50 protein-coding genes (1 of these 50 only partly in view) are annotated in these 57,671 nt (G+C 73.2%); 38 read left to right on the forward strand and 12 right to left on the reverse strand.

The annotated features are described in order from the left end of the window. Nucleotides 1-164: 164 nt before the first annotated feature. Nucleotides 165-1,277: a PAC2 family protein gene (locus tag ACIQGZ_RS09570; protein WP_402600472.1), complete on the reverse strand. Its 1,113-nt coding sequence runs from the start codon at nucleotides 1,275-1,277 to the stop codon at nucleotides 165-167. Nucleotides 1,278-1,493: 216 nt separating this feature from the next. Then, nucleotides 1,494-2,561: a hypothetical protein gene (locus tag ACIQGZ_RS09575; protein ID WP_402600474.1), complete on the reverse strand. Its 1,068-nt coding sequence runs from the start codon at nucleotides 2,559-2,561 to the stop codon at nucleotides 1,494-1,496. Nucleotides 2,562-2,775: 214 nt separating this feature from the next. Between ACIQGZ_RS09575 and metH the strand changes: the two genes are divergently transcribed. The 3 genes from metH to ACIQGZ_RS09590 all read left to right on the forward strand — a co-directional run bounded on the left by metH (nucleotide 2,776) and on the right by ACIQGZ_RS09590 (nucleotide 9,322). Continuing rightward, complete coding sequence (gene metH / locus ACIQGZ_RS09580) at nucleotides 2,776-6,279, forward strand: methionine synthase (RefSeq protein WP_402600476.1); 3,504 nt, start codon at nucleotides 2,776-2,778, stop codon at nucleotides 6,277-6,279. Between the two features lie 251 nt (nucleotides 6,280-6,530). Beyond that, on the forward strand, nucleotides 6,531-7,235 hold the full coding sequence (locus tag ACIQGZ_RS09585) for an HAD family hydrolase (protein WP_402600477.1): 705 nt from the start codon (nucleotides 6,531-6,533) through the stop codon (nucleotides 7,233-7,235). 473 nt (nucleotides 7,236-7,708) lie between these two features. Continuing rightward, nucleotides 7,709-9,322 carry an ABC transporter substrate-binding protein gene (locus ACIQGZ_RS09590; protein ID WP_402600478.1) on the forward strand — a complete coding sequence of 538 codons (1,614 nt, stop codon included), beginning with the start codon at nucleotides 7,709-7,711 and terminating at the stop codon, nucleotides 9,320-9,322. A 115-nt stretch (nucleotides 9,323-9,437) separates the two neighbouring features. Here the strand turns inward: ACIQGZ_RS09590 and ACIQGZ_RS09595 are convergent, their stop codons facing one another. Continuing rightward, nucleotides 9,438-10,109 (reverse strand): response regulator, encoded by a 672-nt coding sequence (locus tag ACIQGZ_RS09595; RefSeq protein WP_402600480.1) that lies wholly within the window; start codon nucleotides 10,107-10,109, stop codon nucleotides 9,438-9,440. After that, nucleotides 10,106-11,032: a RecB family exonuclease gene (locus ACIQGZ_RS09600; protein WP_402600481.1), complete on the reverse strand. Its 927-nt coding sequence runs from the start codon at nucleotides 11,030-11,032 to the stop codon at nucleotides 10,106-10,108. The genes ACIQGZ_RS09595 and ACIQGZ_RS09600 overlap by 4 nt, the downstream gene beginning before the upstream one ends. Nucleotides 11,033-11,308: 276 nt before the next feature. Between ACIQGZ_RS09600 and ACIQGZ_RS09605 the strand changes: the two genes are divergently transcribed. The 3 genes from ACIQGZ_RS09605 (at nucleotide 11,309) to ACIQGZ_RS09615 (ending at nucleotide 14,395) form a co-directional block, all read left to right on the forward strand. Beyond that, on the forward strand, nucleotides 11,309-12,547 hold the full coding sequence (locus ACIQGZ_RS09605; RefSeq protein ID WP_402600483.1) for a site-2 protease family protein: 1,239 nt from the start codon (nucleotides 11,309-11,311) through the stop codon (nucleotides 12,545-12,547). A gap of 64 nt (nucleotides 12,548-12,611) precedes the next feature. Next, nucleotides 12,612-13,505: a tRNA (adenine-N1)-methyltransferase gene (locus ACIQGZ_RS09610; protein ID WP_402600484.1), complete on the forward strand. Its 894-nt coding sequence runs from the start codon at nucleotides 12,612-12,614 to the stop codon at nucleotides 13,503-13,505. A gap of 260 nt (nucleotides 13,506-13,765) precedes the next feature. Beyond that, a complete protein-coding gene (locus ACIQGZ_RS09615; protein ID WP_402600485.1) occupies nucleotides 13,766-14,395 on the forward strand; it encodes a hypothetical protein in 630 nt (209 codons plus the stop codon). An 11-nt stretch (nucleotides 14,396-14,406) separates the two neighbouring features. Here the strand turns inward: ACIQGZ_RS09615 and ACIQGZ_RS09620 are convergent, their stop codons facing one another. After that, nucleotides 14,407-14,694: a ferredoxin gene (locus tag ACIQGZ_RS09620; protein ID WP_402600487.1), complete on the reverse strand. Its 288-nt coding sequence runs from the start codon at nucleotides 14,692-14,694 to the stop codon at nucleotides 14,407-14,409. A gap of 282 nt (nucleotides 14,695-14,976) precedes the next feature. Here ACIQGZ_RS09620 and arc point away from each other — a divergent pair, with 282 nt between their 5' ends. The 19 genes from arc to ACIQGZ_RS09715 all read left to right on the forward strand — a co-directional run bounded on the left by arc (nucleotide 14,977) and on the right by ACIQGZ_RS09715 (nucleotide 34,968). Continuing rightward, a complete protein-coding gene (arc, locus tag ACIQGZ_RS09625) occupies nucleotides 14,977-16,743 on the forward strand; it encodes a proteasome ATPase (RefSeq protein ID WP_402600488.1) in 1,767 nt (588 codons plus the stop codon). 178 nt (nucleotides 16,744-16,921) lie between these two features. Next, nucleotides 16,922-18,433, forward strand: a complete 1,512-nt coding sequence (gene dop / locus ACIQGZ_RS09630; protein ID WP_402600490.1) for a depupylase/deamidase Dop — start codon at nucleotides 16,922-16,924, stop codon at nucleotides 18,431-18,433. 163 nt (nucleotides 18,434-18,596) lie between these two features. Continuing rightward, nucleotides 18,597-18,812 (forward strand): ubiquitin-like protein Pup, encoded by a 216-nt coding sequence (locus ACIQGZ_RS09635; RefSeq protein ID WP_402600492.1) that lies wholly within the window; start codon nucleotides 18,597-18,599, stop codon nucleotides 18,810-18,812. 188 nt (nucleotides 18,813-19,000) lie between these two features. Beyond that, nucleotides 19,001-19,846 carry a proteasome subunit beta gene (gene prcB / locus ACIQGZ_RS09640; RefSeq protein WP_402600493.1) on the forward strand — a complete coding sequence of 282 codons (846 nt, stop codon included), beginning with the start codon at nucleotides 19,001-19,003 and terminating at the stop codon, nucleotides 19,844-19,846. Nucleotides 19,847-19,928: 82 nt separating this feature from the next. Then, nucleotides 19,929-20,732 carry a proteasome subunit alpha gene (gene prcA, locus ACIQGZ_RS09645; RefSeq protein ID WP_402600495.1) on the forward strand — a complete coding sequence of 268 codons (804 nt, stop codon included), beginning with the start codon at nucleotides 19,929-19,931 and terminating at the stop codon, nucleotides 20,730-20,732. Nucleotides 20,733-20,852: 120 nt separating this feature from the next. Beyond that, on the forward strand, nucleotides 20,853-21,257 hold the full coding sequence (locus ACIQGZ_RS09650; protein ID WP_402600496.1) for a ChaB family protein: 405 nt from the start codon (nucleotides 20,853-20,855) through the stop codon (nucleotides 21,255-21,257). A gap of 57 nt (nucleotides 21,258-21,314) precedes the next feature. Next, entirely contained in the window at nucleotides 21,315-22,676 is a 1,362-nt protein-coding gene (gene pafA, locus ACIQGZ_RS09655; protein WP_402600498.1) for a Pup--protein ligase, read from the forward strand. 179 nt (nucleotides 22,677-22,855) lie between these two features. Beyond that, nucleotides 22,856-23,860, forward strand: a complete 1,005-nt coding sequence (locus ACIQGZ_RS09660; RefSeq protein ID WP_402600499.1) for an FKBP-type peptidyl-prolyl cis-trans isomerase — start codon at nucleotides 22,856-22,858, stop codon at nucleotides 23,858-23,860. Between the two features lie 94 nt (nucleotides 23,861-23,954). Next, nucleotides 23,955-25,217, forward strand: coding sequence for an FKBP-type peptidyl-prolyl cis-trans isomerase (locus ACIQGZ_RS09665; protein WP_402600500.1), 1,263 nt, complete (start codon nucleotides 23,955-23,957; stop codon nucleotides 25,215-25,217). Between the two features lie 86 nt (nucleotides 25,218-25,303). Beyond that, nucleotides 25,304-25,675 carry an FKBP-type peptidyl-prolyl cis-trans isomerase gene (locus ACIQGZ_RS09670; protein ID WP_402600502.1) on the forward strand — a complete coding sequence of 124 codons (372 nt, stop codon included), beginning with the start codon at nucleotides 25,304-25,306 and terminating at the stop codon, nucleotides 25,673-25,675. Nucleotides 25,676-25,872: 197 nt separating this feature from the next. Next, nucleotides 25,873-26,892 (forward strand): helix-turn-helix transcriptional regulator, encoded by a 1,020-nt coding sequence (locus tag ACIQGZ_RS09675; protein ID WP_402600503.1) that lies wholly within the window; start codon nucleotides 25,873-25,875, stop codon nucleotides 26,890-26,892. Nucleotides 26,893-26,918: 26 nt separating this feature from the next. Continuing rightward, a complete protein-coding gene (locus ACIQGZ_RS09680; RefSeq protein WP_402600746.1) occupies nucleotides 26,919-27,857 on the forward strand; it encodes a helix-turn-helix transcriptional regulator in 939 nt (312 codons plus the stop codon). Between the two features lie 65 nt (nucleotides 27,858-27,922). Next, complete coding sequence (locus ACIQGZ_RS09685; RefSeq protein WP_402600747.1) at nucleotides 27,923-28,183, forward strand: hypothetical protein; 261 nt, start codon at nucleotides 27,923-27,925, stop codon at nucleotides 28,181-28,183. A 10-nt stretch (nucleotides 28,184-28,193) separates the two neighbouring features. After that, nucleotides 28,194-28,439, forward strand: a complete 246-nt coding sequence (locus tag ACIQGZ_RS09690) for a hypothetical protein (protein WP_402600505.1) — start codon at nucleotides 28,194-28,196, stop codon at nucleotides 28,437-28,439. A 290-nt stretch (nucleotides 28,440-28,729) separates the two neighbouring features. After that, entirely contained in the window at nucleotides 28,730-29,038 is a 309-nt protein-coding gene (gene tatA / locus ACIQGZ_RS09695; RefSeq protein ID WP_402600506.1) for a Sec-independent protein translocase subunit TatA, read from the forward strand. 89 nt (nucleotides 29,039-29,127) lie between these two features. Next, on the forward strand, nucleotides 29,128-30,045 hold the full coding sequence (gene tatC / locus ACIQGZ_RS09700; protein ID WP_402600507.1) for a twin-arginine translocase subunit TatC: 918 nt from the start codon (nucleotides 29,128-29,130) through the stop codon (nucleotides 30,043-30,045). 88 nt (nucleotides 30,046-30,133) lie between these two features. Then, the gene (locus tag ACIQGZ_RS09705) at nucleotides 30,134-31,036 is read left to right on the forward strand and encodes a diacylglycerol kinase (protein WP_402600508.1); all 903 of its coding nucleotides are present in this window, start codon (nucleotides 30,134-30,136) and stop codon (nucleotides 31,034-31,036) included. A 79-nt stretch (nucleotides 31,037-31,115) separates the two neighbouring features. Beyond that, nucleotides 31,116-31,841, forward strand: coding sequence for a GntR family transcriptional regulator (locus ACIQGZ_RS09710; protein ID WP_402600510.1), 726 nt, complete (start codon nucleotides 31,116-31,118; stop codon nucleotides 31,839-31,841). Nucleotides 31,842-32,109: 268 nt separating this feature from the next. Beyond that, nucleotides 32,110-34,968 (forward strand): DEAD/DEAH box helicase, encoded by a 2,859-nt coding sequence (locus ACIQGZ_RS09715; protein WP_402600512.1) that lies wholly within the window; start codon nucleotides 32,110-32,112, stop codon nucleotides 34,966-34,968. Nucleotides 34,969-35,371: 403 nt separating this feature from the next. Here the strand turns inward: ACIQGZ_RS09715 and ACIQGZ_RS09720 are convergent, their stop codons facing one another. After that, a complete protein-coding gene (locus ACIQGZ_RS09720) occupies nucleotides 35,372-36,568 on the reverse strand; it encodes an SLC13 family permease (RefSeq protein ID WP_402600514.1) in 1,197 nt (398 codons plus the stop codon). A 227-nt stretch (nucleotides 36,569-36,795) separates the two neighbouring features. Here ACIQGZ_RS09720 and ACIQGZ_RS09725 point away from each other — a divergent pair, with 227 nt between their 5' ends. Then, nucleotides 36,796-38,379, forward strand: a complete 1,584-nt coding sequence (locus ACIQGZ_RS09725; protein ID WP_402600516.1) for a discoidin domain-containing protein — start codon at nucleotides 36,796-36,798, stop codon at nucleotides 38,377-38,379. A 22-nt stretch (nucleotides 38,380-38,401) separates the two neighbouring features. Here the strand turns inward: ACIQGZ_RS09725 and ACIQGZ_RS09730 are convergent, their stop codons facing one another. After that, nucleotides 38,402-39,319: a 5'-3' exonuclease H3TH domain-containing protein gene (locus ACIQGZ_RS09730; RefSeq protein WP_402600749.1), complete on the reverse strand. Its 918-nt coding sequence runs from the start codon at nucleotides 39,317-39,319 to the stop codon at nucleotides 38,402-38,404. A gap of 271 nt (nucleotides 39,320-39,590) precedes the next feature. On the opposite strand from ACIQGZ_RS09730, the gene ACIQGZ_RS09735 reads away from it, so the two are divergent. The 3 genes from ACIQGZ_RS09735 (at nucleotide 39,591) to ACIQGZ_RS09745 (ending at nucleotide 43,727) form a co-directional block, all read left to right on the forward strand. Beyond that, nucleotides 39,591-40,487 carry a glycine betaine/L-proline ABC transporter ATP-binding protein gene (locus ACIQGZ_RS09735; protein ID WP_402600518.1) on the forward strand — a complete coding sequence of 299 codons (897 nt, stop codon included), beginning with the start codon at nucleotides 39,591-39,593 and terminating at the stop codon, nucleotides 40,485-40,487. After that, entirely contained in the window at nucleotides 40,480-42,294 is a 1,815-nt protein-coding gene (locus ACIQGZ_RS09740) for an ABC transporter permease/substrate binding protein (RefSeq protein ID WP_402600520.1), read from the forward strand. Before ACIQGZ_RS09735 ends, ACIQGZ_RS09740 begins: the two co-directional genes overlap by 8 nt. Before the next feature lie 101 nt (nucleotides 42,295-42,395). Next, a complete protein-coding gene (locus ACIQGZ_RS09745) occupies nucleotides 42,396-43,727 on the forward strand; it encodes a DUF2510 domain-containing protein (protein WP_402600522.1) in 1,332 nt (443 codons plus the stop codon). 72 nt (nucleotides 43,728-43,799) lie between these two features. On the opposite strand, the gene ACIQGZ_RS09750 is transcribed toward ACIQGZ_RS09745, so the two are convergent. Together ACIQGZ_RS09750 and ACIQGZ_RS09755 are read right to left on the reverse strand one after the other, a co-directional pair. Next, on the reverse strand, nucleotides 43,800-45,005 hold the full coding sequence (locus tag ACIQGZ_RS09750; RefSeq protein ID WP_402600523.1) for an alanine racemase: 1,206 nt from the start codon (nucleotides 45,003-45,005) through the stop codon (nucleotides 43,800-43,802). A 67-nt stretch (nucleotides 45,006-45,072) separates the two neighbouring features. Beyond that, entirely contained in the window at nucleotides 45,073-45,924 is an 852-nt protein-coding gene (locus ACIQGZ_RS09755; RefSeq protein WP_402600525.1) for a serine hydrolase, read from the reverse strand. Nucleotides 45,925-46,278: 354 nt separating this feature from the next. Between ACIQGZ_RS09755 and ACIQGZ_RS09760 the strand changes: the two genes are divergently transcribed. Then, nucleotides 46,279-47,025: an SseB family protein gene (locus ACIQGZ_RS09760; RefSeq protein WP_402600751.1), complete on the forward strand. Its 747-nt coding sequence runs from the start codon at nucleotides 46,279-46,281 to the stop codon at nucleotides 47,023-47,025. A 75-nt stretch (nucleotides 47,026-47,100) separates the two neighbouring features. On the opposite strand, the gene ACIQGZ_RS09765 is transcribed toward ACIQGZ_RS09760, so the two are convergent. Further along, the gene (locus ACIQGZ_RS09765) at nucleotides 47,101-47,469 is read right to left on the reverse strand and encodes a DUF1844 domain-containing protein (protein WP_402600527.1); all 369 of its coding nucleotides are present in this window, start codon (nucleotides 47,467-47,469) and stop codon (nucleotides 47,101-47,103) included. Between the two features lie 486 nt (nucleotides 47,470-47,955). Here ACIQGZ_RS09765 and infC point away from each other — a divergent pair, with 486 nt between their 5' ends. The 7 genes from infC (at nucleotide 47,956) to pheT (ending at nucleotide 55,535) form a co-directional block, all read left to right on the forward strand. Continuing rightward, complete coding sequence (gene infC, locus ACIQGZ_RS09770) at nucleotides 47,956-48,684, forward strand: translation initiation factor IF-3 (RefSeq protein ID WP_402600752.1); 729 nt, start codon at nucleotides 47,956-47,958, stop codon at nucleotides 48,682-48,684. A gap of 106 nt (nucleotides 48,685-48,790) precedes the next feature. Then, nucleotides 48,791-48,985, forward strand: coding sequence for a 50S ribosomal protein L35 (rpmI, locus tag ACIQGZ_RS09775; protein ID WP_402600529.1), 195 nt, complete (start codon nucleotides 48,791-48,793; stop codon nucleotides 48,983-48,985). A gap of 102 nt (nucleotides 48,986-49,087) precedes the next feature. Continuing rightward, a complete protein-coding gene (gene rplT / locus ACIQGZ_RS09780; RefSeq protein WP_402600530.1) occupies nucleotides 49,088-49,483 on the forward strand; it encodes a 50S ribosomal protein L20 in 396 nt (131 codons plus the stop codon). Between the two features lie 105 nt (nucleotides 49,484-49,588). Then, nucleotides 49,589-50,467: a TrmH family RNA methyltransferase gene (locus ACIQGZ_RS09785; protein ID WP_402600531.1), complete on the forward strand. Its 879-nt coding sequence runs from the start codon at nucleotides 49,589-49,591 to the stop codon at nucleotides 50,465-50,467. 66 nt (nucleotides 50,468-50,533) lie between these two features. After that, nucleotides 50,534-51,709: an ATP-binding protein gene (locus tag ACIQGZ_RS09790; RefSeq protein WP_402600533.1), complete on the forward strand. Its 1,176-nt coding sequence runs from the start codon at nucleotides 50,534-50,536 to the stop codon at nucleotides 51,707-51,709. A gap of 179 nt (nucleotides 51,710-51,888) precedes the next feature. Beyond that, nucleotides 51,889-53,010 carry a phenylalanine--tRNA ligase subunit alpha gene (gene pheS, locus ACIQGZ_RS09795; protein WP_402600535.1) on the forward strand — a complete coding sequence of 374 codons (1,122 nt, stop codon included), beginning with the start codon at nucleotides 51,889-51,891 and terminating at the stop codon, nucleotides 53,008-53,010. Further along, nucleotides 53,010-55,535: a phenylalanine--tRNA ligase subunit beta gene (pheT, locus tag ACIQGZ_RS09800; protein WP_402600536.1), complete on the forward strand. Its 2,526-nt coding sequence runs from the start codon at nucleotides 53,010-53,012 to the stop codon at nucleotides 55,533-55,535. The genes pheS and pheT overlap by 1 nt, the downstream gene beginning before the upstream one ends. Before the next feature lie 91 nt (nucleotides 55,536-55,626). Here the strand turns inward: pheT and ACIQGZ_RS09805 are convergent, their stop codons facing one another. Then, entirely contained in the window at nucleotides 55,627-56,013 is a 387-nt protein-coding gene (locus tag ACIQGZ_RS09805) for a hypothetical protein (RefSeq protein ID WP_402600538.1), read from the reverse strand. Between the two features lie 208 nt (nucleotides 56,014-56,221). Here ACIQGZ_RS09805 and ACIQGZ_RS09810 point away from each other — a divergent pair, with 208 nt between their 5' ends. Then, nucleotides 56,222-57,472 (forward strand): glycoside hydrolase family 10 protein, encoded by a 1,251-nt coding sequence (locus ACIQGZ_RS09810; RefSeq protein WP_402600540.1) that lies wholly within the window; start codon nucleotides 56,222-56,224, stop codon nucleotides 57,470-57,472. 112 nt (nucleotides 57,473-57,584) lie between these two features. Here the strand turns inward: ACIQGZ_RS09810 and ACIQGZ_RS09815 are convergent, their stop codons facing one another. Beyond that, on the reverse strand, nucleotides 57,585-57,671 hold the 3' end of the coding sequence (locus ACIQGZ_RS09815) for a 3-hydroxybutyryl-CoA dehydrogenase (RefSeq protein WP_402600541.1). The gene runs 786 nt beyond the window's last position; the window shows 87 of its 873 coding nt (coding positions 787-873); the start codon falls outside the window, past its right edge — the gene reads right to left on this strand; it ends in the stop codon at nucleotides 57,585-57,587.

Raw genomic sequence — 57,671 nt, forward strand, 5'->3', positions numbered from 1 at the left:
GGGTGGTCGTCGGCCGGGGGGCGCCCCCCGGCGGGACAGGGGACCTCCCCCCCCCCCCCCCCCGCCCCCCCCCGGGGGGGGGGCCCCCGCGGGGGGGGGGGGGGGGGGCGGGGCCCCGCCCCCCGCCGCTTCCTCAACGCTCCGGATCGCTCCGGCCGCGCGGGCTACCGCCCGTCGCCCCGCTCACCCCGGTCGCCCCGGTCCGGCCGGGGACCCCGGTCGGCACCGTCGCCGCCGTCCTCCGGGCCGCCCGCGTCCTGCTGGTCGCCGCCGTCGCCCCGCTCGGGGCCGGGCAGCTCAGGAGTGGGCCGCTCAGGGCCGGCCCGCTCGGGCCCCGGCCGGTCGAACGGCGGCCGGTCCGTCGCCTTCGGCTCCTCCCGCCGGTAGGACGCCGCCCGGCCCTGCTCATGGCCCTCACCGGGCTCCGCCGGGCCCACATTGTCCCGCCGCCGCAGATAGCGCTCGAACTCGCGGGCGATGGCGTCACCGGACGCCTCCGGCAGCTCCGCCGTGTCCCGCGCCTCCTCCAGTTGCTGGACGTACTCGGCGACCTCGCTGTCCTCGGCGGCCAGCTGGTCCACCCCGATCTGCCAGGCACGCGCGTCCTCACCCAGCTCACCGAGCGGGATGCGCACGTCCAGCAGGTCCTCGATCCGGTTGAGCAGCGCCAGGGTGGCCTTGGGGTTCGGCGGCTGCGCCACATAGTGCGGCACCGCCGCCCAGAAGGTCACCGCCGGCAGCCCGGCGTGCGCGCACGCCTCCTGGAGCACGCCCACGATCCCGGTCGGGCCCTCGTAGCGGCTCTCCTCCAGGTCCAGGGTGCGGGCCAGGTCGGGGTCCGAGGTCACCCCGCTCACCGGCACCGGGCGGGTGTGCGGGGTGTCCCCGAGCAGCGCCCCCAGGATCACCACCATCTCCACGCCCAGCTCGTGCGCGAACCCCAGCAGCTCATTGCAGAAGGTCCGCCAGCGCATGCTGGGCTCGATGCCGCGCACCAGCACCAGATCCCTGGTCCGGGGCTCGGTCACCCGCACCACCGAGAGCCGGGTGGTCGGCCAGGTGATCCGGCGCACCGCACCGTCCATCCACACCGTCGGGCGGTTGACCTGGAAGTCGTAGTAGTCCTCCGCGTCCAGGGCGGCGAACACCTTGCCGCCCCATACCTGGTCCAGATGCCCCACCGCCGCGGAAGCCGCGTCCCCGGCGTCGTTCCAGCCCTCGAACGCGGCCACCATGACCGGGTCGATCAGCTCGGGCACGTCCGCGAGCTCGATCACCCAGCGCCTCCCTCCGGCCGCTCCGGCGACCGGTCCCGGCCCCTCGCGGGGCGGCGGGCGGTCGGGCCCGGACGGCTGCCGACTTCGAAACTTCCGTGGAACGGCTCGTTCCACGGACCGTACTTGCCCAGCCTACGGGCAAAGATGCGGCAGCCTCCCGTATCTTGCCTGGTCTGGCCTTGTCCGGCCCGCCCTCCCCGATCCGGCCACCGGCCGTCAGGAGCCGCCCGCGCCGACCCAGCCCGTACGGTAGGCCGCCCAGTCACCGGGCGTGGCGGCGAAGTCCACGTACAGCGCCACCCCGAAGCGCTGCCGCCCGGGATCGGTCCGGCCGAGCCCCAGACGCACGCCGCGCACCGCAGCCGCCACCGTCTCCGCGCTCGCGCGGTGGTTGACCCCGTTGTCGTGGTAGGCGGGCAGCCCCACCAGCAGATCGACCCGCTCGGGCGTCGCCTCCAGCGCCAGCGCCGTCTGCTGCGCCACATAGCCGCCGTAGAGCGACGGGAGCGGCATCCCGGTGTCGTACGACATCACCGCCACCTGGTCCACCCGGCGGGCGACCTGCCCGAAGTACGCCTGCGACCACCACCGGGGGTGGCCCGCCAGCCCGCCCACCGTGTGCAGGGCGGGCAGCGGGTCGATCTTCGGCGTCGACACCGAGAGCAGCGCTCCCCGGGCGGCGGTCACCGCGCGGGTGCGGTCCAGTACGTCCAGGAACCCCGGGTCGCCGCTGTGCAGCGGTTCCAGGTCCAGGTGCACCCCGGCGAAGCCCGCGTCCAGCACCTGCCCGGCGGAGGCGGCGATGGCCGCCCTGACCTCGGGCCGGTCCAGGTGCAGCCCCTCCGGCTTCTCCGGTGCCACCAGATCGCCCAGCCAGGCGTGCGCCCGTACGTCGGGCGCCGCCCGGTGCAGCTGCTCGACCAGCCGGGCCGCCTGCGGGTGCAGGTCGGCGTGCAGGGTGCCGTCGTGCTCCAGCGGCCCGGCGTGGACGTACAGATCCCGGATGCCGGTGCTGCGCAGCGAGGCGGCCAGCGCGGCCACGTCGGCCTCCCCCTTGCGGCCGTCCACCCAGGCGTGGCCGAGCCAGAGCGCGTCCCGGCCACGGCTGCGGGCGTCGGCCCGGGGCTCCCCGGCGTACGCCAGCCGCAGGGCCAGCGCCGCCGTCGCCACCGGGGTGAGCAGCGCGGCCAGCACCAGCAGCAGGGCCACCCCGGCGCGCCGCAGCCGGGGCAGCCGGCGCCACCAGCGCCACCCCCGGCGCGGCAGTGTCGCCAGCGTGGACAAGCCTCGTACGCCCGTTCGTACCATCCCGCCCGCACCGCGCATCCGACCGGTCTCCCCTCCCGTGCCCCCGCCCGGGGCGGGCAGCGGCCCCGGCGGGCGCCCAGGATACGGAACGGGCCCGGCCGCCGGCGCCGCCGCCGGATAGGCTGGCGGGGTGCGGGCCGGCTTCTCGGGGCCCGCATAGCCGACAGCCGTCGCGTCCAGGGAGCATCACATGGCCACAGCCGTCCCGTCCGCAGCCCAGCAGAGCAGGGCCGACGCCCTGCGTCAGGCCCTGGCCACCCGGGTGGTGGTGGCCGACGGGGCGATGGGCACCATGCTCCAGGCGCAGGACCCCTCCCTGGACGACTTCGGCGGCCACGAGGGCTGCAACGAGATCCTCTGCGTCTCGCGGCCGGACATCGTCCGCTCCGTGCACGAGGAGTACTTCGCGGTTGGCGTGGACTGCGTGGAGACCAACACCTTCGGCGCCAACCTCTCCGCGCTGGGCGAGTACGACATCGCGGAGCGGATCTTCGAGCTGTCCGAGGCGGGCGCCCGGGTGGCCCGCGAGGTCGCGGACCGGTTCACCACCCCGGACCGGCCGCGCTGGGTGCTGGGCTCGATGGGCCCCGGCACCAAGCTGCCGACGCTCGGCCACCTCCCGTACGCGGCGGTGCGCGACGGCTTCCAGCAGAACGCGGCCGGCCTGATCGCCGGCGGCGCGGACGGCCTGCTGGTGGAGACCAGCCAGGACCTGCTACAGACCAAGGCGGCGGTGCTGGGCGCCAAGCGGGCGCTGGCCGAGGCCGGGATCGACCTGCCGCTCTTCGTCCAGGTCACCGTGGAGACCACCGGCACCATGCTGCTGGGCTCGGAGATCGGCGCGGCGCTGACCGCGCTGGAGCCGCTGGGCATCGACTTCATCGGACTGAACTGCGCGACCGGCCCCGAGCAGTACAGCGAGCACCTGCGCCACCTGGCCAAGAACGCCCGGGTGGGCCTGACCTGCATGCCCAACGCGGGCCTGCCGGTGCTGACCAGGGACGGCGCGCACTACCCGCTGAGCCCCGAGGAGCTGGCGGACGCCCATGACGTCTTCACCCGCGAGTACGGCCTCGCGCTGGTCGGCGGCTGCTGCGGCACCACCCCCGAGCACCTGCGGCAGGTGGTGGAGCGGGTACGCGGCCGCGAGCTGACCGCCCGCGACCCGCACCCGGAGCCGGCCGCCGCCTCGCTGTACCAGGCGGTGCCGTTCCGGCAGGACACCTCGTACCTGGCGATCGGTGAGCGGACCAACGCCAACGGCTCCAAGAAGTTCCGCGAGGCCATGCTGGCGGGGGACTGGCAGGCGTGCGTGGAGATCGCCCGGGAGCAGATCCGGGACGGCTCCCACCTGCTGGACCTCTGCGTGGACTACGTCGGCCGCGACGGCGTGGCCGACATGCGGGAGATCGCCGGACGGCTGGCCACCGCCTCCACGCTGCCGATCGTGCTGGACTCCACCGAGACCGATGTGCTGCGGGCCGGGCTGGAGATGCTGGGCGGCCGCGCGGTGCTCAACTCGGTCAACTACGAGGACGGCGACGGGCCCGACTCCCGGTTCGCCAAGGTGGCCCGGCTGGCCCGTGAGCACGGCGCGGCCGTGGTGGCGCTGACCATCGACGAGGAGGGCCAGGCCCGGACCGCCGAGACCAAGGTCGCGGTGGCCGAGCGGCTGATCACCGAGCTCACCGAGGGGTACGGGCTGCGCGAGGGCGACATCATCGTCGACTGCCTGACCTTCACCATCGCCACCGGCCAGGAGGAGTCCCGGCGGGACGCGCTGGAGACCATCGCCGCGATCCGCGAGCTCAAGCGCCGCCACCCGGACGTGCAGACCACGCTGGGCCTGTCCAATGTCTCCTTCGGCCTCAACCCGGCCGCCCGGATGGTGCTCAACTCGGTCTTCCTGCACGAGTGCGTGGAGGCAGGGCTGGATTCGGCCATCGTGCACGCCTCCAAGATCCTGCCGATGGCCCGCATCCCCGAGGAGCAGCGCGAGGTCGCGCTCGACCTGGTCCACGACCGCCGCCGCGAGGGCTACGACCCGCTGCAGCGCTTCCTCCAGCTGTTCGAGGGCGTGGACGCCAAGTCGGTCAAGGCGGGCAAGGCCGAGGAGCTGGCCGCGCTGCCGCTGAACGAGCGGCTCCAGGCCCGGATCGTGGACGGCGAGCGCAACGGCCTCGAAGCCGACCTGGACGAGGCGCTGGCCGCCCGGCCGGCCCTGGAGATCGTCAACGAGGTGCTGCTGGAGGGCATGAAGACGGTCGGTGAGCTGTTCGGCTCCGGCCAGATGCAGCTGCCGTTCGTGCTCCAGTCGGCGGAGGTGATGAAGACCGCCGTCGCCTACCTGGAGCCGCACATGGAGAAGTCCGACAACCAGGGCAAGGGCACCATCGTGCTGGCCACGGTCAAGGGCGACGTCCACGACATCGGCAAGAACCTGGTCGACATCATCCTGTCCAACAATGGCTACACCGTGGTCAACCTGGGCATCAAGCAGCCGGTCTCGGCCATCCTGGACGCCGCCGCCGAGCATGACGCCGACGTGATCGGGATGTCCGGGCTGCTGGTGAAGTCCACCGTGATCATGAAGGAGAACCTCCAGGAGCTCAACCAGCGCAAGATGGCCGCCCGCTGGCCGGTCATCCTCGGCGGCGCCGCGCTGACCCGCGCCTATGTCGAGCAGGACCTGCACGAGATCTACGAGGGCGAGGTCCGCTACGCCCGCGACGCCTTCGAGGGCCTGCGGCTGATGGACGCGTTGATCGCGGTCAAGCGCGGGGTGCCCGGCGCCAAGCTGCCCGAGCTCAAGCAGCGCCGGGTGGCGGCCCGGCCGCTGCCCGAGGAGCCGGAGGAGAACCTCGGCTCGGTCCGCTCGGACGTGGCCGTCGACAACCCGGTCCCCACCCCGCCGTTCTGGGGCGACCGGATCAGCAAGGGCATCCCGCTTGCCGACTACGCCTCCTGGCTGGACGAGGGCGCCCTCTTCAAGGGCCAGTGGGGGCTGAAGGCCGCCCGCACCGGCGACGGGCCCTCGTACGAGGAGCTGGTGGAGACCGACGGCCGCCCCCGGCTGCGGATGTGGCTGGACCGGCTCCAGACCGAGGGGCTGCTGGAGGCCGCCGTGATCCACGGCTACTACCCGGCCGTCTCCAAGGGCGACGACCTGATCGTGCTGCACGAGGACGGCACCGAGCGCACCCGCTTCAGCTTCCCCCGCCAGCGCCGGGGCCGTCGGCTCTGCCTGGCCGACTTCTTCCGCCCCGAGGAGTCGGGGGAGCGGGACGTGGTGGGTTTCCAGGTGGTCACCATGGGCAACCGCATCTCGGAGGCGGCCAATGAGCTGTTCGCGGCCGGCTCCTACCGCGACTACATGGAGCTGCACGGCCTCTCCGTGCAGCTGGCCGAGGCGCTCGCGGAGTACTGGCACGCCCGGGTCCGTGCCGAGCTGGGCTTCGGCGGGGAGGACCCGGCGCAGGTCGAGGACATGTTCGCGCTGAAGTACCGGGGCGCCCGCTTCTCGCTGGGCTACGGCGCCTGTCCGGACCTGGAGGACCGCGCCAAGATCGCGGACCTGCTCCGGCCGGAGCGGATCGGGGTCGAGCTCTCCGAGGAGTTCCAGCTGCACCCCGAGCAGTCCACCGACGCGATCGTCATCCACCACCCGGAGGCCAAGTACTTCAATGCGCGGTGACCGGTATTCCCCTGCGCGGTGACCGCGACCCGGGGTAGCGTCGACCCGACGTGATGTCCACCGTGCGTAACCCCTTCGCCACGCCCCGGCAGCCGCCGCGCCGCCGGGGCGTGCGTATTCTGGAGGGCCCTGCGTAAGGGCCGGCCGCCCCGGGGGAACCCCTCCGGAGCGGCCGGCCCGTCAGCGGCGGCGGCCCCACATCCCGGGGGCGCCGCCGGCCCGCCCACAGCCGACGGAAGAGGCGCCCGCCCGTGACCACCACCTCCGCCACCGCCGCAGCCACCGCCGAGTCCGGCAGCTCCGGCCTCCAGGCCGTCCTGCTCGACATGGACGGCACGCTGGTGGACACCGAGGACTTCTGGTGGCAGGCCGAGAGTTCGCTGCTCGCCGGGTACGGCCACCGGCTGGACGAGTCCGACCGGGCACGGGTGGTCGGCGGCCCGATGACCCGGGTGGTGGACTACCTGATCGACTCCACCGGGGTGCCGCTCACCGCCGCCGAGCTCTCCCTGATGATCAGCCAGCGGTTCACCGAGCTGCTGGCCGACGGCGTGCCGCTGATGCCCGGCGCCGAGCGGCTGCTCACCGAGCTGGCCGCGCACGGCGTGCCCACCGCCCTGGTCTCCGCCTCGCACCGGCACGACATCGACCTGGTGCTGCGTACGCTCGGCGCCGACCGCTTCGCCTTCACGGTGGCGGGCGACGAGGTCGCCCGGACCAAGCCGCACCCCGACCCGTACCTGATCGCCGCCGCCCGGCTCGGCGCCGAGCCGTCACGCTGCGTGGTGATCGAGGACTCGCCCACCGGCATCCTGGCCGCCGAGGCGGCCGGCTGCCAGGTGATCGCGGTGCCGTCCGTGGCGCACATCGAGGCGGTCCCCGGCCGCACCGTGCTGGAGTCGCTGGAGCAGGTCGACCTGGCGCTGCTGCGCGCCCTGGTGCCGCCCCGGGTGTGACGCTCGTTACCCCCGCCGCGCCGGCGGCGGTGCCACGGCGTGACGCCCGACGCAGAAATCGGGCAATCATTCCCAAGTCGGAGCGACTGGTTCCGTTTCTCGATGATCTTGCCGCACCCGGGTACTGCGCGGGCCCGTAGGCGTGCGATCGTTGTGACGCTACACCCCATCGAACTCCCGAGCGGTCCCCGTATGCCCCCTCCTCCCGGCCTGCGGACGACCGCCGTCCAGGTCTCCACGGCAGTCCGTCGGCAAACCGCCCCGGTCCGCCGCGAAGGCCACACTTCCTGCCCCGGCGCACACCGCCGGGGCGGACCGGAGGCGCCGGTACCGACAGGGCGGCGTCGCGGACCTGACGGGTCCCGCGGCGCCGTCCCGTGCGTGCCGCTCCTCCGAGCCCGCCTCCACACCCTCGGGGGCGGGTGCGGCAACAAGCGGCGCCCTCACCGCCGGTCTGGAGAATGAAGGAAGAGATGTCTGCAGTCAAACGACTGGCGGTGCTCGGCTGCGCCGGCCTGGTCGCCTCTACGGCCGCGGCCTGCGGCTCCTCCGGGGACGGCGGTTCCGCAAGCGCCGCGAACGCCTCGGTCACTCTGGGTACCACTGCTGTCACCACCGTGTACGACCCGGCGGGCGCGTACGACCTCGGCTCCTGGCTGGTGCTGTACAACACGCACCAGACCCTGCTGAACTTCCCCGCCGGGGCCACCACCCCGCAGCCCGACGCTGCGAAGTCCTGCACCTTCACCGGCGCGGACGCCAAGACCTACAAGTGCACCCTGAACAGCGGTCTGACGTTCTCCAACGGGGACTCGCTCACCGCCGAGGACGTCGTCTTCTCCTTCACCAGGATGAAGCACATCCACGACCCCTCCGGCCCCGCCGACGCGCTCTTCGACACCCTGAAGTCGGTCGAGTCGCAGGGCGACAACCAGGTGATCTTCCACCTCACCGAGCCCGACGCGGTCTTCCCGTCCAAGCTCGCCAGCGCCGCCGGCGCCATCGTCGACCACAAGGTGTACCCGGCCGACAAGCTGCTGGCCAACGACAAGATGGTCGGCTCCGGGCCGTACAAGCTCGACGGCATCGACACCATGAAGACCGCCGACGGCACCGCCCCCGGCGTCGTACGGCTGTCCGCCAACTCCGACTACCGGGGTTCCGCCCAGCTGAACAACAACAAGTTCACCCTGCGGTACTACCAGGCGCCCGCCGACCTGAAGTCGGCGCTGGACAGCGGCGAGGTGGACCTGGCGGACAACAGCCTGGACCCCAAGGACGCCAACAAGTACAAGCAGGACGCCCTGGCCGGCAGCGGCGCCTTCAAGGTGGTCACCGGCGACAGCGCCGAGACCCGCTACATGGCGTTCAACACCAAGGACCCGGTGGTCGGCCAGAAGGCCGTCCGGCAGGCCATCGCGCAGCTGCTGGACCGCAAGGCGCTCGCCCGCGACGGCTACGACCGCACGGTGCAGGCGCTGTACTCGGTCGTCCCGCAGGGCATCATCGGCAGCAACACGGCCTTCTTCGACGAGTACGGCGACCCGAGCGTGGCCGCCGCCCGCGACATCCTGGAGAAGGCGCACATCCAGACCCCGGTGTCCTTCTCGCTCACCTGGTCCCGCGCCCGGATCGACGGGGCGGAGGGCGAGCAGCTCAAGAAGCAACTGGAGAGCGGCGGCCTCTTCAAGGTCCAGGTGAAGCGCCAGTCCGACTGGACGTCCTTCCAGAAGGGCTGGCAGTCCGGCGCCTACCAGGCGTACACCATCGGCTGGTCCCCGGACTACCCGGACCCGGACAACTTCATCGTGCCGCTGGTGGTCAAGGGCGGCTCCTACTACACCGGTTGGGACGACTCGCGGATCAGCGGCCAGCTGGTCCCGCAGACCCGCAAGACCGCCGACCGCAGCGCCGCGATGGAGAAGCTCGGCAAGATCCAGGACATCGTCGCCGACGACGCGCCGCTGATCCCGCTCTGGCAGAGCAAGGCGTTCTTCGTCTCCAAGGGCGACATCACCGGCGTGGAGTCGACCGTGGACGCCACCGGCGTCATCCGCTTCTGGGAGATCGGCCGCATCGGCCACTGACCGCCCGCGTACGGCATGCCACCCGCGTACGGCATGCCACCCGCGCGTACGGCACGAGGCCGGCCGGAGCACCCGCTCCGGTCGGCCTCGGCGCATCCCGGGCCCGGCGTGGGCGTCAGAGCGCCCCGGGCCGGACCAGGCCGCTCTCGTACGCCCAGACCGCGGCCTGCACCCGGTCCCGCAGGCCCAGCTTGGTCAGCACATGCCCGACATGCGTCTTGACCGTGGTCTCGCTGACGAACAGCTCGGCGGCGATCTCCGCGTTGGACAGCCCGCGCGCCACCAGCTTCAGCACCTCCACCTCGCGCTCGGTGAGCGTGCTCAGCGTGGCCGGCGGCGCCTCGTCGCCGGACGGCAGCCGGGTGGCGTACATGTCCAGCAGCCGCCGGGTCACGCTGGGGGCCAGCATCGCCGCGCCGTCTGCCACCACCCGGATCGCCTGCACCAGCTCCTCGGCCGGGACGTCCTTGAGCAGAAAGCCGCTGGCCCCGGCGCGCAGCGCCTCCACCACGTACTCGTCCAGGTCGAAGGTGGTGAGCACCAGCACCTTCGCCGGGCCGTCGCGGCCCGGCCCGGCGATCCGGCGGGTGGCCTCCACGCCGTCCATCCGGGGCATCCGGATGTCCATCAGCACCACGTCCGGCTGGAGCACCCGCACCTGGTCCAGCGCCTGCTGGCCGTCGCCGGCCTCACCGACCACGGCCAGGTCGGGCTCGGCCTCCAGGATCATCCGGAAACCGGTACGCAGCAGCGGCTGGTCATCGACCAGCAGCACTCGGATCGTCACCACGACTCCTCAGTCGGCCTCGGTGCGGGCAGCACCGCGAGGGGGTAGGGCGGGGGAGTCCCGCCGAAGCTCGGGCACAGCGCCCGGTGGTCGCACCAGTCACACAGCCTGCTGGGGCTCGGCCGCCACTCGCCGCTGGCCACCGCCCGCTGGATGGCCTCCCACAGCGCCAGCAGCTTGCGCTCCACGGCACGCAGATCCCCCGGATCGGGGTCGTACGCCACCACGTCGCCGCTGCCCAGGTAGACCAGCTGGAGGCGCTTGGGGACCACGCCCCGCAGCCGCCACAGCATCAGCGCGTAGAACTTCATCTGGAACATGGCCTTGCCCTCGAAGTCCCGCGAGGGCGCCTTGCCGGTCTTGTAGTCGACCAGCCGCAGCTCACCGGTGGGCGCCACATCGACCCGGTCGATGTAGCCGCGCAGCAGCAGACCCGACTCCAGGGCCGTCTCCACGTACAGCTCGCGCTCTGCGGGCTCCAGCCGGGTCGGGTCCTCCAACTGGAAGTACCGTTCGAGCAGCCGCTCGGCGTCGCCCAGCCAGCCGGCCAGCCGGGAGCCGTCCGCGTCGTCCGGGAACAGCTCGGCCAGCTCCGGCCGCTCCCCGAGCAGCCGCTCCCACTGCGGCCGCAGCAGCTCCTTGGCCCGCAGCGGGGTCCGCTCGGCCGCCGGGCTGTCGAACAGCCGCTCAAGCACCGCGTGCACCACCGTGCCCCGGGTCGCGGCGGGGCTCGGTGGCTCGGGCAGCCGGTCGATCACCCGGAACCGGTACAGCAGCGGGCAGGTCATGAAGTCGCCCGCCCGGGACGGCGAGAGCCCGCTCGGCGGGGCGGCGGGCCGCTCCCGGCCGGCGGCCGGCGCGGCCACCACGGGCGGCGGGGTACCGGCCCCGGCAGGGGCGGCACCGGTGTCGGTCTGGCGCATGCCCCGACCCTATGCCCCGCCGCCGACATCCCGCTGTCATGCTGCCGACAGCCCCTGCCCCGGGGCCTGACCGGCCGCGCTCCGGGTATCAGTAAGGAAGCGGCCGACGAAGGACGCGGCCGACGTCCGCCCGAGCCCGGGACCGGACGCCCGCGATCGTGTGGCGACCCGGCCATCACGTAGCGTGGGCCCCAGGTGGCCGTACCTCGGCCGTCCGCCGGGCGTGACCGTGGCGGGCGCGTGGCCGGCCGCACCGACAGACCAACCGAAGGGGCCATGGTGAGTGAGACCAGGGGGCAGTCGACGTCGGAGGGGCCCCACCCCGACGAGCCCCCGCGCGGCCCGGGGCAGGGACCCCGGCCTCCGGAGCGGCCCGACCCGGCACCGCGCGGCGGCATCCTGATGGGCCGCCCGTTCGGCGTGCCCGTCTATGTCACCCCCACCTGGTTCGTCATCGCCGCCCTGATCACCTGGGTGTTCGGCAGCCAGCTGGAGCCGGTGCTGCCCCGCCTCGGCGCCCTGCGCTATCTGGTGGCGCTCTTCTTCGCCGTCGCCTTCTACGGCTCGGTGCTCGTCCACGAACTGGCGCACACCCTGGTCGCCCTGCACTACCGGCTGCCGGTGCGCCGCATCCAGTTGCAGTTCTTCGGCGGCGTCTCCGAGATCGAGAAGGAGGCGGAGACCCCCGGCCGGGAGTTCTGGCTCGCCTTCGTCGGGCCGCTGCTCTCCCTGGTGCTGGGCGGCGTCTTCTTCCTGGCCCTGCGGCTGGTGACGCCCGGTACGGTACCCGGCGTGCTGCTGGCCGCGCTGATGGCCAGCAATGTCATCGTGGCCGCCTTCAACCTGCTGCCCGGCCTGCCGCTGGACGGCGGCCGGATGCTGCGCGCCGCCGTCTGGCGGCTCACCGGACGGCCGCTGACCGGCACCGTCGCCGCCGCCTGGGCGGGCCGCTGCCTGGCCATCGCGGTGCTGATCGCGCTGCCGCTGCTCACCGCCCGGCGGTCCGGACCCGGCTCCGGGGCCGCCACCCTGACCGACGCGGTGCTGGCCGCCGTACTGGCCGCGATCATCTGGAACGGCGCCGGGCAGAGCCTGCGCACCGCCCGGCTGAAGGAGGCCCTGCCGCAGCTGAACGTCCGCGCCCTGACCCGGCGCGCCGTCCCGGTCAGCGCCGACACCCCGCTCTCCGAGGCGCTGCGCCGGGCCCGCGAGGCGCAGGCCGGCGGGATCGTGGTGGTCGACGGCCACGGCGACCCTTACGCGGTGGTCCGGGAGGCCGCGGTGCTCGGCGTCCCCGAGCACCGGCGCCCGTGGACCGCCACCGGCGCGCTGGCCCACGACCTGGCGCCGGGCATGCGGCTGCCGGTCGACAGCGGCGGCGAGGCGCTGCTTGAGTCGCTGCGCCGCGCCCCGGCCAGCGAGTATCTGGTGGTCGACGCGGACGGCGGGCTGTACGGGGTGCTCTCGCTCGCCGATGTGGAGCGGGCCTTCGCCACCGCCATGGCCGGCCGCTGAGCAATCGCACTGATGATCGTCCGGATGGTCGGGAGGCCTCCGAGCTGGCACTAGACTTGCCCGTATGTCCGAACCGACCGGTGCCGCCCGCCGTCGCGGGCCCTTCCAGGTCGGGGACCAGGTCCAGCTCACCGACCCCAAGGGACGCCACTACACGTTCACGCTCGAAGCCGGGAAGAATTTCCACACCCACAAGGGTTCCTTCCCCCATGACGAGCTGATCGGTGCCCCCGAGGGCACAGTCGTGCGTACCACGGGGAACGTCGCCTACCTCGCGCTGCGGCCCCTGCTCCCCGACTACGTCCTGTCCATGCCGCGCGGTGCCGCGGTGGTCTACCCCAAGGACGCGGGGCAGATCATCTCGATGGCCGACATCTTCCCCGGCGCCCGGGTCGTGGAGGCGGGCGTCGGTTCCGGCGCGCTCTCCACCTATCTGCTGCGCGCGGTCGGCGACCACGGCATGCTCTCCTCGTACGAGCGCCGCGCCGACTTCGCGGACATCGCCCGCCAGAACGTCGAGCGCTACTTCGGCGGCCCGCACCCGGCGTGGAAGCTCACCGTCGGAGACCTCCAGGACAACCTGGTCGAGGGCGACGTCGACCGGGTGATCCTCGACATGCTGGCGCCCTGGGAGTGCCTGGACGCGGTCTCCAAGGCGCTGGTGCCCGGCGGCCTGGTCTGCTGCTACGTGGCCACCACCACCCAGCTGTCGCGGACGGTCGAGGCGCTGCGCGAGCACAAGACGTTCACCGAGCCGCAGGCGTGGGAGACCATGGTCCGCACCTGGCACCTGGAGGGCCTGGCCGTCCGGCCGGACCACCGGATGATCGGGCACACCGGCTTCCTGCTCACCGCGCGCCGGCTGGCCGACGGCGTCGAGCCGCCGCTGCGCCGCCGCCGCCCCTCCAAGGGCTCCTACGGCGAGGACTACGAGGCGTCCGGCGGCAGCGCCGGCTGACCCGCGCTTCCACGTCCCGGTGGGGCGGTACGGCACCCGGCTGCGGCCGGTCCGTACCGCCCCACCGGCCGTTCCCGGCCCGCGCCGCTCCGGTCGGCCCCGGCGGCGGGCGGCGGCCTGCGGGTATGGCAAGATCTGCTCCACATCACAGGCCCGTCGCGCCGATGCCCGGCGTGCTGATGCCCGGTGTACGGATGCCCGGTGTACGGATGCCCGGCGTACTGACGGATGGGCACCGCGCCGGTGGAGGGGAGCACCAGGTGGACGCAGCAGCCGGGGCGGCCGAGGAGCCGCACGCCGACGCGCGGCAGCGCGGGAGCGGGCCCGCGCACGCCCACTCCGGCCCGGTGCACTGGGTGGCCACCGCGGCCGCGATCGGCGCGGTGATCGCCGCGGCGGTGGTCGTGGCGCCCGCGCAGGGCGCCCCGCTGGCCCGCCGCCCGGCCGGCGGCCCGGAGACGTCGCCCGCGCCCGCCGCCCCGGTGGCGGTGGCCCCGGACCCGGCCAAGGCCGCCCTGCCGCTGGACTGTGGTTCATTTCCGGTCAAGGTGGCGCACAGCTTCGCCCGCGACCTGGACGGCGACGGCCGCCCGGAGACGGTGGCCGCCGCCCACTGCGACGGCACCAACGGCACCCCGTCGGACGGCGTCTACGTCCTGTCCGCCGGGCCGGACGGCCAGAGCGCCCCGACGGTCGCCGCGACCCTGGTCCGCCCGGCGGAGAACTTCTCCGTCCTGTCCCTGGAACCGGGCGACGACGGCACCGTCACCGCCGATGTGAGCGGCTACTCCACCGGTGATGTGCCGCGCTGCTGCCCCGACGTCAGTCTGATCCTCAGCTGGGCCCGCAACGGCGACCACTGGGTGCGCGCCCAGATCGCGGCGCCCTGACGCCCGCGTCGCTACTCGGCGTCCGGCCCGTACACCTCGACGCGGTCCTGCACCCGGCGGACGTGGATGCAGTCGCCGGGGCACTCCTTGGCGGAGTCGACCACGTCCTGAAGGAGTGTCAGCGGCACCGGCGCGGTCTGGCCCGGCTGCTGGAGCAACTCGTCGTCCGCGCCCTTCACATAGGCCAGGCCGTCGATGTCCAGTTCGAAGACCTCCGGCGCGTATTGCGCGCAGATGCCGTCCCCCGTGCAGAGATCCTGGTCGATCCACACTTCGAGGGGCTCATCGGTCACGGACATCTCGCCTGCCGTTTCTGTCCTGAGTCGTCCCCCGCTGGGGGCATTCCCGCCATTCGTACAACGATCGGACCGGTTGCGGCGGCATCGATCGCGCATTGACCTGATCGACGATACATCCGGCCGCTTTCCGCAGGTGTCGGCTGGGTATCTCCCTGGCGAGGGGAAGCGCGCAAGGGTGAAGATCGGACACGCCCCTTCCGTCTTTCTGATCTAGGGGTTTACACGACCCCCGGCACAGGTAGGGTCTGGAAGCGTCCAGCTCCCCCGGAGGAGGTGAGGACCGTGGCAGCCCACGAAGACGACTACAACCGCAGCACCGGCAGGCCGGCTCGGGGTTCCGAGGAGGCCGCGCAGGTCTCGTTCCTTGAGCAGGAGATCGCCGTCCTGCGCCGCAAGCTCGCCGACTCGCCGCGCAGCTCCAGGATCCTGGAGGAGCGCGTTGTCGAGCTCCAGACCAACCTGGCCGGTGTGACGGCCCAGAACGAACGCCTCGCCGCCACCCTCCGAGAGGCCCGCGACCAGATCGTGGCCCTCAAGGAGGAGGTGGATCGGCTTGCCCAGCCCCCCGCCGGATTCGGCACCTTCCTCGCAGCCGTCGAGGACGGCACGGCGGACATCTTCACCGGCGGCCGCAAGCTGCGGGTGAACGTCAGCCCCGGAATCGACCTGGAGGACCTCCGGCGCGGCCAGGAGGTCCTGCTCAACGAAGCACTCAACGTCGTGGACGCGCTGGAGTTCGAGTCCCTCGGCGAGATCGTCAGCCTCAAGGAGGTCCTTGAGGACGGCGAGCGCGCCCTGGTGGTCGGACACACCGACGAGGAGCGGGTGGTCCGGCTCGCCGAGCCGCTGCGCGACCTCACGCTCAGGGCGGGCGACGCCCTGCTGCTGGAGCCGCGTTCCGGATACGTCTATGAAGTGATCCCCAAGTCCGAGGTCGAGGAACTGGTCCTGGAGGAGGTCCCCGACATCGACTACCGGCAGATCGGCGGCCTCACCAACCAGATCGAGCAGATCCGCGACGCCGTCGAACTGCCCTACCTGCACGCCGAGCTGTTCCAGGAGTACGAGCTGCGGCCGCCCAAGGGCGTGCTGCTCTACGGCCCGCCCGGCTGCGGCAAGACGCTCATCGCCAAGGCGGTGGCCAACTCGCTGGCCAAGAAGGTCGCCGAGGTCACCGGCCGTCCGCAGGGCAAGAGCTACTTCCTGAACATCAAGGGTCCGGAGCTGCTCAACAAGTACGTGGGCGAGACCGAGCGGCAGATCCGCCTGGTCTTCCAGCGTGCCCGTGAGAAGGCCAGCGAGGGCACCCCGGTCATCGTCTTCTTCGACGAGATGGAGTCGCTCTTCCGCACCCGTGGCTCGGGTGTCAGCTCGGACGTGGAGAACACCATCGTCCCGCAGCTGCTCGCCGAGATCGACGGTGTGGAGGGCCTGGAGAACGTCATCGTCATCGGCGCCTCCAACCGCGAGGACATGATCGACCCGGCGATCCTGCGGCCGGGCCGGCTCGATGTCAAGATCAAGATCGAGCGTCCGGACGCCGAGGCGGCCAAGGACATCTTCTCCAAGTATCTCAAGGCGACCCTGCCGCTGCACCCCGACGATCTCAAGGAGCATGGCTCCTCGACCGGCGCCACCGTCGAGGCCATGATCCAGTCGGTGGTGGAGCGGATGTACTCCGAGACCGAGGAGAACCGCTTCCTGGAGGTCACCTATGCCAACGGTGACAAGGAGGTCCTGTACTTCAAGGACTTCAACTCCGGAGCGATGATCCAGAACATCGTGGACCGGGCGAAGAAGATGGCCATCAAGGACTTCCTCGACCACGGCCAGAAGGGTCTGCGCGTCTCCCACCTGCTCGCCGCCTGCGTGGACGAGTTCAAGGAGAACGAGGACCTGCCCAACACCACCAACCCGGACGACTGGGCCCGCATCTCCGGCAAGAAGGGCGAGCGGATCGTCTTCATTCGCACGCTCGTCACCGGCAAGCAGGGCGCCGAGTCCGGCCGATCCATCGACACCGTGGCCAACACGGGTCAGTACCTGTAGCACCGGTCGCCCGGACGGGCTGCCGCACGACCGTCATCGCCGTCCGGCTGCGGGGCTCGCGAGCCCCGCAGCCGGACGGCGTGCGCGGCGGACGACCCGCCCGATGTCCGCCGGGGGTTCTAGGCTCAAGGGCAGCGCCGTACCCGGTCGGGGCGCGGCGCCGGGCAAGGAGGGCCGCATGTCTGTACGGCGCGTGATGGGGATCGAGACGGAGTACGGCATCTCGGTGCCGGGCCACCCCAACGCCAATGCCATGCTCACCTCGTCCCAGATCGTCAACGCCTACGCGGCGGCGATGCAGCGGGCGAGGCGGGCCCGGTGGGACTTCGAGGAGGAGAATCCGCTCCGGGACGCCCGGGGCTTCGACCTCGCCCGCGACAGTGCGGACTCCAGCCAGCTGACCGACGAGGACATCGGGCTGGCGAACATCATCCTGACCAACGGCGCCCGGTTCTACGTGGACCACGCCCATCCGGAGTACAGCGCGCCGGAGACCACCAATCCGCGCGAGGCGGTGCTCTGGGACAAGGCCGGTGAGCGGGTCATGGCGGCCGCCGCCGCCCGCGCCGCCGAGCTGCCGGGCAGCCACCCGATCCACCTGTACAAGAACAACACCGACAACAAGGGCGCCTCCTACGGCTGCCATGAGAACTACCTGATGAAGCGGGCGACGCCGTTCGCCGACATCGTCCGCCATCTGACCCCGTTCTTCGTCTCCCGACAGGTGGTCTGCGGCGCCGGCCGGGTCGGCATCGGCCAGGACGGCTCGGCGCACGGCTTCCAGATCAGCCAGCGCGCCGACTACTTCGAGGTCGAGGTCGGGCTGGAGACCACCCTCAAGCGGCCGATCATCAACACCCGCGACGAGCCGCACGCCGACGCCGACCGCTACCGCCGGCTGCATGTGATCATCGGCGACGCCAATCTGTCGGAGATCTCCACCTACCTCAAGCTGGGCACCACCGCGCTGGTGCTCTCCATGATCGAGGACGGCTTCATCGCGGTGGACCTGGCGGTGGACCAGCCGGTCCGCACCCTGCACCAGGTCTCCCATGACCCGACGCTCAAGCGTTTGGTCACCCTCCGTAATGGCCGTACCCTCACCGCGGTCCAGCTCCAGATGGAGTACTGCGAGCTGGCCCACAAGTACGTCGAGGACCGGTACGGCGCCGACGCCGACCCGCAGACCCGGGATGTGCTGGACCGCTGGGAGAGTGTGCTGGGCCGGCTGGAGCGCGACCCGATGAGCCTCAGCCGCGAGCTGGACTGGGTCGCCAAGAAGGAGATCCTGGAGGGCTACCGCCAGCGCGACGGCCTGGGCTGGGACAGTCCCCGGCTGCACCTGGTCGACCTGCAGTACTCCGACGTCCGGCCGGAGAAGGGCCTGTACAACCGCCTGGTGGCCCGTGGCCGCTTCGAGCGGCTGGTGGACGAGGAGGCGGTCACCAGGGCGGCCGTCAAGCCGCCGGAGGACACCAGGGCGTACTTCCGCGGCCGCTGCCTGGAGCAGTACGCGGAGCATGTCGCGGCCGCCTCCTGGGACTCGGTGATCTTCGATCTGCCCGGCCGGGACTCGCTCCAGCGGGTGCCCACCCTGGAGCCGCTGCGCGGCACCCGCAAGCACGTCAAGGCGCTGCTGGACCGCTGCCGCACCGCCGAGGACCTGGTCCGGGTGCTCTCCGGCGGCTGAGCGCCGGGTCCGGAGCGTCTCCTTGCGGTCACGAAGAGTGAAGGCGCCTCAGGGTGGGAATGATCGAGGTGAGCGCCCGACGTTGAGGAGGGTGCAGGCGCTTGTCACAGCCCGTATGTAGGGTCTGTCCAGTATCGCAATCCAAGCGAGCGGGGTGAGGGAAATGGCGACCAACGAGACCGGCGGCCAGCAGCGGGCCAACCGCTCCTCCGAGGAGGTCGAGGAGCAGGCGCCCGAGGCGCAGGGCTCCGAGGAACTCAAGGAGCGGCAGGAGAAGCTCTCCGACGACGTCGACGCCGTTCTGGACGAAATCGACGAGGTGCTCGAGTCGAATGCCGAGGACTTCGTGCGAGGCTTTGTCCAGAAGGGCGGCGAGTAACACCCATATGTCCGATACGGGGGTCGGACCACCTCGCGGAGCATTCACCGGCCTCATTCCGGTGAATGCTCCGCGGATTACCACCCGCATTCATCTCGGCCGAGCCGATCGCGTGGATCGTGACCATGAAACGGGTAGGGTCCGTGCCAACTGCTGCGGCGGGCCGCCGCCTCTTCGGAAGGGATCGTGTGGAAGCCAACACTCACGGCACCGGGCGTCTACCGGCTGCCTTCCTGACCCCCGGGTCCTCGTCGTTCATCGACTTCCTGGCCGCCCACTCGCCGGAGCTGCTGCCCGGCCGCCGGCCGCCGGTCGGGCCCCCGGCCACGATCGAGGCGCCGCACGGCACCACCATCGTCGCGGCGTCCTTCGCGGGCGGCGTGGTGCTGGCCGGTGACCGCCGCGCCACCATGGGCAATGTGATCGCGCAGCGCGACATCGAGAAGGTCTTCCCGGCCGATGAGTACTCCGCCGTCGGCATCGCGGGCACCGCGGGCCTGGCGGTGGAGATGGTGCGGCTGTTCCAGCTGGAGCTGGAGCACTACGAGAAGATCGAGGGCGCCCAGCTCTCGCTGGAGGGCAAGGCCAACCGCCTCTCCACCATGATCCGGGGCAACCTCGGCATGGCGATGCAGGGCCTGGCCGTGGTCCCGCTCTTCGCCGGCTACGACCTGGACCTCGGCCGGGGCCGGATCTTCACCTATGACGTCACCGGCGGCCGCTCCGAGGAGCGCGGCTTCGCCGCCACCGGCTCCGGGTCGGTCTTCGCCCGTGGCTCGCTGAAGAAGCTCTACCGCGAGGGCCTCGCCCCGGAGCAGGCCGCCACGCTGGTCGTCCAGGCCCTGTACGACGCGGCGGACGACGACTCCGCCACCGGCGGCCCGGACCTCGCCCGGCGGATCTTCCCCATCGTGGCCCTGGTCACCGAGGACGGCTTCCGCAGGCTGCCCGAGGAGGAGGTCTCCGAGATCGCCCGATCCGTCACCGCCAGGCGCCTGGAGCAGCCCGACGGCCCGCAGGCCCCGCTGCTCTAGCCGCTGCGGCCCTCCGCCGCATCCCCGCCCATTCCCCGGGCCCCACAGCCCGGACCCACCTGACAGAAGGGGACGACAGCCGGTGTCGACGCCGTTCTACGTCTCACCCCAGCAGGCCATGGCGGACCGCGCCGAGTACGCCCGCAAGGGCATCGCGCGGGGCCGCAGCGTGGTCGTGCTCACCTACACCGACGGCATCGTCTTCGTGGCGGAGAACACCTCCCGGGCGCTGCACAAGGTCAGCGAGATCTACGACCGCATCGCCTTCGCGGCGGTCGGCCGCTACAACGAGTTCGAGAATCTGCGCCTCGGGGGCGTCCGCTACGCCGACCTGCGGGGCTACTCCTACGACCGGGCCGATGTCACGGCCCGGGGCCTGGCGAACGTCTACGCCCAGACGCTGGGCACCATCTTCTCCTCGGTCGGCGAGAAGCCGTACGAGGTGGAGCTGATCGTGGCCGAGGTCGGCAAGACGCCCGACGACGACCAGATCTACCGGCTGACGCCGGACGGCTCGGTGGTGGACGAGCACAACAGCGTGGTGGTCGGCGGCAACGCCGACTCCATCGGCAACTACCTGGGCCAGCGCCACCGCCCCGGCCTCACCCTGGCCGAGGCGGTCAAGGTGGCGGTGGACTCGCTGGCCCGCGACCCCAACGGCGGCACCCCCCGCACCATCACCCATGAGCAGCTGGAGGTCGCGGTGCTGGACCGCGGCCGCCCCCAGAAGCGGAAGTTCAAGCGGGTGCTCGGCGCCGAGCTCAGCCGGCTGCTGGCCGACGGGGACGCCCCCGTCGCCCCGGAGCCGGACGAGCCCGACACGCCCGAGGACGGCGGGGCGCCCGGCGGCGACGAGTCCGCCGGACCGGACGAGCCGCTGCTCTGACCGCTGCGCCGGAGGGGCGCGCCACCGAGGTGGCGCGCCCCTCCGGCATGCTCGTTTCCGGTCCGCGACCCCGGGCAGGCGCCCCGGCGAGAGAGATCGCGATCACGGAGGTGAGCCGCAATGCCCGGCCGCGAGGACATGCCTTCCACCCTGCGCCGCTCCGGCAGGAAGGCCCAGGACACCTGGGTGAAGACGCACGACAGCGCGGTGCGGGAGTACGGCGAGGGAGCGCGCGCCCACCGCACGGCCTTCGGCGCGCTCAAGCACACCCACGAGAAGGTGGGCGACCACTGGGAGCCCAAGGAGAAGGGCCGCAAGGGCCCCTCCGACCCGCAGTCGGCCCGCCCCCGCAACACCGGTGGCCGCAGCTCCCACGGCGTCGACGAGAGCGCCAGCAAGGAGCACCTGTACCAGGTCGCGCAGCGGCTGCACATCGCCGGCCGCTCGTCGATGAAGAAGGCGGAACTCGTCCGGGCGATCGACAAGGCCAACCGGTCCAGTACCAGGCACTCCCGGGAGACGTGATCGAATCGCCGTCCCCGAAACGGTTTCAGAAGGCGTCCGGAAGCGTAAAGTCCCATCATGGACCGCCGCATTTTCGGGCTGGAGAACGAGTACGGTGTCACCTGCACGTTCCGGGGGCAGCGGCGCCTGTCCCCGGACGAAGTGGCGCGCTACCTCTTCCGCCGTGTCGTCTCGTGGGGCCGCAGCAGCAATGTGTTTCTGCGTAATGGCGCCCGCCTCTATCTCGACGTGGGATCGCATCCGGAGTACGCCACTCCGGAATGCGACGACGTCACCGAACTGGTCACCCACGACAAGGCCGGGGAGCGCATCCTCGAGGGCCTGCTGGTGGACGCGGAGCGACGCCTGCACGAGGAGGGCATCGCGGGCGACGTCTACCTCTTCAAGAACAACACCGACTCCGCCGGGAACTCCTACGGCTGCCATGAGAACTACCTCGTGGCCCGGCACGGGGAGTTCTCCCGGTTGGCCGACATCCTGATCCCCTTCCTGGTCACCCGGCAGCTGATCTGCGGCGCGGGCAAGGTGCTCCAGACGCCGCGCGGCGCCGTCTACTGCGTCAGCCAGCGGGCGGAGCACATCTGGGAGGGCGTCAGCTCGGCGACCACCCGCTCCCGCCCGATCATCAACACCCGCGACGAGCCGCACGCCGACGCCGAGCGCTACCGCCGGCTGCACGTCATCGTGGGCGACTCCAACATGTCGGAGACCACCACCCTGCTCAAGGTCGGCGCCACCGACCTGGTGCTGCGCATGATCGAGGCCGGCATCGTGATGCGCGACCTCACCCTGGAGAACCCGATCCGGGCGATCCGCGAGGTCAGCCATGACCTCACCGGCCGCCGCGAGGTGCGGCTCGCCAACGGCCGGGAGGCCAGCGCCCTGGAGATCCAGGAGGAGTACTACACCAAGGCGGTGGACTTCGCCGAGCGGCGCGGCATCCGCACCGGCACCGTGGACCGGGTGCTGGACCTGTGGGGCCGCACCCTGGACGCGGTCCGCACCGAGGATCTGGGCAAGGTCGGCCAGGAGATCGACTGGGTGATGAAGTACCAGCTGATCGAGCGCTACCGGGAGAAGAACGGGATGAGCATGTCGCATCCCCGGGTGGCGCAGATCGACCTCGCCTACCACGACATCCACCGTCGCCGCGGCCTGTTCTACCTGCTCCAGAACAAGGGCCAGGCCGACCGGGTGACCACCGACCTCAAGACCTTCCAGGCCAAGTCGGTGCCCCCGCAGACCACCCGGGCCCGGCTGCGCGGCGACTTCATCCGCCGGGCGCAGGAGCAGCGCCGCGACTTCACGGTGGACTGGGTGCACCTCAAGCTCAACGACCAGGCGCAGCGCACCGTGCTGTGCAAGGACCCGTTCCGTTCGGAGGACGAGCGGGTGGAGAAGCTCATCGCCGGGATGTGAGCCGGCGACCCGCCGGGGCAGGGCCGGGCCCGCGCTCTTCGGACCGGTGATCGGATGGAATGACTGATCACCGGTCCGGCGGAGCGCGGGCCCGGCCCTGCCTCACGCGGTGCGGTGTCGGACCTATGGTCGTCCGGAGACTCTCCGACGACCATGCGTAACCGACAGTGAGGAACGCCGTGCGCCGAATCGCCGCTCTGCTCGTCCTGCCCCTCCTGGTGCTCACCGGCTGCGGCAGCGGCGGTGGCTCCAAGGCATCGAGCAGTACCTCGCCCTCCGCCCCTCCCGCGGCCACCGGCTCCGCCTCGGCGGAGCCGGTGCCCACGCCCGTCCCGTCCGCGTCGCCGATGCCCACCGTCTCCGGCGCGGCGGGCGCCAAGGCCGACATCACCGTCCCGGCGGGCAAGCCCAGCGGCAAGTTCGTGGTCTCCACGGTGACCGAGGGCAGCGGCCCGACCGTCGCCAAGTCCGACTGGGTGACGATCAACTACTCCGCCAAGGACTGGACGACCGGCAAGGAGGTCCCCAGCTCGTACGACAAGGGGCAGAAGCCGCAGCTCTACCAGGCCGGGTCCGGCCAGCTGATCCCCGCCTTCGACAGCACCGTGGTGGGCCGCAAGGTGGGCAGCCGGGTGCTGGTGGTGGCGCCCCCGGCGGCGGCCTTCGGCAGCAAGGGCAGCACCGCGCTGGGCGTCGGCCCGAGCGACACCCTGATCTTCGTGGTGGACATCCTGCACGCCGTACCGCAGGACACCGTGCTCTCCGGCGCGAGCATCCCGCCGCCGGCCGGTATGCCGCAGGTGAAGGACAACGGCAAGAAGGCGGCCACCATCACCATCCCCAAGGGCGAGGCGGCCCCCAAGGCGCTGAGGACGGCCGTGCTGATCAAGGGCACCGGGCCCAAGGTCACCTCGGGGCAGACCATCGTCGCCCAGTACACCGGGGCGCTGTGGAGCAACGGCCACATCTTCGACTCCTCCTGGGAGCACGGCGGCGCCACCGCCTTCCAGATCGGGGCCGGCGCGGTGATCGAGGGCTGGGACAAGGGCCTGGTGGGGCAGACCGTGGGCAGCAGGGTGCTGCTGGTGATCCCGCCGTCGCTGGGCTACAAGGACCAGGCGCAGGGCTCCATCCCGGCCAACTCGACGCTGGTCTTCGTCATCGACATCCTCGAAGCCGTGTAGTCCATGGCCGCCTCCCAGCCGTTTTCCCAGACAGACCTGACATACTGCTGCCGCTCTGAGCAGCAGCGAGCCAGGAACGGCGAGATGGGGAGTCATGTCTGAGAACGCGCCGGGGCCGGACGACCCCCGCACGACCAGCGATCCCGCCGCAGTGCGGCCGGACGGGGTCTTGGGTGGCACGGGCGAGTCGATAGTGGTCCAGAAGGCCGAGACCGGGCGCCGGGCGGCGCCGGCCGACGAGGAGAAGCCGGAGGTGTTCGCCTCCAGCGTGCGGCGCAAGCCGCTGTCCGAGGCCGGCTACGACCAGGCGCCCCCCCGGGTGGGCCGGCTCGGGGTGATCCTGGGCACCGTACTGGCGGTCCTGCTGGTCGGCAGCGGCATCACCCTGTGGATGGCCAACCGGTCGGATTCGGGCGACACCAAGGTGGCCGCGGCCGACGCCGACCCGGCGCCCAGCGCCTCGGCCGAGCCGACTCCCACGCAGGAGCCGGTGCCGCCGATCAAGGACACCGCCAAGGTGCTCCCGGCGGTCAGCGGCGTGGTGGGCAAGAAGGCCACCATCGACGTGCCCAAGGAGAAGCCCGACGGCACCTTCGTGGTGAAGACCCTCTCCGAGGGCACCGGCCCGGTGGTGAAGAAGAACGACTGGACCACCGTCGACTACACGGCCACCGACTGGAGCACCGGCAAGTCCATCCCCAGCTCCTACGACAAGGACGGCCGGCCGCAGATGTTCCAGGCCGGCGGGGGCCAGCTGATCCCCGCGCTGGACAGCAGCGTGGCCGGCCGCAAGGTCGGCAGCCGGGTGCTGGTGGTGGCCCCGCCGGCCGCCGCCTTCGGCGCCCAGGGCAACGAGCAGCTGGGCATCGGCGCCACGGACACCCTGCTGTTCGTGGTGGACATCGTCGGCAGCACCGACCCGGCGGCGATCGTCTCCGGCACGCCGAGCCCGGCGCCGTCCGACATGCCGCAGGTCAAGGACAACGGCAAGAAGGCCGCGGAGATCACCGTCCCCAAGGGGGTGCCCGCGCCGACCAAGCTGAAGTCCGCCGTGCTGATCAAGGGCGACGGGCCCAAGGTCACCAGCGGCCAGCAGGTGGTCGTGCAGTACACCGGCCTGCTCTACAGCAACGGCAAGAAGTTCGACTCCTCGCTGGACCGTGGCACCGCCTTCAACTTCACCACCGGCGGTGGCCAGGTCATCGAGGGCTGGGACAAGGGGCTGGTCGGCCAGACCGTGGGCAGCCGGGTCGAGCTGGTGATCCCGCCGTCGCTGGGGTACAAGGACCAGGCGCAGGGCGACATTCCGGCCAACTCGACGCTGGTCTTCGTCGTGGACATCCTGGCGGCCGGGTAAGAATGGGCGGGCGGCCGCCCGCGCGGCGCGCCGCACCGTACGTACTGACGAGCCCCGGAGCTGCCGGGGCCATGGAAAGAGGCATCGTGAGCATCGAGAAGCCGCTGGTTGACTTCCCCGGTGGCGAACCGCCGACCGACCTCCAGATCCGCGACATCTGGGAGGGCGACGGCGCCGAGGCCAAGCCCGGCAACCTCGTCGAGGTGCACTACGTGGGCGTGGCCTTCAGCACGGGCGAGGAGTTCGACGCCAGCTGGAACCGCAATGAGACCTTCCGCTTCCCGCTGGGCGGCGGCCGGGTCATCCAGGGCTGGGACCAGGGCGTCGTCGGCATGAAGGTCGGCGGCCGCCGCGAGCTGATCATCCCGGCGCGCCTGGCGTACGGCGACCAGAGCCCCACCCCCGCCATCAAGAGCGGCGAGACGCTGATCTTCGTGGTGGACCTGCTGTCGGTCTGATCCGACCCCGCAGCACCGATGCCGCCCCTGGTCCTCGGGGGCGGCATCGGCCGTCTCCGAGGACCCCGCGAGCGGCGCGCGGGGCTCCTGGGGTCCAGGTTTCGCAGCTCGCGCCGCTAACGGTACGGTCGTGGCGCCGGACGTCGCCGTCCGGTGGGCGCCCTGGCGCACCCCGCAGCACATCGGAAGGGTCCGCGATGGCTATCGCCAAGGCAGAGCGGCTGATGAACCTCGCGCTGTGCCTGATGAACACCAGGCGCCCGCTCTCCAAGAAGGAGCTGCGGGACTCCATCGAGGCCTACCGCGAGGCGTCCGCCGGCGGCAGCGAGGACGCCTTCAACCGGATGTTCGAGCGGGACAAGGACGACCTGCGGGAACTCGGCCTGATCATCGACATCGACGAGAACTCGCTGGACGGCGAGATCGGCTACGTCGCCCGCCGGGACCGCAACCGGCTGCCCGAGATCGCCCTGGACGCGGAGGAGGCCGCCGCGCTCAGCCTGGCCGCCCGGGTCTGGCAGCAGGCCAGGCTGGCCGGCGCGGCCAGCGGCGGCCTGCAGAAGCTGCGGGCGGCCGGCGTCCCCTTCGACGAGGCCGCCGCCCCGGAGCACTCCGCGCTGGAGCCGCGCATCCCGGCCCGCGAGGCCGCCTTCGAACCGCTGCTGGTCGCCGCCCGCGACCGCCGCCCGGTCTCCTTCGACTACCGCAAGGCCGGCGCCGTGCAGCCCGAGCAGCGCACCGTCGAGCCCTGGGCGCTGGAGTGCTGGCACGGCCACTGGTACGTGGCCGGCTGGGACCGCGACCGCAAGGACGTCCGGGTCTTCCGGCTCAGCCGGATCACCGGCCGGGTCCGCACCCGGGCCGGCGGGTTCACCTCCGACGTCCCCGACCACGTCGACGTACGCGAGAACGTCGCCCGCTTCGCCGGCGAGGGCGCCACCACCAGCGCCCGCATCCGGCTGCGCCGGGGCGCGGCCTTCCCGCTGCGCGCCAAGGCGCTGGCCACCGTGCCGCTGGACGCCGACTGGGACGAGCTGGAGATCCCCTACGGCTACGGCCTGGGCGCCTGGCTGGCCGAGTTCGGCGCCGATGTCGTCGTCCTCGGCCCGGACGACCTGCGCGCCGACGTGGTCGCCCGGCTGCGGGCGGTGGCCGGGCTGGACCCCGCCGCCACCGGCGCCACCTCCGAGACCCTCTCCCCGGGAGCACAGCGGTGAGCAACGCCATCGACCAGACCCGCAGGATGCTCTCCCTGGTCACCTATCTGCGCGAACGCCCGGGGGCCAGGGTGGGCGAGGTCGCCCGCGCCTTCGGCATCTCCGAGCAGGAGCTGATCGGGGACCTCAATGTGCTGCCGATGTGCGGCACCAGCTTCCGGGGCGGCGACCTGCTGGACATCGACACCGACGGCGAGCACATCTGGTGGCACAACGTCGACGACGTCGCGCAGCCGCTGCGGCTGGCCGCCGACGAGGCCACCGCGCTGCTGGTGGCGGCCCGAGCGGTGGCCGGACTGCCGGGGCTGCGCGAGCGCGACCGGCAGGCGCTCACCCGGGCCGTCGCCAAGATCGAGTCTGCGGCGGGCGAGAGCGCCCAGGGCAGCGCCCGGGTCGGGGTCACCTTCGAGGCCGAGGGCCATGTCTTCGCCGACGTGGACCGGGCGCTGTCCGAGCGCCGCCGGCTGTGGCTGCGTTACTACTCCTACGGGCGCGGCGGCATGACCGACCGTGAGGTGGACCCGATCCGGCTGGTCACCGAGGGCCACACCTATCTGGAGGGCTGGTGCCGGGTCTCCGAGGGCCGCCGGATGTTCCGGCTGGACCGGGTGGCCGACATCCGGGTGCTGGACGCCCCCGCCGACCCGCCGCCGCTGGAGCTGCGCGACCTCTCCGAGGGCCTGGTGCACCCGGCCGCCGACGACCCCGAGGTGGTCCTGGAGGTCGGCCCGGCCGGCCGCTGGGTGACCGAGTACTACACCCATGACGAGGCCGTCGAACTGCCCGACGGCGGCCTGCGCATCACCCTGCGCACCCCCGACCCCGCCGGGCTGCGCCGGCTGGCGCTGCGGCTGGGCCGCGACGGACGCATCGTCGCCCCGGCCGACCTGGCCGACCAGGCCCGCAGCACCGCGCTGGCGGCACTGGCGGCGTACGGGGCCACCGAGGCCCCCGTACCGGACTAGCCGGGCAGGGCCGACGGCGGGGACGACCAGCGGGCGGGGCTGGGCCGGCGCACGGCCCGGAGAGGATCGGTACGCGCGTGACCACGACCACGCGGTTCAAGGCGTTCTGCACGGAGTGCCGTAGCAAGGTGGAGCTGGGGGCCGAGGCGCTGCGCCTGGCCGTCGGCCGCACCCGGGAGCGCACCTTCTACAGCTTCACCTGCCCGGAGTGCGGGGCGGCGGTGCGCAAACCGGCGGGGGAGCGGATCGTGGACGCGCTGACCGGCGCCGGGGTCAGCACCATGCGGCTGCACCTGGAGCCGGGAGGCCCCGCCGCGATGCCCTAGGCTCGACGCCATGCCATGGATGATCGTCGGCGCCACCGGCCTGGCCACCGCCGGACTGCTGGTGCTGGGCTGGTTCGGATTCCGGGTCTGGCTGGCGGTACGGCGGCTCGCCCGTGAGGTGGACACCGCCTCCCGCGCGGTCGCCAAAGCCGCCGCCGACCTGGAGCGGGCCGCCGCCCCGCTGGGCGACGCCCTCGCCGCTACGTCGACCGGAGGGCGGCACCCGGCCGGTGCGGCCCCGGGCACCGCCCCGTGACCCGCCGCACCCGGCACCCGTCACAGGGCGCGCGCGCCCGGCCGCACCCCTCCGGCGCCCGTGTGGGCCTCGTGCGGGCCGCTCCGTCGCGTTACCCTCGGGGAGCGGCCCTTGAAACGCGCGGTGGGGGCCGCCGCCGTGCGGACCGCAGGGGATTGCCTCTCGTTCATTCACGCAGGCTACGATCGCCCGCAGGAGTGGACGCGGACCAGTCGGCCCGTCTGACCCGCACCGCGACAGAACCGGTGCACGGACCCTCGAACGCCGCCTCGGTGAGAAGGTAGTCGCATATGTTTGGCAGGCTCGGAGCCCCCGAGATCATCCTCATCCTCGTGGTCGTCGTGCTGCTGTTCGGTGCGAAGCGGCTTCCCGACATGGCCCGGTCCCTCGGCCAGTCGCTGCGCATCCTGAAGAGCGAGACCAAGGCCATGAAGAGCGACTTCACGGCTGCCGCCGCCGAGCAGCCGGCCGACGCCGCTCCGGCCGCCGCGCCCAAGACCATCCAGGCGGCCCCCGGTGACTCGGCCACCGCCCGCCCGGTCGGCGAGCCCGCCGCCGCGCCGCAGGACGCCGCGCCGCGGGACGCCGCCAGGCACTGACCCGCCGGCACGGCGCAGCACGCGCTGCCGTACCACCAGCAGAACCGCGGGCGGGACGCCACGCCCCCCGCACGAGCCGAGGACCGGGGTTGCTGAAGTCCGCCCAGACACCGAAGGACCCCGAGGGGCGCATGTCCCTCGGGGACCACCTTCGTGAGTTGCGCAACCGCCTGATGAAGGCAGTCGGTGCCATCCTGGTGGTCACCATCGTCGCGGCCTTCTTCTACCGCGACCTGATCGACTTCCTGATCCACCCGCTCGACGGGTGCAGCGCCAAGATGAACGGCGCCACCGGCGGCGAGAAGTGCATCATCGCCGTCACCAACCTGCTGTCGCCGTTCGGCCTGGCCATCAAGGTCTCGCTGACGGCCGGCCTGATCGGCGCCAGCCCGGTCTGGCTGTACCAGCTCTGGGCGTTCGTCGCGCCGGGTCTGCACCGGCACGAGAAGAAGTACAGCCTCGCCTTCCTCGGCCTCGGCATCCCGCTCTTCCTCGGCGGCGCCTGGTTCGCGTACACCATCCTGCCGACCACGGTCGCCACCCTGCAGTCCTTCACCCCGCACAACGCGACCAACATCCAGAACGTCGACGACTTCCTCAACATCGCCACCCGGATGGTCATCGTCTTCGGCCTCTCCTTCGAGCTGCCGCTGATCCTGATCATGCTCAACTTCGGCGGGGTGCTCAGCGCCCGCCGGATGGCCGGCTGGTGGCGCGGCATGGTCATGGGGATCACCGTCTTCACCGCCGTCGCGACCCCCACCACCGACCCGGTGAGCATGCTGCTGCTGGCGGGCCCGATCGTGCTGCTGTACGTCATGGCCTGCGTGGTCGCCTGGTTGAACGACCGCCGCCGGGCCCGGGTGCGCGCCGCCGACCCCAACTCCTCGCTCAGCGACGAGGAGGCGTCCCAGCTGGACCTCACACCGGCCGCCGTGGACGCGGCCGAGCCGATCGGCGCCGCGGCGGAGCCGGAGCGCGTCCAGCAGCTGGACGACATCACCTGAGCCACCCGGCGGGCCGCCCCGCCGCCCGCGACGCCCCGGCAGGCAGCCCGCCCGCCGGGGCGTCCGGCGTCTCCGGTAGGTTGCGCCCGTGCACGGAGAGATCGTTCTGCTGGTCAACCCGACCGCCGGGCGCGGCCGGGGCGCCCGCGCGGCCGCACCGGCCGCCGCCGCACTGCGCGCGGCCGGGCTCACCGTGCGGCAGCTCGCCGGCCGGGACGGCCCGCACGCCCTGGAACTGGCCCGGGAGGCAGTGCGCGGCGGCGCGCGGGCCCTGGTGGCGGTCGGCGGGGACGGCATGGTCGGGCTGGCGCTCCAGGCGGTGGCCGGCTCCGCCGTACCGCTCGGGGTGATACCCGCCGGCACCGGCAATGACTTCGCCCGTGCCCTCCGCCTGCCGACGGCCGACCCGGCGGCGGCCGGCCGCCTCGCGGCCCGGGTGCTCGGCGGCGGCGCCGGGCGCGCCGTCGACCTGGGCCGGGTGGCCTCGGCGGCGGGGGAGCGCTGGTTCGGCACCGTACTGGCCTGCGGGCTGGACTCCCGGGTCAACGACCGGGCCAACCGGATGAGCCGGCCCGGCGGGCGGCTGCGCTATGACGTGGCGCTGCTGGCCGAGCTGGCGGCGCTGCGGCCCATCCGCTACCGGCTGGTGCTGGACGGGGTGGTCCACGACCTGGACGCCACCCTGATCGCGGTCGGCAACGCCCCTTCCTACGGCGGCGGGATGCGGATCTGCCCCGGCGCCCGGCTGGACGACGGCCGCTTCGACGTCACGGTGGTCGCCCCGTGCAGCCGCACCCGGCTGCTCACGGTCTTCCCCCGCGTCTACCGGGGCACCCATGTCGGCCACCCGCTGGTCTCGGTGCACCGCGCGGCCTCGGTGCGGCTGGAAGCCCCCGACCTGGCCGGATACGCCGACGGCGAGCGGATCGGGCTGCTGCCGCTCTCGGCCGAGGCGGTGCCGGGGGCGGTCCGGGTGCTGGCCGAGGGCTGACCGGCGGGACGGTGACTGGTCTGGACCGCGAACGGCGGCCTTGTACGCTGTTGCCTCGCGGACCCCGGGAGGCACGGCCATGGCGGACCCTGGACGGCGCCCTGCCGTCGCGGTGCAGGAGCGGCTGCGTGACCAGGTCGCGCGCTCGCTGCGCGCCGCGCTGGCCGCCGGTGAGCTGCGGCCCGGCGGTGTGTACTCGGCGCCCGCGCTGGCGGCCGAGTACGGCGTCTCCGCGACCCCCGTCCGCGAGGCCATGCTCGACCTGGCCCGCGAGGGCCTGGTGGAACCGGTACGCAACAAGGGCTTCCGGATCACCGAGCCGACCGACCGCGACCGCGCCGAACTGGCCGAACTCCGGGCCCTGCTCGAAGTGCCCATCGCCGGCCGGCTCGCCCGCGCCGCCAGCCGCGACCAGCTGGCCGCGCTGCGGCCGCTCGCCCTGGCGGTGGTCGCCGCCGCCGAGCAGGGCGACGCCGCCGGCTGCCTGGAGGCGGACCGCCGCTTCCACGCGGCGCTGCTCGGCCTGACCGGAAACCGCCACCTGGTGGAGGTCGCCGGGGAGCTGCGCAGGCGCTCCGGTACGGCCGCCGAACCGGGCGCCGGCCACTGCGGCGAACTGCTCGCCGTCGCCCGGGAGCACCTGGAGCTGCTGGACCTGATGGCGGCCGGCGACGCGGCCGGGGCCGAGCACTGCATGCGCCGCCACCTGGACCGCGAACCCGTCGCCACCGCCCCCCGCCCGCCGAGCGGCCCGCGCGTCCCGCAGCCGAGCGGCCCGCGCCCGGCCCGCCGACCGCCGAGGTAGCCCGCGCCGGGGCCGCCGCCCGCTCCGGCACCGCACCGGGCCGCGCCGCCGATGATCGGATCAACGGATCAGCGGCGAAAACTGTGCCATCGATGTCGGTCCCGGCGGGTAACCTCAGCCTTGAGATGCTCCTTCACCACACCGACCACACTTGCTGCGCCCCGGCGCCGGCCCCGGCCGACGCGGCCCCGCAGCCGCAGGCGTCGCCGCATGCGCTCCCGCCCTCCCGCTGCGGGCAGCACCCCTACGGGAAGAAGAGGTGACGCCGATGAGCAGCGCCATCCCCAGCGGTCCGCAGAGCCCTGCGGAGACCGACCCGGAGACCCTGTCACCCGCCGAGCGCTACGCCGACGCCAAGCGCCGCGCCCGGGAGCAGGCCACCGCGCTCCACGAGTTCCGCCAGCTCTACGACTTCCCGCTCGACCCCTTCCAGGTCGACGCCTGCCAGGCGCTGGAGGGCGGCGAGGGCGTCCTGGTCGCCGCCCCCACCGGCTCCGGCAAGACCATCGTCGGTGAGTTCGCCGTCCACCTCGCGCTGCGCGAGGGCCGCAAGTGCTTCTACACCACGCCGATCAAGGCGCTGTCCAACCAGAAGTACGCCGACCTGGTCAAGCGCTACGGCGCGGCCAAGGTCGGCCTGCTGACCGGCGACAACACCGTCAACGGCGACGCCCCGGTGGTGGTGATGACCACCGAGGTGCTGCGCAACATGCTCTACGCGGGCTCGCAGACCCTCAGCGGCCTCGCCTATGTGGTCATGGACGAGGTGCACTACCTCGCGGACCGCTTCCGGGGCGCGGTCTGGGAGGAGGTCATCATCCACCTCCCGGAGTCGGTCACCCTGGTCTCGCTCTCCGCGACCGTCTCCAACGCCGAGGAGTTCGGCGACTGGCTGGACACCGTACGCGGCGGCACCAGGGTCATCGTCTCCGAGCACCGGCCGGTGCCGCTCTGGCAGCACGTGCTGGCCGGGAACCGGATGTACGACCTGTTCACCACCGAGCGGCGCGGCGGCTCCGGCCGCCGCGAGCCCCGGCCGCCGTCCAAGGACGTCAACCCGGAGCTGGTCCGGCTGGCCCGCGCCGAGCAGGACCGCAGGGGCGACCGCTTCGCCCGGGGCCGGGGCCGCTCCCAGCCCAGCGGCCGGCCCGGCCGCGCCTGGACGCCCAGCCGGGTCGAGGTGATCGACCGCCTGGACGCCGAGGGGCTGCTGCCCGCCATCACCTTCATCTTCAGCCGGGCCGGCTGCGAGGCCGCCGTCCAGCAGTGCCTGGCCTCCGGGCTGCGGCTCAACAACGACGCCGACCGGGCCAGGGTGCGCACCCTGGTCGAGGCCCGCACCGCCGCCATCCCCGACGAGGACCTGCACGTCCTCGGCTACTTCGAGTTCCTGGACGCACTGGAGCGCGGCATCGCCGCCCACCACGCGGGCATGCTGCCGACCTTCAAGGAGGTGGTGGAGGAGCTGTTCGTGCAGGGCCTGGTGAAGGCCGTCTTCGCCACCGAGACGCTGGCGCTCGGCATCAACATGCCGGCCCGCTCCGTGGTGATGGAGAAGCTCGTCAAGTGGAACGGCGAGTCGCACGCCGACATCACCCCCGGCGAGTACACCCAGCTCACCGGCCGCGCCGGCCGCCGGGGCATCGACGTCGAGGGCCACGCGGTGGTGCTCTGGCAGCGCACCCTGGACCCGGCCGCGCTCGCCGGACTGGCCGGCACCCGGACGTACCCGCTGAAGTCCTCCTTCAAGCCGTCGTACAACATGGCGGTCAACCTGGTCTCCCAGTTCGGCCGGCACACCTCACGCGAGCTGCTGGAGACCTCCTTCGCGCAGTTCCAGGCGGACCGCTCGGTGGTCGGCATCGCCCGCCAGGTGCAGCGCAACGAGGAGGGCCTTGAGGGCTACCGCGAGGCGATGACCTGCCACCTCGGGGACTTCGACGAGTACGCGGCGCTGCGCCGGGCGCTCAAGGACCGGGAGAACGAGCTGGCCAAGGAGGGCACCGCCCAGCGGCGCGCCTCCGCCATCGACGCACTGGAGAAGCTGCGCCCCGGCGATGTCATCCACGTCCCGGCGGGCAAGTTCGCCGGGCTCGCCCTGGTGCTGGACCCGGGCCTGCCGCCGCAGGGCAGGGGCGGCCACCGCCCCGAGTTCCAGGAGGGCCCGCGCCCGATGGTGCTCACCGCCGAGCGGCAGGTCAAACGGTTGGCGATGATCGACTTCCCGGTGCCGGTGGAGGCGGTCGACCGGCTGCGCATCCCCAAGTCGTTCAACCCGCGCAGCCCGCAGTCCCGCCGCGACCTGGCCTCCGCACTGCGTACCAAGGCAGGGCACCTGGAGCCGGAGCGCCACCGCCGGGGCCGGGCCGCCGCCGCCGACGACCCGGAGATCACCCGGCTCCGCGCCGAGCTGCGGCAGCACCCCTGCCACGGCTGCGACCAGCGGGAGGACCACGCCCGCTGGGCCGAGCGGTACTACCGCCTGGAGCGGGACACCGGCCAGCTGGAGCGCCGGATGCGCTCCCGCACCCACACCATCGCCCGCACCTTCGACCGGGTCTGCGGCCTGCTCACCGACCTGGGCTATCTGCGCGGCGACACCGTCACCGACGACGGCAAGCGGCTGGCCCGGCTCTACGGCGAACTGGACCTGCTGGCGGCGGAGTGCATCCGGGAGGGCGTCTGGCGGGACCTCACCCCGGCCGAGCTGGCCGCCTGCGCCTCCGCGCTGGTGTACGAGGCCCGGCAGGCGGACGACGCGGTGGCGCCCCGGGTGCCAGAGGGCGGCTGCAAGCAGGCGCTGGGCGAGATGATCCGCCTCTGGGGCCACCTGGACGCGCTGGAGGAGCAGCACCGGCTGGCCAACGCCGAGGGCGTGGGCCAGCGGGAGCCCGACCTGGGCTTCGCCTGGGCCGCCTTCCGCTGGGCGTCCGGGCAGGGGCTGGACTCGGTGCTGCGGGACGCGGACATGCCGGCCGGGGATTTCGTCCGCTGGACCAAGCAGCTGATCGACGTGCTCGGGCAGATCCAGGACGCGGCGGGCGAGGACCAGGACCTCCGCAAGACGGCCCGCAAGGCCGTCGACAGCCTCCGCCGCGGCGTCATCGCCTACTCCTCCGTCGGCTGACCGGCCCGCCAGGGGCGCGACCGACCACTCCGGTGGAGCGCTCAGGTCGGCGGGTCGGCCCGTCAGGGGCGCGAGGAACTGCGCGAGCAACCGACCACTTTCGTAGAGCGCTCAGGACGGTGGGTCGGCCCCGTCAGGGGCGCGGGGAACTGCGCGAGCAACCGACCACTTTCGTAGAGCGCCGCGCTTACGGTCGGCCGTGTCCTCGGGTGGTGCATGGTTGATCGGCTGCGCGGGTGTCCCCTGCGGGGTGGTTGTTCGCGCAGTTCCTCGCGCCCCTGGGGTGGGTGGGTGGTTGTTGGGGGTGCGCGGGTGTCCCCTGTGGGGTGGTTGTTCGCGCAGTTCCTCGCGCCCCTGGGATCGCCGTGGGGGGTGGCGCGGTTTCTCGCGTCCCTGGGCGGGGTCAGGTGGTCCAGGCGAGGGCGGCGGTGGCGGTGGTGACGGCCGTGGTGGCGAGGAGGGCGCTGGTGAGGGTGAAGCGGCCCAGCGGGACCCGTACCCCCTGGGCCCGGCACCGTTCGAACCAGAGCAGCATGGCCAGCGACGCCCACGGCGTGACCAGCGCGCCCGTGTTGGTGCCGATCAGCAGCGCCAGCAGCTGTGAGTGCCCGCCGCCCCCCGGCAGCGCGGACTCGCCCGCCAGATAGGCCGGCAGGTTGTTGATCACGTTGGAGAGCCCGGCGCCCACCCCCGCCGTACGCAGCAGCCCCGGCAGCCCGTGGCCGCCGCCCAGCAGCGTGCCCAGCAGGCTCCCCAGCCCGTGCACCCGCAGCGTCTCCACCACCAGGAAGAGCCCGGGGACGAAGGCCAGCAGCCGCCACGGCACCAGCCCCGGCCGCAGCACCCCGGGCCGCCGTACCGCGAACGCCGCCACCGCCAGCCCCGCCGCCACCGAGGACGCCGCCCACAGCGGCACCTTCAGCAGCAGCACCGCCGCCAGGAAGGCGCCGCAGGTCACCCCGCAGGTCCGGTACAGCACCGGGTCGGCGGGCCGCCGCACCGGCGGCACCCGGTACCGGTCGGCACTCCGCCGCCCCCGCCGCCAGTAGCACAGCCACAGGCAGGCCATGGTCGCGGCCAGTGCCGCGAGCTGCGGCGCCCACATCTGCCCGGCCAGCCCGGTGGGGGAGAGCGACACCCGCTCCGCCGCCAGCAGATTGGTGAGGTTGGAGACCGGCAGCAGCAGGCTGGCGGTGTTGGCCAGCCACACCGTGGTCATCGCCAGCGGCAGCGGCGCGGCCCCGACCCGTTCCGCGAGCGCCAGCATCACCGGGGTGAGCAGCACCGCCGTGGTGTCCAGGTTGAGCACGGCGGTGGTGAGTGCGGCGAGCCCGAAGCAGAGCAGGAAGAGGCCGCCGAAGCTGCCCCGGGCGGCGCGGGCGGTGCGGATGGCCAGTACGTCGAACACCTCGGCCTGCGAGGTCAGCTCGGCCAGCACGATGACGGTGGCCAGGAACGGCAGCAGGGGGGCGATCCGGTGCAGCACGTCCGCCGCCGGACCGGTGGGCAGCAGCCCGGAGGCCACGCACAGCAGGCCGCAGAGCAGCAGGACCGCCGCCACCAGGTCGAGGGGATGCAGCCGTCGCAGCAGGGGAGGCACGGGCCAAGGCTCGCACAGCGCGGCCCCTCGCCGCGCAGCCCGGCCCACTGCCAGGACTTTACGAGCGGATGAAAGGGTTTCTGCGTGTCCCGGTCAATTTTTTGCGCCAAGTCATGGACTCGCTGCGGTGGGCCTCGTAGTCTCTGGTCGCGGCCGGACCGAGCCCCGCGTCAGCCGGCCGTGTACGGGACGTGCCCCCCACACACCGTCTGAAAGGACGTGGGCTTGTGACGCACTCGTCTCCACACCGCCGCAGCCGCCCGATCGAGCAGCAGCAAGGCGGTACGGCCGCGCCCGGCAGGCGGCGGTTCCTCCAGTTCGGCGCGGCGGCCGTCGTCGCCGCGAGCACGGGATGGACGGCCACCCGGGCGGCCACCCCGGCGCGGGCCGCGACCCCGCCCGCTCCCTCCACCGATGTGCACTTCTTCTACTACCCCTGGTACGGGACCCCGGCGTTCAACGGGAGTTGGCGGCACTGGCCGCAGGGCGACCACCAGCCGCCCAACGAGATCTCCTCCAACTTCTACCCGGCGCTCGGCCCGTACGACTCCGGTGACCTGTCGGGAGCGGTCGCCCAGCACATGGCGTGGGTCCGCCAGGCCGGTGTCGGGGTGATCGTCACCAGCTGGTGGGGGCAGGGCAGTTACGAGGACCAGCGGGTGTCGGGGCTGCTCTCCGTCGCCGCGCAGTACGGCGTCAAGGTGGCGTGGCACCTGGAGCCGTACACCGGCCGGACGGCGGCCTCGACCGTCTCCGACATCCGCTACATCAACTCCCGGTACGGCTCGAGCCCCGCCTTCCACCGGGACGCCAAGCACGGCAACCGTCCGGTCTTCTACATCTTCGACAGCCTCGACATCGCCGACTGGTCCGCCCTGGACCAGGTGAACGGCGACAACCTGATCCTCACCCAGACCACCGACTGCTCCAAGGTCACCCACTTCGGCGGCATGTACAACTACGCCGTCGGCACCGACTTCACCGGCTGGAAGGGCATCGCGGACTGGTGCCGGGCCAACGGCAAGGTGTGGGCGCCCTCGGTCGGCCCCGGCTACATCGACGACCGCGCGGTCCCCGGCAACACCACCCCGACGCTGACGCGGGCGGACGGCGCTACCTATGACCTGATCTGGTCCAGCGCCCTGGCGCCGGAGAACGGCGGGCCGCCCACCTGGGTCTCGATCACCTCGTTCAACGAGTGGCACGAGGGCACGATGATCGAGCCCGCCACCGGCACGCCACCGGCCGGTGTCGGCTACCAGACGTACGAGGGCGCCTACGGCAGGACCGGAGCCGCCGCCACGACCGCCTATCTCGACCGCACCCTGTACTGGGTCAACCGGTTCACCGGCGGCGGCACCCCCACCGCGCCGCCCACCACCCCGCCCGCCAACCCCGACCTGGCGCTGCATCGCAACGCCACCGCCGGCAGCACCACCCAGAACTACGGGCCGGGCAACGCGGTCGACGGCAACGCCGACACCTACTGGGAGAGCGCCAACAACGCCTTCCCGCAGTGGTGGCAGGTCGACCTCGGCGCCGCCCAGCAGGTGTCCCGGCTGGTGCTGCGGCTCCCGCCGGCCACCGCCTGGGGCACCCGCACCCAGACCGTCGCCGTGCAGGCCGGCAGCGACGGCAGCAACTGGACCACGGTCAAGGCCGCCGCCGGCTACACCTTCAACCCAGCCGGCGGCAACACCGTGACCGTCGCGCTGCCGCCGACCACCGCCCGCTACCTGCGGCTGGTCTTCACCGGTAACACCGGGTGGCCCGCCGGCCAGCTCTCCCAGTTCGAGGCGTACGCGACCTGAGCACGCCGCCCCCCGGCCGCCACTACCCCCGGCCGGGGGCGGCCAGGGCGTCCAGCAGGCGCTGCAACGAGGTGCCCAGACCCCAGCGGGCGGCCAGCTCCTCCAGGGTCATCGGGTCGAGCGGCTCCGCGGGCAGGGCTGGGTCGAGCACCGGCAGCGGAACGTCCCGGGCGACCCGGACGACCTCGGGGGCGACGGCCAGGTACGGGCCGGCCTCGGTGATCCGCCGCCGCAGCGCCGGGGTGAGCTGCGCGCCGGGGTCGGCGGCGGCGGCCTGGATGCCCGCCAGGTCACCGAACCGGTCGAGCAGCCTGGTCGCCGTCTTCTCCCCGACCCCGGCGACGCCCGGCAGCCCGTCGCTGGGGTCGCCGCGCAGCACGGCCAGGTCCGCGTAGCGGTCGCCCGCCACGCCGTACTTCTCGCGGAGCAGCGCGTCATCGGTGCTCTGCAGGGTGCCCATCCCCTTGATCGGGTAGAGCACCCGGACCGCGCGGGCGTCGTCCACCAGCTGGAAGAGGTCCCGGTCGCCGGTGACCACGTCCACCGGACCGGTGGCCTGGGCGGTCAGTGTGCCGATCACATCGTCCGCCTCGTAGCCGGGGGCGCCGACCCGGGCGATGCCGATCGCGTCCAGCACCTGCTCGATCACCGGGACCTGCGGGCGGAGCGTATCGGGCACCTCCTCCTCGCCGGGGGCGGCGGTCGGTGCGGCGGCGAGCCGGTGGGTCTTGTACGTGGGGATGAGGTCCACCCGCCACTGCGGCCGCCAGTCGGCGTCCATACAGGCGACCAGGTGGTCGGGGGAGTGGTCGGTCACCAGCCGGGCGATGAAGTCCAGCAGCCCGCGGACCGCGTTCACCGGCAGGCCGTCGGGGGACCTCAGCGTGTCGGGGACGCCGTAGTACGCACGGAAGTACAGCGAGGCGCTGTCGAGCAGCATCAGACGTGGGGCGGTCACGCCCCGATCATGCCGTACTCCGCCCGGTTGCCGCCGCCGTTGCGACCGGTTTGCGCACTTTGCAGGGACATATCCGATATTCGGTGACGGAAAGCGTCGGGAATCCGTGAGCGTCGCCACAATCCGGTTTGTACACGTACCAGGGCCGGGTATCCGGCCGCGAAAGCAATCCCGGTGCCGGCGCCCCCGCTGCGGCCGCCGCACCGCAGATCGAGAGGTACCTGTGTCCCTGCTGCTTTTGGAAGCAGACCACTTGTTCAAGGTGTTCGGGCAGCAGCCCGAACAGGCCGTCGAGCGGCTGCGCTCGGGAGCCACCCGCGAGGAGCTGCGAGAGGAGGGCGCCACCGCCGCCGTGGTGGACGCCGGGTTCGAGGTCGGTGCGGGCGAGATCTTCGTCATCATGGGCCTGTCAGGATCGGGCAAGTCCACCCTGCTGCGGATGCTCAACGGGCTCTCCCGGCCCACCGCCGGCCGGGTGGTCTTCGACGGCCAGGACCTGACCGCGCTGCCCGACAAGGAGCTGCGCGCGGTGCGCTCCCACCGGATCAGCATGGTCTTCCAGCACTTCGCGCTCTTCCCGCACCGCAGCGTGCTGGAGAACGCCGGCTACGGCCTGGAGGTGCAGGGCGTACCCCGCGAGGAACGCGACCGCCGCGCCACCGAGGCCCTGGAACTGGTCGGCCTCAGCGGCTGGCACGACTCCTGGCCGGACGAGCTGTCCGGCGGCATGCAGCAGCGGGTCGGCCTGGCCCGAGCGCTGGCCACCGACGCCGACCTGCTGCTGATGGACGAGTCCTTCAGCGCGCTCGACCCGCTGATCCGCCGCGAGATGCAGGAGCAACTGCTCCAGCTCCAGCAGCAGCTGCGCAAGAGCATCGTCTTCATCACCCACGACCTCAACGAGGCCATGCGGCTCGGTGACCGGATCGCGGTCATGCGCGACGGCCGCATCGTCCAGCAGGGCACCCCCGCCGAGATCGTGCTCTCGCCCGCCGACGCCTACGTCGCGGCGTTCGTCGAGGACGTCGACCGCGACCGGGTGCTCGGCCGCGACCGGGTGCTCGGCCGCGCCGCCGGGCGGGGCACGGAGGTGCCGCCGCAGGCCCGGCGGGCCGACGAGACCGGCGGCAAGGCGGTGCACCATGGCTAGGCTCCCCCTCGGCGACTGGGTCGAGAGCGCGGTCACCTTCCTCCGCGACCACTTCCAGCCCGTCTTCGACGGCATCACCACCGTCGTCGCCGGCATGTACGACGGCGTGGACGCGGTGCTGAGCGCCCCCAACCCGCTGCTGCTGGCCGGCGTCCTCGCCGTGCTGGCACTCTGGCTGCGCGGCCCGCTGGCCGCCGTGCTCTCCTTCGCCGGGCTCGCCCTCATCGACTCCGTCCAGCAGTGGGACGAGGCGATGTCCACCCTCTCGCTGGTGCTGGTCGCCAGCGTGATCACGGTGCTGCTCGCCGTACCGCTGGGCATCTGGGCGGCCCGCTCCACCGCCGTCAGCACCGCGCTGCGCCCGGTGCTCGACCTGATGCAGACCATGCCGGCCTTCGTCTATCTGATCCCCGGGATCTTCTTCTTCGGGATCGGCCAGGTGCCCGGCATCATCGCCACCATCGTCTTCTCGATGCCGCCGGGCGTCCGGATGACCGAGCTGGGCATCCGGCAGGTGGACGCCGAGCTGGTGGAGGCGGCCGAGGCGTTCGGTACCTCGCCCCGCCGCACCCTGCTGGGCGTCCAGCTGCCGCTGGCGCTGCCCACCATCATGGCCGGGGTCAACCAGGTGATCATGCTGGGGCTCTCCATGGTGGTCATCTCCGGGATGGTGGGCGGCGGCGGACTGGGCTCCTCCGTCTTCACCGCCATCAGCAACGTCGACATCGGCCTCGGCTTCGAGGGCGGCATCGCGGTGGTCATCCTCGCCATGTACCTGGACCGGATGACCGGCGCGCTCGGCCGCCGGGTCTCCCCGCTGGGCCGCCGCGCGCTGGCCCGGGAGGACTCCCACCGCCGCTCCCCGGTGCTGCGCTACCGGCCCAGCACCGCCGTCGCCTCGGCCGCCGTGGTGGCCCTCGCGCTGGTCGCGGGCGGCCTGCACGCCTTCGGCGGCAAGCAGTCCCAGGACCTGGCGCTGCCGGCCGGCGACAACATCGGCCAGGGCCGCACGGTCGACATCGGCTACATCAACTGGGACGAGGGCGTCGCCGCCAGCTTCCTGTGGAAGGAACTGCTGGAGGAGCGCGGCTACCGGCCCCGGCTGAGCAGCATGGACGTGGGCGCCCTCTACACCGGCATGGCGGCGGGCAAGATCGACGTCGAGCTGGACTCCTGGCTGCCGGTCACCCACGCCGACTACTGGGCCAAGTACCGCGACAGCCTCACCGACCTCGGCTCCTGGTACGGGCCGACGTCCCTGGAGGTCAGCGTGCCGTCGTACGTCAAGGACGTGCACTCGCTGGCCGACCTCAAGGGCAAGGGCAAGGAGTTCGGCGGCCGGATCATCGGCATCGAGCCGGGCGCCGGTGAGATGAAGCTGCTCGGCTCCACCGTCCTCAAGGGGTACGGCCTGGACCAGGAGTACCAGGTGACCACCGGCTCCACCGCCGGGATGCTCGCCCAGCTGGACAAGTCGATCAAGGCCCGGGAGCCGGTCGCGGTGGTGCTCTGGTCGCCGCACTGGGCGTACAGCAAGTACGACCTGACCAAGCTGGCCGACCCCAAGGGGCTGTTCGGCAAGGGCGACCGCATCCACACGCTGGCCCACAAGTCGTTCCCCACCGAGTTCCCGCATGTCTCGCAGTGGCTGAGGGACTTCCGGCTGACGGAGCAGCAGCTCGGCGGCCTGGAGCAGGCCATCAACGACGCCGGGCAGCACCATGAGCAGCAGGGCGTACGCAACTGGCTGAAGACCCAGCCGGGGCTGCTCGACCAGCTGGCCCCGGTGGAATCCGGCACCGCCTGACCGGCCCGACCCCGCTCCGCCCCGGGAGCCGCCGTGTTTCCGGGGCGGAGCCGGGGGGCCCTTGACCCCGGCCTTATCAGGCACGACGTAGCGTGCCGAACGTGACTGCGACGATTCCGTCCGGCTGGTACCCGGACCCGAGCGACAGCGGCGATGCGGACCGGCGGCTGCGGTGGTGGGACGGCACCGGCTGGACCGGCGACACCCGGCCCGTCCCGGTGGACGCGGTGGAGCCCGTGGCTGACGAGGCATCAGGGGATGTGCCGGGTCCGGCCGCTCCGGCCGAGGCCGCCGCTCCTCCCGCCGAGCCCGCTGAGCCCGTTCCGGCCGCCTCGCCTGTCGAGCCGGCCCCGCCCGCCGTGTCCGCCGAGCCGGCCGCCGCCGGGCCGGTGCTGCTCCCGGCACTGCCGGTGGCGCCCGGCCCGGCCTGGCCGCCCGGCTTCCCGCCGCCGGCCAAGCCGGCCCGCCGCCGCCCCTCGCGCGCGCTGGTGGTCGCGGTGGCGGTGGCGGCGCTGGTCGGCGCCGGTATCGGCTCCGGCGCCACCTACCTCGGTATGCGCGGCGACGACAGCCCCAGCGCCGCGTCCGCCCCGGCGGGCGGGCAGCGGGGCGGCACCGCCCCGCAGTTCGGTGAGGGCGGCGGCAGCGGTGGCAACGGCGGCTCGGGGGGCCGCGGCGGCTCGGGCGGTTTCGGTGGCCGCTCCGGCGGTTCGGGCGGCCTCGGCGGTTCGGGCGGCTTCGGCGGTTCGGGTGGCTTCGGCGGGTCCGGCGGCTCCGACGGCTCCGGCGGTTCGGACGGCTCCGGCAGCCTGGGCGGGCTCGGCGGCCTCGGCGGCCTCGGCGGCCTCGGTGGGCTGGGCGGCCTGGGCGGTGACGACGGCGGCGACTCCGGAGGCGCGGGCGGCGGCTCCGGCAGCGCGTCCGCCGGCACCGCCGTCGACACGGTCAACGGCATCTCGCTGCCCATACCGTCCGGCTGGACCGGCGGCACCACGAACGGCGGCTACGCCGCGCTGTCGATCGGCTCGTACTCCTGCTCCCAGTCACCGCAGTACGGCTGCACCCTCGGCGGCGTGGTCACCAGCACCCTGCCCGGCAGCTCGGCGGAGACCGCCGCCAAGAAGGACATCACCGCCGCCGTCAAGGAGTCCTACGGCGAGATCACCTCCCACCAGCAGCTGAAGTCCGAGCCGGTGACCGTGGCCGGCCGCCCCGGCTACCTGGTCCGCTGGAAGGTGGACGTCAAGACCGGCAACGACGGCTACGTCGAGACCGTGGTCTTCCCGGCCGGCAGTGGCAGCTCGCTGATCGCCGTGCACCTCGGCTTCGACGCCGTCGCCAAGGCCCCCGACGTCGGCCAGATGGACACCATCGTCAAGGGCATCCAGGACCACAGCGGGGGCGTGGCGGCCTCCGGCGGCGCCGGCACCTGAGCCCACCGCCGCACCGACGGCCGCCGGACCCGCAGCGGCGGGACCGGCGGCCGTCCGGCGTCACAGGAACGTTCACAGGAACGTCCTGCCCTCGCCCCGGTACGTCGGCACCGACTCCACCAGCCGGTCGCCGTCCACCAGGTGCAGCCGGTCGAACCGCTCGCACAGCTCCCCGGCCTTGGCGTGCCGGAACCACACCCGGTCCCCGATCAGCAGGTCGTCCGCCGCCGACCCCAGCAGCGGCGACTGCACCTCACCGGCCTGCTCCTGCGGGTCGTACCGCAGCCCCTCGGGCAGGTACGGCACCGGCAGCCGGTCCCGCCCGGCCGCGCCGGACGCCGGATAGCCGCCGCCCAGCACGGTCACCACGCCCACCCCGGGCCGCCGCACCACCGGCAGCGCGAACAGCGCGGCCGGGCGGCCCCGGAACGCCGTGTAGTTGTCGAACAGCCTCGGTACGTAGAGACCCGAACCCGCCGCCACCTCGGTCACCGCCGCCTCCGCCACCGTGGACTCCACACTGCCGGTGCCGCCGCCGTTGACGAACTCCAGGTCCGCCACCCGCCGCAGCGCCCGCACCACCTCGGCCCGCCGCACCGCCAGCTCCGCCCGCGCCCGCGCCTGCATCGCCCGGACCGCCCGGGAGCGCAGCGGCTGCCCCGCCACCCGGTCACCGACCCCCGCGACATGCCCCTCGTACGCCATCAGGCCCACCACCCGGAACCCGGGCCGGCGCTGCACCAGCTCGGCGAAGGCCACCAGGTCGCCGGGGGAGCGCAGCGGCGAGCGGCGCGCCCCGATCCGGACCCGGCCGCCCAGCATCCGCAGGGCGGTGTCCAGCTCCAGGCAGACCCGGATCTCCGCGCCCGCCCCCGGGCCGCCGCGCGCCGCGTCGATCAGCTCCAACTGCGCGGGGTCGTCCAGCAGCACGGTGATCGCCCCGGCCGCCTCGGGGTCGGCGGCCAGCTCCGCATAGCCGGACCGGTCGGCGGACGGGTAGGCCAGCAGGATGTCCCGGAACCCGCTCCCGGCCAGCCAGAGCGACTCCGCGAGCGTGAAGCTCATGATCCCGGCGAAGCCGTCCACCGCCAGCGCCCGGCGCAGCAGCGCCCGGCAGCGCACCGACTTGCTGGCCAGCCGGATCGGCTTGCCCCCGGCGCGACGCACCAGATCGGCCGCGTTGGCGTCGAAGGCCGCCAGGTCCACGATCGCCAGCGGCGCGTCCAGCCCGGCGGTCGCCCGGTCGTAGCGGGCGCGGTCAGCAGCGGGATTCACCATGGGCGAAGCGTGCCACAGCGCTGCTACCCGCCGGTAGATCCCGGACCCGGCCCCCGATGAACCGCTGTCAGGCGCCGGTCCCCAGTGCTTCGGTCAGCGCGGTGGCGGCGGCGGTGGCGGCCGATTCCGCCAGCGCGATCCCGCGTGCCTGCGTGGTGCTGCCGTCGGACAGCGCGGCGATCAGCAGCCGGTGGCCGTCGTGGGTCACCAGCCCGATGGAGTTGATCACCCAGAGCCCGGTGGCGCTCCGCGGCAGCCAGCCGTTCTTCACCAGGTACGCGCTGCCCGGGTCGGCGGCGGCCGGGACCCCCCAGGTCTGGTCCGCCTCGACCTGGCCCATCAGCGTCCGGAGGTACGCCTGTGAGGCCGCGCTGAGCGGCGAGTGGTCCCCGAACAGGACCAGCAGCAGCTTCAGCTGGTCCCCGGCGGTGGTCTCGGTCAGCCCCCAGTGCCGGTCGGCGCCGCCGGTGGTGGCGGTCAGCCCGAAGGTGCGGTTGGCGCTGTCCAGCCCGGCGGCCAGGCCGATCCGGGAGTAGAGGGCGTCGGCGGCGTCGTTGTCGCTGTTCTCGATCATCGTCCGGGCCCAGGCGCGCTCCTGGGCGGTCAGCTCCCGCCCGGCGTGCTGCGCCTGGAGCAGCAGCGTGGCCAGGATGTCGGCCTTGGCGACGCTGGCGGTGACGAAGGCGTGGCCGGTGGCGCCGGCGGTGGCGCTCAGCCCGGTGGCGAGGTCGGCCACCGCGACCGCCACCTTCCCCTCCGCCTTGGCGCTGACCGGCCGCATCGCCCGCTCGACCGCCGCCGCCACGGCCTGCGCCGGGCCGGGCGGGGTCGTGGGCGGGGCGGCCGGCGGGGGTGTGGCCGGCGGGGATATGGCCGGTGGCTTGGTCGGGGGCGGGACGGTCGTGGGCGGCGTGGTCACGGGTGCCGTCCTGGTGGACGCCACCGGGGCCGCCGCCGCAGCGGCGCTGCCCCCCGGTCCCTCAGTCGTCATATGCACCGCCAGCCCCGTCCCGACCGCCCCGACCGCCGCCAGCGCGACCGTCCGGGAGACCACCCTGCCCCATCGCCACCTCCGCCGCCCCGGCCGCCCGTCCGGCGACCGCTCCGCCGGGGTCAGCATCTCCGTTTCCCGTCCTGGCATGCCCAGGACCCTAGAAACCCACCCTGCGAGGGAAGTGAGAACACCATGAGCGCTCCCTGAGAACGCGCGCGCCCTTGCCGAACGCGGGCGGCCTGAAAGCCCCGTCGAGGGGTCGCATACCCTCGTGGGGTGGTGCAGCCCAAGAACATCCCGGACCCCGGCTTCGCCGGTGACAGCGGCGGCGCCGACCCGCGCCTGGCCGAAGCCCTCGCCCGCTGGGCGGCCGACCCCGAGGCCGGTGAGGCCGAGCTGCTCGCCGCACTCGCCGCCGCCCGGGTGATGGTGCCGGTGGTGGCGCTGCTCGGTGAGGCCGAGACCGGCCCCGACGGCCTGCGGCGGGAGAAGAGCAGCGACATGGCGGTGCCGGTCGTGCAGGCGGCGGACGGCCGCCGGGCGCTGCCCGCCTTCAGCTCGCTGGAGACCCTGGCCCGCTGGCGGGCCGACGCCCGGCCGGTGCCGGTGCACGGCCGCCAGGCCGTGCTGGCGGCCTACTCGGAGCGGGCCGACACCCTGCTGCTCGACCCGGCGGGGCCGGTCGCCTACCAGCTGACCGGTGCGCCGATGCGGGCGCTGGCCGAGGGCCGCGAGCACCTGCCGCCGGCCCGCGACCCGGAGGTGCTGGCGGCGGTACGGCGCGTGGTGGCGGCGGAGCCTTCCGTACGGCGCGCCTATCTGCGCCCGGCCGAGCAGACCGACGCACTGGTGGCGCTGGTGCCGGAGCCCGCCGCCGACACCGAGGCGGTACGGGACGCCGCCCGGCGGATCGCCGGTTCGCTGGCCGCCGACGAGCTGCTGCGGGTGCGGCTGGACCGGGGCCTGGACCTCGCCCTACTGCCCGCCACGGCGGCCGTCGAGGGCGAGCCGCTGTACGCCCGCTGAAGCCGGTACGCCCGCTGAAACCGGTACGCGTAGGGGGGCGCCCGCCGGGCGCCCCCCTACGTCGTGGCGCTGGTGTCAGCCGTAGACCGGGCCGGTGAGCTTCTCGCCCGGACCCTGGCCCGGCGCGTCCGGCACCAGCGACGCCTCGCGGAAGGCCAGCTGGAGCGAGCGCAGCCCGTCGCGCAGCGGCGCGGCGTGGAAGTTGCTGATGTCGGGCGCGCTCGCGGTGACCAGGCCGGCCAGCGCGGTGATCAGCTTGCGGGCCTCGTCCAGGTCCTTGTGCTGGTCGCCGTCCTCGGTGAGCCCGCACTTGACGGCGGCGGCGCTCATCAGGTGCACCGCCAGGGTGGTGATCACCTCGACGGCGGGCACGTCCGCCAGGTCGCGGGTGGCGTCGTCCTCGTGCTGGGGCTCGTCGGGGGCGGAGTCGGGCTGGGTGCTCATGTTCTCGCTTGTCTCTGCGGGTGGTCCCTCGCGGGACGGCTCTTCCCGCGAGCGTACGCGGCGGGGTGCGGATTAACGCGGGGGCCTCGGACGCTGTATGCTTTGAGACTGACCGGCTGCGCACCACGCCTTGTGTATGCACAACGTTGTGTGCGGCCAACAAGTGGAGGCTCCACGTACAGGGACCCGATCGGGTTTCCCGTCAGTCTCCCACCCGATCGGCTCCAGGGTCGACGGGTCCCGGTCTGCGGCGGGCGTCCCAGTGCGTCCCAGCCGCTTCATGCGCCGCGCGAGCTTGCTCGCGGGGGCGCTTCCGGTTGTTGTGGAGCCCCGCCTGTGTACCGTGCGGGGCTTTTTTCGTGTCCGCGGTGCGCGCCCGACGAGGCGCGTAGCGCAGCGCGGATGAAGTCCCGCCCGGTGGTCGAGTCGACACGTGCGACCGCCGCCCGACGGCCGCATCGGAAAAGGTGCAACCGAGGAGGCCCCATCAGCACCGAGCCCCGCATCAACGACCGGATTCGCGTCCCCGAGGTGCGACTCGTCGGTCCCAGTGGCGAGCAGGTCGGCATCGTGCCGCTTGCCAAGGCGCTGGAGCTTGCCCAGGAGTACGACCTGGACCTCGTAGAGGTCGCGGCGACCGCACGGCCGCCGGTGTGCAAGCTCATGGACTACGGCAAGTTCAAGTACGAGTCGGCCATGAAGGCCCGTGAGGCGCGCAAGAACCAGGCGCACACGGTCATCAAGGAGATGAAGCTCCGGCCGAAGATCGACCCGCACGACTACGACACCAAAAAGGGTCACGTCGTCCGGTTCCTCAAGCAGGGCGACAAGGTCAAGATCACGATCATGTTCCGCGGTCGTGAGCAGTCCCGTCCCGAGCTGGGCTTCCGACTGCTGCAGCGGCTCGCGAACGACGTCCAGGACCTGGGCTTCATCGAGTCCTCGCCCAAGCAGGACGGCCGAAACATGATCATGGTTCTCGGCCCGCACAAGAAGAAGACCGAGGCGATGGCCGAGGCCCGCGAGGCCGCGGCGGCCCGCAAGGCCGAGCGTCAGGGCCGTACTGTCGGCGGCGACGCCGACGAGGACTTCGACGACGTGCAGGACGACGCGCAGGCCCAGGACGACGCGGCGACCCCGGACGATGTGAAGACTCCGGACGACGTGGAGACTCCGGCCGAGGCACAGACCCCGGCCGAGGCCCAGGCCGAGTAGTACGCCGGTGCCGGGGCGTCCCCGCGCCGGTGCCCGAAGATCCATCCAGCGCTCCCGCCTGTGCCGTGTACGGGCGGGAGCGGAACGACGAGGAGAGTACGGCGACATGCCGAAGAACAAGACGCACAGCGGCGCCAGCAAGCGCTTCAAGCTCACTGGTACCGGCAAGGTGGTGCGCCAGCGCGCCGGCCGTCGTCACCTGCTTGAGCACAAGTCCTCGACGCTGACCCGCCGCCTGGCCGGCACGGTCGAGATGGCCCCGGCCGACGCCAAGAAGGTCAAGAAGCTTCTCGGCAAGTGATTCAGGCCCCGCGCCCGGGGCGCGGGACCGGCCGATCCTTCCCGACCTATTCGAATGCGGACCGCGTGAAGACGTCCGCGGTCCTACCCAAGGAGTAATGCAGTGGCACGCGTCAAGCGGGCAGTGAACGCCCACAAGAAGCGCCGGGTCATCCTCGAGCGGGCCAGCGGCTACCGCGGCCAGCGGTCTCGCCTGTACCGCAAGGCGAAGGAGCAGGTCACCCACTCCCTCGTCTACAACTACAACGACCGCAAGAAGCGCAAGGGCGACTTCCGCCAGCTGTGGATCCAGCGGATCAACGCCGCCGCGCGTGCGAACGGCATCACCTACAACCGCTTCGTCCAGGGTCTGAAGGCTGCCAACGTCGAGATCGACCGCAAGATGCTGGCCGAGCTCGCGGTGAACGACCCGGGTGCCTTCGCGACCCTCGTCGAGGTGGCGCAGAAGGCGCTCCCGGCCGACGTGAACGCCCCCAAGGCCGCCGCCGACGCCGCCTGATCCAGGCTGGACCGGACCCGCGGGCGCGCCCCTTCCGGCGCGCCCGCGGGTCCGTTCGTCGTCCGCCGCCGGGCTGCTCCGCCCGGGAACCCCGCAGAAAGCGCCATGCCTACCACCGACCGTCCCGAGCCGGGCCCCCTGCTGACCTCCCTGCGCTCCCCCCGGGTCATCGCGGCCCGGCGGCTCGCCCGCCGCGCCCAGCGCACCAAGGAGCGCCGCTTCATCGCGGAGGGCCCGCAGGCCGTCCGGGAGGCCGTGGCGTACGGGCGGCTGCCCGGCACCGCCGAGCACGCCGTGGTGGAGATCTACACCACCCCCGAGGCCGCCGAGCGGCACGCCGACATCACCGGCGCCGCCCGCGCCGCCGGCGTCCCGGTGCTGACCGCCGCCGACGAGGTGATCGCGGACCTGTGCCAGACGGTCACCCCGCAGGGCATCGTCGGGGTCTGCCGCTTCGTGGACACCCCCTTCGACGCGGTGCTCGCGGCCCGCCCCCGGCTGGTGGCCGTCCTCGCGCACGTCCGCGACCCGGGCAACGCCGGTACCGTACTGCGCACCGCCGACGCGGCCGGCGCCGACGCGGTGGTGCTCACCGACGCCTCGGTGGACCTCTACAACCCCAAGGCCGTCCGCGCCTCGGTCGGCAGCCTCTTCCACGTCCCGGTGGCCGTCGGCGTGCCGGTGGAGACCGCCGTCGCCGGGCTGCGCCGGGCGGGGGTGCGGGTGCTGGCGGCGGACGGCGCGGGCGACCGCGACCTGGACGCCGAGCTGGACGACGGCACGCTGGCAGGCCCGTCCGCCTGGGTCTTCGGCAATGAGGCATGGGGCTTGCCGGAGGCGACCCGGGCGCTCACCGACGCCGTCGTACGGGTCCCGATCCACGGCCACGCGGAGAGCCTCAACCTGGCCACCGCCGCAGCGGTGTGCCTCTACGCGTCCGCGCGTGCCCAGCGCGTAGCGGGTGGGTGCCGCGCGACCGGGTAGAGACGCTACTGTGTGGCCCGTCGGGGCCCGGTGGCACCGGTCGGCCAGCACCCGGGGGGAAGCGGATTGTCCCAGCACAGTGAGGACGCTGCCAGCGAGGAGGCCCGCCGCGCGGACGCCGGCGGCGACGCGGGGCCGGGGCTCGACCCGGACGACCTGCCCGACGGGCTGGTGATCGCGGACCGGCACGGCGACATCGTCTGCTTCAACACCGCCGCCGTCCGGATCACCGGCGTCGACCGCGCCCGCGCCCTCGGCCGCCCGCTCGCCGAGGCCCTGCCGCTGGAGGACCTGGACGGCCGCCGCTGGTGGCAGTGGACCGACCCATACGGCGGCCTGGCCACCCGCACCCGGCAGCCGGAGCGCAACTTACTGCTGCCGGGCGGCCGCGAAGTGCTGGTCTCCGCCCGCTACGTACGCGACGCCCGCTGCGGGCCGGTGCGGCAGCTGGTGGTGGCGCTGCGCGGCACCGAGGCCCGGCGCCGCACCGAGCGCAGCCACGCCGAGCTGATCGCCACCGTCGCCCATGAGCTGCGCTCCCCGCTGACCAGCGTCAAGGGCTTCACGGCGACCCTGCTGAGCAAGTGGGAGCGCTTCACCGAGGACCAGAAGAAGCTGATGCTGGAGACGGTCGACGCCGACGCCGACCGGGTCACCCGGCTGATCGCCGAACTGCTGGACATCTCCCGGATCGACGCCGGCCGGCTGGAGGTCCGCCGCCAGGTGGTGGACATCGCCTCCGCCGTGCACCGGCACACCGACAGCATGGCCGCGGCGGGCATCGCCGCGGAGCGGTTCCTGATCCGGGTGCACCAGCCGCTGCCGCAGCTGTGGGCGGACCCCGACAAGGTGGACCAGGTGCTGTGGAACCTGCTGGAAAACGCGGTGCGCCACGGCGAGGGGACTGTCACCATCGAGGTGGAGCCCGCCAGGGAACTGGTCGAGGGCCCGGCCGAGCGCCGACCGCCCGGCACGCCGCGCCCCGAGCCCGCCGGGCGCGTACTGGAAGGGACGGCCGTCACCGTGAGCGACGAGGGCCCCGGCATCCCGGAGGACTCCATCCAGCGCGTCTTCACCCGCTTCTGGCGGGGCAGCAAGCGCGGCGGCACCGGCCTGGGCCTGTACATCGTCAAGGGCATCGTCGAGGCGCACGGCGGGACCATCCGGGTCGGCCGCGCGCCCGGCGGCGGCGCCAGGTTCCGATTCATCCTGCCCGCCGGAATCCCCGACTTCATGCTGTAGGGGCCGCCCGGCGGGCTTCCCCGGCCCGGACCCTCCACCCGGTGCGACTAGACTCGCTGGATGGCGTCGCGCGATGTCCTGCGCCGGCGCGCCGGAAGTCAGGCACACCACACCCCTGGACCCGGCCGGGCCACGCCCCCACCCGAGCACGGACGAGCAGGAGCACGGGAAAGATAGAGATGTCGGCACCCAACAAGTCGTATGACCCGGTCGAGGTCGAGGTCCTCAAGCCGGAGGTGGTCGAGCGGATGCGCGACGAGGCCCTGGCGGCCGTCGCCGCCGCCGGCGACCTCCAGGCGCTCCACGAGGTCAAGGTCGCCCAGACCGGAGACCGCTCGCCGCTGGCCCTGGCCAACCGAGAGATCGGCGCCCTGCCGCCGCACGCCAAGGCCGACGCCGGCAAGCGCGTCGGACAGGCGCGCGGCGCCGTCAACCAGGCCCTGGCCCGGCGCCGGGTGGAGCTGGAGGCCGAGCGGGACGCCCGCGTGCTGGTCGAGGAGGCGGTGGACGTCACCCTGCCGTACGACCGCGCGCCCGGCGGCGCCCGGCACCCGCTGACCACCCTCACCGAGCTGATCCAGGACACCTTCACGGCCATGGGCTACACCGTGGCCGAGGGGCCCGAGGTCGAGGCGGAGTGGCTCAACTTCGACGCCCTCAACCTGGGCCCGGACCACCCGGCGCGGTCGATGCAGGACACCTTCTTCGTCGCCGCGCCCGACGGCTCCCCCGACTCCGGGGTGGTCCTGCGCACCCACACCTCCCCGGTGCAGGCCCGCACCATGCTGCACCGCGAGCCGCCGATCTACGTGGTGTGCCCCGGCCGGACCTTCCGCACCGACGAGCTGGACGCCACCCACACCCCGGTCTTCGGCCAGGTCGAGGGGCTGGCCGTGGACGAGGGCATCACCTTCGCCGACCTCAAGGGCACCCTGGAGCACTTCGCCGCCGCCATGTTCGGCGACGGCCTGGAGATGCGCTGGCGGCCCTCGTACTTCCCGTTCACCGAGCCGTCCGCCGAGATCGACCTCCAGTGCTTCGTCTGCCGGGGCGAGAGCGTCGGCAACCCGGACCGCCCCTGCCGGACCTGCTCCTCGGAGGGCTGGATCGAGCTGGGCGGCTGCGGCGTGGTGAACCCCCGGGTGCTGACCGCCTGCGGCATCGACCCCGAGCGGTACAGCGGCTTCGCCTTCGGCCTCGGCCTGGAGCGAATCCTGATGAACCGTCACAACGTCGAGGACATGCGAGACATCGTGGAGGGTGACGTGCGCTTCACCCTCCCCTTCGGGATGGAGATCTGATGCGGGTCCCGCTTTCGTGGCTGCGGGAGTACGTCGACCTGCCGGCCGGCGAGACCGGCCGCGACGTCGCAGCGCGGCTGGTCGACGCCGGCCTTGAGGTCGAGACCGTCGAGCAGCTCGGCGCCGACCTCAAGGGCCCCCTGGTCGTCGGCCGGGTGCTGGCGATCGAGGAGCTGACCGACTTCAAGAAGCCGATCCGCTACTGCCAGGTCGACGTCGGCCCGGCCAACGGCACCGGCGAGCCGCAGAACATCGTCTGCGGCGCCCGGAACTTCGCCGTCGGTGACCTGGTCGTCGTGGTGCTGCCCGGCGCCGTCCTGCCCGGCCCGTTCCCCATCGCCGCCCGCAAGACCTACGGCAAGGTCTCCGAGGGCATGATCTGCTCCGCCCGCGAGCTGGGCATGGGCGACGATCACGACGGCATCATCGTGCTTCCCGGGGAGTACGAGCCCGGCACCGACGCCATCGAGCTGCTGGAACTGGTCGACGAGGTGCTGGACATCGCCGTCACCCCCGACCGGGGCTACTGCCTCTCGATGCGCGGCGTCGCCCGGGAGGCGGCCACCGCCTACGGCCGCCCGCTCACCGACCCGGCGCTGCTGGACGTACCGGCGGCCAACCCGGCCGGCTACCCGGTCCGGATCGACGAACCGGCCGGCTGCGACCGCTTCACCGCCCGCGCGGTGACCGGCGTCGACCCGTCCGCGCCGTCCCCGATCCGGATGCGCCGCCGCCTCCAGAAGGCCGGCATGCGGCCCGTCTCGCTGACCGTCGACATCACCAACTACGTGATGCTGGAGATCGGCCAGCCGCTGCACGCCTACGACCGCTCCCGGCTGACCGGCACCGTCTCGGTACGCCGCGCCCGGACCGGCGAGAAGCTGCGCACCCTGGACGGCACCGACCGCGCGCTGTCCCCCGAGGACCTGCTGATCTGCGACGACTCCGGCCCGATCGGGCTGGCCGGCGTGATGGGCGGCGCCACCACCGAGATCGCCGACCACGCCGTGGACGAGACCGGGCAGTCGCTGGGCACCACCGACGTCCTGATCGAGGCCGCGCACTTCGAGTCGGTCAGCATCGCCCGCACCGCCCGGCGGCACAAGCTGCCCTCCGAGGCGTCCAAGCGCTTCGAGCGCGGCGTCGACCCCCAGGCCGCGCCCGCCGCCGCCCAGCGGGCGGTCGAGCTGCTGGTCACGCTCGGCGGCGGCACCGCCGAGGCCGGGGTCACCGACGTGGCCGCCCCGCAGCCGCAGCACACCATCACCATCGCCGCCGAGCACCCCGGCCGGGTGGCCGGCACCGCGTACGACCGGGAGACCGTCGTCCGGCGCCTGCGGGAGGTCGGCTGCACCATCGCCGGCACCGACCCGCTCACCGTCACCCCGCCGAGCTGGCGCCCCGACCTCACCGACCCCAACGACCTGGCCGAAGAGGTCATCCGGCTGGAGGGCTACGACAACGTCCCCTCCCGGATGCCGCAGGTCCCGCCGGGTCGCGGCCTCACCGCCGCACAGAAGCGGCTGCGCCGCGTCGGCCGGGCACTGGCCGGGGCCGGCTACGTCGAGGTGCAGAACTACCCGTTCCTCGGCGCCGCCGCCCTCGACGCCCTCGGCCTGGAGCCGGACGACCCGCGCCGCACCACGGTCACGCTGGTCAACCCGCTCTCCGACGAGGAGCCGGGACTGCGCACCACGCTGCTGCCCGGCCTGCTCGCCACGCTGCGCCGCAACGTCGGCCGGGGCAACACCGACCTGGCGGTCTTCGAAACCGGCCTGGTCTTCCTGCCCAAGGCCGAGCGGACCGTCGCCCCTCGGCTGCCCGTCGACCGCCGGCCCACCGACGAGGAGCTGGCCGCCCTCGACGCCGCACTGCCGGACCAGCCGCGCCGCGTCGCGGTCGCGCTGGCCGGCGAGCGGGAGCCGGCCGGCTGGTGGGGGGCCGCCCGCCCGGCCGACTGGGCCGACGCCGTGGAGGCGGGGCGGGTCGTGGCCCGCGCCGCCGGGTTCGAGCTGGTCGTCCGCCAGGCGCAGTACGCGCCCTGGCACCCGGGCCGCTGCGCCGAGCTGCTGGTGGTCGGGGCCGACGGCACCGAGCGGACGGTCGGCCACGCGGGCGAGCTGCACCCGCGCGTGATCAAGGCGCTGCACCTGCCGGAGCGGACCTGCGCGATGGAGCTCGACCTCGACCAGCTCGCCGCCGACGGCGAGCAGCGGACCATCGCGCCGACCGTCTCCGGTTACCCGGTGGCCACCCAGGACGTCGCGCTGGTGGTGGACGCCGCCGTGCACGCCGCCGACGTCGAGTCCGCGCTGCGGGCCGGGGCCGGGCCGCTGCTGGAGTCGCTGCGCCTGTTCGACGTCTTCACCGGCGAGCAGCTCGGCGCCGACCGCAAGTCGCTGGCGTACGCGCTGCGGTTCCGGGCCCAGGACCGCACGCTGACCGCCGAGGAGGCGAGCGCCGCGCGGGACGCGGCGGTCGCCGAGGCGGTCTCCCGTACCGGAGCCGTGCTGCGCGGCGCCTGACCCGGAACGTACGCCGCCCCGATCCGGGACCTCCCGGGCCGGGGCGGCGTCATGTCTGCCGGGCCGGGCCGGGCCGGGCTCGCGGCGCGGGCTAGGCGTGCCCCTCCGCCTTCAGCCAGCGCTGCGCCGCCTGGAACTCCGCCGCGATGGCCAGGGCATCGCCCAGGGCCTGTGCCACGTCCGGGGGCGTGGCCTGCTCCAGCGGGGGCCGGTCGGCGGCGGTCAGCTCCGCCATCGAGCGGCGCACCCGCTCCCGTTCCCAGTCGGCGAAGCGCCGCGCCTCGTCCGGCTCCAGGGCGCGCAGCCTGGTCCAGCGGCGGCGCAGGTCCGCAACCTCGCCCGGCTGCGAGTCCGGCTGTGAGTCCGGCTGTGAGTCCGACTGGGCCAGCTCGTCAAGCCACCGCTTCACCAGGCGGTCGACGACGGCCGCGTCATCGACCGGGCGCGGAAGATCCTTGCGCTTGCGCCAGAGTCTCATCGATCTCCCCCTGTGTAGGCCGGACGATCGAAGAACCCTACAGCCTGCCCGTTCGCCTGTTCCCGGCCGTCGCTGACGGGCCGTCCGCCGACCGCGCACGGCGCAGGAGTGAACCCGGGGCCGCGCCCGTGTGGCGGATTGCGCCCCGGCCTGCCCTCGGCGGAGCATGCGGCTCGGGGCGGACCGGCCGCCCGGGAGCGGTGGAGCCATGGCAGCACAGCAGAGCGGTACCGGCCAGAGCCCGAGCGGAACCACCCGGCGCGGGGCGCTGACCGCCGGCGCGGCGGTGGCCGCCGGGCTGCTGCTCACCGCCGCCGCGCCCGCCCGGGGGGCGGCCCGGCCGCAGATGCGCGGCCTGTGGGCCGCCAGCGTCGCCAACACCGACTGGCCGTCCAAGCCCGGTCTGCCCGCCGCGCAGCAGCGCAAGGAGCTGACCGACCTGCTCGACCTGGCCGTCCGCAACCGGCTCAATGCCGTCTTCCTCCAGGTCCGCCCGACTGCGGATGCCTTCTGGCCGTCCGAGTACGAGCCCTGGTCCCGGTATCTGACGGGCACTCAGGGCCGCGACCCCGGCTGGGACCCGCTGGGCACCGCCGTCACCGAGGCCCATCGGCGCGGACTTCAGCTGCACGCCTGGTGCAACCCGTACCGGATCGGCACCGACGACCGGCTGAGCGCCCTCGCCCCGGCCCACCCGGCCCGCCGTAACCCCGACTGGGTGGTTAGCCACGGTGGGAAGCTCTACTACAACCCGGGCCTGCCCGAGGTGCGGGAGCACGTCGAGCAGGCGGTGCTGGACGCGGTCCGCCGCTACCCGGTGGACGGGGTGCACTTCGACGACTACTTCTACCCGTACCCGATCAAGGGCCAGCGCTTTGACGACGACGCCGCCTATGCCGCGCACGGTGGCGGGCACGACCGGGGGGCGTGGCGGCGGCACAACACCGACCTGCTGGTCAGCGAGCTGCACCAGCGCATCCGGCAGTTGCGCCCCGGGGTCGCGTTCGGGGTGAGCCCCTTCGGGGTGTGGCGCAACCGGGCCACCGACCCGACGGGGTCCGCGACCAAGGCGGGCGTGCAGGCGTACGACGACCTGTACGCGGACACCCGCCGCTGGGTCCGCGAGGGCTGGATCGACTACATCGCGCCCCAGCTGTACTGGAACATCGGTTTCGCCGCCGCCGACTACGCGGTGCTGGTCGACTGGTGGGCGCGGCAGGTGGCCGGCACCGGCGTGCGGCTGTACGTGGGGGAGGCCGTCTACCGGGCGGGCGCCCCGGGCGCGGCAGCCGCCTGGCAGAACCCGGCGGAACTCAGCCGCCATCTCGACCTGTGCGAGCGCAACCCCCAGGTCGGCGGCCATCTGCACTACAACGCGACGGCGGTCCGCCGCGACCGGATCGGCGCCTTCGCCCGCCTGGTCAAGGACCACTACCCGACCCCGGTACCGGCCTCCTGACCCCCGCCGACCAGCCCCGCGCCGACCGGCCCCGCGCCGACCGGTCCCGCGCCGACCGGTCCCGCGCCAGCCGGTCCCGAAGCCGAGGGACCGGCCGACGCGGCCGGAGCCGTCAGCGCGCGGTGGCGGTGTAGTCGTAGAAGCCGCGGCCGGACTTGCGGCCCAGCAGGCCCGCGTCGACCATCCGGAGCAGCAGCGG

Source organism: Streptomyces sp. NPDC092296 (assembly GCF_044755465.1).
Lineage (GTDB): Bacteria > Actinomycetota > Actinomycetes > Streptomycetales > Streptomycetaceae > Peterkaempfera.

Coding starts and splice junctions, on each gene's coding strand:
- pafA (WP_402600498.1), top strand. CDS start 21,315: ATGGACCGCCGCATTTTCGGGCTGGAGAACGAGTACGGTGTCACCTGC.
- pheT (WP_402600536.1), top strand. CDS start 53,010: ATGCGGGTCCCGCTTTCGTGGCTGCGGGAGTACGTCGACCTGCCGGCC.
- ACIQGZ_RS09600 (WP_402600481.1), bottom strand. CDS start 11,032: ATGCGCCAGACCGACACCGGTGCCGCCCCTGCCGGGGCCGGTACCCCG.
- rpmI (WP_402600529.1), top strand. CDS start 48,791: ATGCCGAAGAACAAGACGCACAGCGGCGCCAGCAAGCGCTTCAAGCTC.
- dop (WP_402600490.1), top strand. CDS start 16,922: ATGTCTGTACGGCGCGTGATGGGGATCGAGACGGAGTACGGCATCTCG.
- ACIQGZ_RS09665 (WP_402600500.1), top strand. CDS start 23,955: ATGTCTGAGAACGCGCCGGGGCCGGACGACCCCCGCACGACCAGCGAT.
- ACIQGZ_RS09690 (WP_402600505.1), top strand. CDS start 28,194: ATGCCATGGATGATCGTCGGCGCCACCGGCCTGGCCACCGCCGGACTG.
- ACIQGZ_RS09730 (WP_402600749.1), bottom strand. CDS start 39,319: ATGCTGCTCGACAGCGCCTCGCTGTACTTCCGTGCGTACTACGGCGTC.
- tatA (WP_402600506.1), top strand. CDS start 28,730: ATGTTTGGCAGGCTCGGAGCCCCCGAGATCATCCTCATCCTCGTGGTC.
- ACIQGZ_RS09750 (WP_402600523.1), bottom strand. CDS start 45,005: ATGGTGAATCCCGCTGCTGACCGCGCCCGCTACGACCGGGCGACCGCC.
- ACIQGZ_RS09805 (WP_402600538.1), bottom strand. CDS start 56,013: ATGAGACTCTGGCGCAAGCGCAAGGATCTTCCGCGCCCGGTCGATGAC.
- ACIQGZ_RS09590 (WP_402600478.1), top strand. CDS start 7,709: ATGTCTGCAGTCAAACGACTGGCGGTGCTCGGCTGCGCCGGCCTGGTC.
- metH (WP_402600476.1), top strand. CDS start 2,776: ATGGCCACAGCCGTCCCGTCCGCAGCCCAGCAGAGCAGGGCCGACGCC.
- ACIQGZ_RS09675 (WP_402600503.1), top strand. CDS start 25,873: ATGGCTATCGCCAAGGCAGAGCGGCTGATGAACCTCGCGCTGTGCCTG.
- ACIQGZ_RS09765 (WP_402600527.1), bottom strand. CDS start 47,469: ATGAGCACCCAGCCCGACTCCGCCCCCGACGAGCCCCAGCACGAGGAC.
- ACIQGZ_RS09810 (WP_402600540.1), top strand. CDS start 56,222: ATGGCAGCACAGCAGAGCGGTACCGGCCAGAGCCCGAGCGGAACCACC.
- ACIQGZ_RS09710 (WP_402600510.1), top strand. CDS start 31,116: ATGGCGGACCCTGGACGGCGCCCTGCCGTCGCGGTGCAGGAGCGGCTG.
- ACIQGZ_RS09715 (WP_402600512.1), top strand. CDS start 32,110: ATGAGCAGCGCCATCCCCAGCGGTCCGCAGAGCCCTGCGGAGACCGAC.
- ACIQGZ_RS09620 (WP_402600487.1), bottom strand. CDS start 14,694: ATGTCCGTGACCGATGAGCCCCTCGAAGTGTGGATCGACCAGGATCTC.
- ACIQGZ_RS09785 (WP_402600531.1), top strand. CDS start 49,589: ATGCCTACCACCGACCGTCCCGAGCCGGGCCCCCTGCTGACCTCCCTG.
- ACIQGZ_RS09680 (WP_402600746.1), top strand. CDS start 26,919: ATGCTCTCCCTGGTCACCTATCTGCGCGAACGCCCGGGGGCCAGGGTG.
- ACIQGZ_RS09605 (WP_402600483.1), top strand. CDS start 11,309: ATGGTGAGTGAGACCAGGGGGCAGTCGACGTCGGAGGGGCCCCACCCC.
- ACIQGZ_RS09635 (WP_402600492.1), top strand. CDS start 18,597: ATGGCGACCAACGAGACCGGCGGCCAGCAGCGGGCCAACCGCTCCTCC.
- ACIQGZ_RS09650 (WP_402600496.1), top strand. CDS start 20,853: ATGCCCGGCCGCGAGGACATGCCTTCCACCCTGCGCCGCTCCGGCAGG.
- ACIQGZ_RS09610 (WP_402600484.1), top strand. CDS start 12,612: ATGTCCGAACCGACCGGTGCCGCCCGCCGTCGCGGGCCCTTCCAGGTC.
- ACIQGZ_RS09740 (WP_402600520.1), top strand. CDS start 40,480: ATGGCTAGGCTCCCCCTCGGCGACTGGGTCGAGAGCGCGGTCACCTTC.
- pheS (WP_402600535.1), top strand. CDS start 51,889: ATGTCGGCACCCAACAAGTCGTATGACCCGGTCGAGGTCGAGGTCCTC.